Source organism: Pseudoxanthomonas suwonensis (genome assembly GCF_000972865.1).
Lineage (GTDB): Bacteria > Pseudomonadota > Gammaproteobacteria > Xanthomonadales > Xanthomonadaceae > Pseudoxanthomonas > Pseudoxanthomonas suwonensis_B.
The window spans coordinates 113590-170455 of the sequence record NZ_CP011144.1 but is presented as its reverse complement, the minus strand read 5'-3'; the positions used below and the strand labels follow the sequence as shown (position 1 = coordinate 170455).

Annotated in this window: 46 protein-coding genes and 5 tRNA genes (1 of these 51 cut by a window edge); 29 read left to right on the top strand and 22 right to left on the bottom strand. The window is 72.3% G+C overall.

Translation table 11 applies throughout. From position 1 onward, the window contains the following. From WQ53_RS00715 to WQ53_RS00660, 12 genes are all read left to right on the top strand, one after another. Window positions 1-267, top strand: partial view of a DNA internalization-related competence protein ComEC/Rec2 gene (locus WQ53_RS00715; RefSeq protein WP_082112777.1) — the 3' end only. The gene continues 2109 nt to the left of window position 1, outside the view; the window shows 267 of its 2376 coding nt (coding positions 2110-2376); the start codon falls outside the window, past its left edge; it ends in the stop codon at window positions 265-267. A 483-nt stretch (window positions 268-750) separates the two neighbouring features. Further along, window positions 751-1449, top strand: a complete 699-nt coding sequence (locus WQ53_RS00710; RefSeq protein WP_052633810.1) for a MotA/TolQ/ExbB proton channel family protein — start codon at window positions 751-753, stop codon at window positions 1447-1449. A 7-nt stretch (window positions 1450-1456) separates the two neighbouring features. Continuing rightward, complete coding sequence (locus tag WQ53_RS00705; protein WP_052629547.1) at window positions 1457-1891, top strand: ExbD/TolR family protein; 435 nt, start codon at window positions 1457-1459, stop codon at window positions 1889-1891. Further along, on the top strand, window positions 1888-3639 hold the full coding sequence (gene msbA, locus WQ53_RS00700) for a lipid A export permease/ATP-binding protein MsbA (RefSeq protein ID WP_052629546.1): 1752 nt from the start codon (window positions 1888-1890) through the stop codon (window positions 3637-3639). Before WQ53_RS00705 ends, msbA begins: the two co-directional genes overlap by 4 nt. Before the next feature lie 22 nt (window positions 3640-3661). Beyond that, the gene (gene lpxK, locus WQ53_RS00695) at window positions 3662-4666 is read left to right on the top strand and encodes a tetraacyldisaccharide 4'-kinase (protein ID WP_052629545.1); all 1005 of its coding nucleotides are present in this window, start codon (window positions 3662-3664) and stop codon (window positions 4664-4666) included. A 363-nt stretch (window positions 4667-5029) separates the two neighbouring features. Beyond that, a complete protein-coding gene (gene kdsB, locus WQ53_RS00690; RefSeq protein ID WP_052633808.1) occupies window positions 5030-5800 on the top strand; it encodes a 3-deoxy-manno-octulosonate cytidylyltransferase in 771 nt (256 codons plus the stop codon). Further along, complete coding sequence (locus WQ53_RS00685; RefSeq protein ID WP_052629544.1) at window positions 5797-6300, top strand: low molecular weight protein-tyrosine-phosphatase; 504 nt, start codon at window positions 5797-5799, stop codon at window positions 6298-6300. The genes kdsB and WQ53_RS00685 overlap by 4 nt, the downstream gene beginning before the upstream one ends. Continuing rightward, window positions 6297-7709: a redoxin domain-containing protein gene (locus WQ53_RS00680; protein WP_052629543.1), complete on the top strand. Its 1413-nt coding sequence runs from the start codon at window positions 6297-6299 to the stop codon at window positions 7707-7709. The genes WQ53_RS00685 and WQ53_RS00680 overlap by 4 nt, the downstream gene beginning before the upstream one ends. Next, complete coding sequence (gene uvrC, locus WQ53_RS00675; protein ID WP_052629542.1) at window positions 7706-9613, top strand: excinuclease ABC subunit UvrC; 1908 nt, start codon at window positions 7706-7708, stop codon at window positions 9611-9613. Before WQ53_RS00680 ends, uvrC begins: the two co-directional genes overlap by 4 nt. 13 nt (window positions 9614-9626) lie before the next feature. Further along, window positions 9627-10265, top strand: coding sequence for a CDP-diacylglycerol--glycerol-3-phosphate 3-phosphatidyltransferase (gene pgsA, locus WQ53_RS00670; RefSeq protein ID WP_052629541.1), 639 nt, complete (start codon window positions 9627-9629; stop codon window positions 10263-10265). A 37-nt stretch (window positions 10266-10302) separates the two neighbouring features. Next, a tRNA-Gly gene (locus WQ53_RS00665) sits at window positions 10303-10378 on the top strand. A 122-nt stretch (window positions 10379-10500) separates the two neighbouring features. After that, window positions 10501-10574, top strand: a tRNA-Cys gene (locus WQ53_RS00660). Window positions 10575-10653: 79 nt separating this feature from the next. Here WQ53_RS00660 and WQ53_RS00655 read toward each other — a convergent pair. After that, the gene (locus tag WQ53_RS00655) at window positions 10654-11664 is read right to left on the bottom strand and encodes a LacI family DNA-binding transcriptional regulator (protein WP_052629540.1); all 1011 of its coding nucleotides are present in this window, start codon (window positions 11662-11664) and stop codon (window positions 10654-10656) included. Window positions 11665-11776: 112 nt separating this feature from the next. Between WQ53_RS00655 and WQ53_RS00650 the strand changes: the two genes are divergently transcribed. The 8 genes from WQ53_RS00650 (at window position 11777) to WQ53_RS00615 (ending at window position 24571) form a co-directional block, all read left to right on the top strand. Further along, a tRNA-Leu gene (locus WQ53_RS00650) sits at window positions 11777-11860 on the top strand. Window positions 11861-11968: 108 nt separating this feature from the next. Next, window positions 11969-13261, top strand: coding sequence for a nucleotide sugar dehydrogenase (locus WQ53_RS00645; RefSeq protein ID WP_052629539.1), 1293 nt, complete (start codon window positions 11969-11971; stop codon window positions 13259-13261). A gap of 250 nt (window positions 13262-13511) precedes the next feature. After that, window positions 13512-15134: an FMN-binding glutamate synthase family protein gene (locus WQ53_RS00640; protein WP_052629538.1), complete on the top strand. Its 1623-nt coding sequence runs from the start codon at window positions 13512-13514 to the stop codon at window positions 15132-15134. Between the two features lie 97 nt (window positions 15135-15231). Continuing rightward, a tRNA-Val gene (locus tag WQ53_RS00635) sits at window positions 15232-15306 on the top strand. Between the two features lie 204 nt (window positions 15307-15510). Then, window positions 15511-17328, top strand: coding sequence for a sensor histidine kinase (locus WQ53_RS00630; RefSeq protein WP_052629537.1), 1818 nt, complete (start codon window positions 15511-15513; stop codon window positions 17326-17328). Next, the gene (locus tag WQ53_RS00625) at window positions 17328-17771 is read left to right on the top strand and encodes a response regulator (RefSeq protein WP_052629536.1); all 444 of its coding nucleotides are present in this window, start codon (window positions 17328-17330) and stop codon (window positions 17769-17771) included. Before WQ53_RS00630 ends, WQ53_RS00625 begins: the two co-directional genes overlap by 1 nt. Window positions 17772-17774: 3 nt before the next feature. Then, window positions 17775-19286, top strand: coding sequence for a hybrid sensor histidine kinase/response regulator (locus WQ53_RS00620; RefSeq protein WP_052629535.1), 1512 nt, complete (start codon window positions 17775-17777; stop codon window positions 19284-19286). Between the two features lie 311 nt (window positions 19287-19597). Further along, window positions 19598-24571, top strand: a complete 4974-nt coding sequence (locus WQ53_RS00615; protein WP_052629534.1) for an alpha-2-macroglobulin family protein — start codon at window positions 19598-19600, stop codon at window positions 24569-24571. A 51-nt stretch (window positions 24572-24622) separates the two neighbouring features. On the opposite strand, the gene WQ53_RS00610 is transcribed toward WQ53_RS00615, so the two are convergent. After that, the gene (locus WQ53_RS00610) at window positions 24623-25906 is read right to left on the bottom strand and encodes an alpha/beta hydrolase (protein ID WP_052629533.1); all 1284 of its coding nucleotides are present in this window, start codon (window positions 25904-25906) and stop codon (window positions 24623-24625) included. Between the two features lie 223 nt (window positions 25907-26129). Here WQ53_RS00610 and WQ53_RS00605 point away from each other — a divergent pair, with 223 nt between their 5' ends. Beyond that, window positions 26130-26930, top strand: coding sequence for an esterase/lipase family protein (locus tag WQ53_RS00605; protein WP_201774019.1), 801 nt, complete (start codon window positions 26130-26132; stop codon window positions 26928-26930). Between the two features lie 173 nt (window positions 26931-27103). Here the strand turns inward: WQ53_RS00605 and cspE are convergent, their stop codons facing one another. The 6 genes from cspE to WQ53_RS00575 all read right to left on the bottom strand — a co-directional run bounded on the left by cspE (window position 27104) and on the right by WQ53_RS00575 (window position 31323). After that, a complete protein-coding gene (cspE, locus tag WQ53_RS00600; RefSeq protein ID WP_052629532.1) occupies window positions 27104-27310 on the bottom strand; it encodes a transcription antiterminator/RNA stability regulator CspE in 207 nt (68 codons plus the stop codon). 142 nt (window positions 27311-27452) lie between these two features. Continuing rightward, the gene (locus tag WQ53_RS00595; protein ID WP_144409175.1) at window positions 27453-28202 is read right to left on the bottom strand and encodes an S-methyl-5'-thioinosine phosphorylase; all 750 of its coding nucleotides are present in this window, start codon (window positions 28200-28202) and stop codon (window positions 27453-27455) included. Continuing rightward, window positions 28199-28783 carry a hypoxanthine-guanine phosphoribosyltransferase gene (locus tag WQ53_RS00590; protein WP_052629530.1) on the bottom strand — a complete coding sequence of 195 codons (585 nt, stop codon included), beginning with the start codon at window positions 28781-28783 and terminating at the stop codon, window positions 28199-28201. The genes WQ53_RS00595 and WQ53_RS00590 overlap by 4 nt, the downstream gene beginning before the upstream one ends. Window positions 28784-28829: 46 nt before the next feature. Further along, entirely contained in the window at window positions 28830-29831 is a 1002-nt protein-coding gene (gene nagZ, locus WQ53_RS00585; RefSeq protein ID WP_052629529.1) for a beta-N-acetylhexosaminidase, read from the bottom strand. A gap of 155 nt (window positions 29832-29986) precedes the next feature. Beyond that, entirely contained in the window at window positions 29987-30673 is a 687-nt protein-coding gene (locus WQ53_RS00580) for a DsbA family oxidoreductase (RefSeq protein WP_052629528.1), read from the bottom strand. Window positions 30674-30810: 137 nt separating this feature from the next. Beyond that, window positions 30811-31323, bottom strand: a complete 513-nt coding sequence (locus WQ53_RS00575) for a CYTH domain-containing protein (protein WP_052629527.1) — start codon at window positions 31321-31323, stop codon at window positions 30811-30813. A 197-nt stretch (window positions 31324-31520) separates the two neighbouring features. Here WQ53_RS00575 and WQ53_RS00570 point away from each other — a divergent pair, with 197 nt between their 5' ends. After that, window positions 31521-33587, top strand: a complete 2067-nt coding sequence (locus WQ53_RS00570) for a GGDEF/EAL domain-containing response regulator (protein ID WP_052629526.1) — start codon at window positions 31521-31523, stop codon at window positions 33585-33587. A 46-nt stretch (window positions 33588-33633) separates the two neighbouring features. Next, window positions 33634-35289: an acyl-CoA dehydrogenase family protein gene (locus WQ53_RS00565; RefSeq protein ID WP_052629525.1), complete on the top strand. Its 1656-nt coding sequence runs from the start codon at window positions 33634-33636 to the stop codon at window positions 35287-35289. A 384-nt stretch (window positions 35290-35673) separates the two neighbouring features. Here WQ53_RS00565 and WQ53_RS00560 read toward each other — a convergent pair whose 3' ends face one another. Genes WQ53_RS00560 through WQ53_RS00540 form a run of 5 tightly spaced genes read right to left on the bottom strand, consistent with a single transcriptional unit; the run spans window position 35674 to window position 40197 of the window. Beyond that, window positions 35674-36195, bottom strand: a complete 522-nt coding sequence (locus tag WQ53_RS00560) for a GNAT family N-acetyltransferase (protein WP_052629524.1) — start codon at window positions 36193-36195, stop codon at window positions 35674-35676. A gap of 16 nt (window positions 36196-36211) precedes the next feature. Then, the gene (locus WQ53_RS00555) at window positions 36212-37990 is read right to left on the bottom strand and encodes an ABC transporter transmembrane domain-containing protein (RefSeq protein ID WP_052629523.1); all 1779 of its coding nucleotides are present in this window, start codon (window positions 37988-37990) and stop codon (window positions 36212-36214) included. A 2-nt stretch (window positions 37991-37992) separates the two neighbouring features. After that, window positions 37993-38595 carry an IMPACT family protein gene (locus tag WQ53_RS00550; RefSeq protein ID WP_052629522.1) on the bottom strand — a complete coding sequence of 201 codons (603 nt, stop codon included), beginning with the start codon at window positions 38593-38595 and terminating at the stop codon, window positions 37993-37995. 49 nt (window positions 38596-38644) lie between these two features. Next, entirely contained in the window at window positions 38645-39643 is a 999-nt protein-coding gene (locus WQ53_RS00545) for a hypothetical protein (RefSeq protein WP_052629521.1), read from the bottom strand. Next, window positions 39640-40197, bottom strand: coding sequence for an RNA polymerase sigma factor (locus WQ53_RS00540; protein ID WP_052629520.1), 558 nt, complete (start codon window positions 40195-40197; stop codon window positions 39640-39642). The genes WQ53_RS00545 and WQ53_RS00540 overlap by 4 nt, the downstream gene beginning before the upstream one ends. Before the next feature lie 202 nt (window positions 40198-40399). Here WQ53_RS00540 and WQ53_RS00535 point away from each other — a divergent pair, with 202 nt between their 5' ends. From WQ53_RS00535 to WQ53_RS00525, 3 genes are all read left to right on the top strand, one after another. Beyond that, window positions 40400-43300: a putative bifunctional diguanylate cyclase/phosphodiesterase gene (locus tag WQ53_RS00535; RefSeq protein ID WP_052629519.1), complete on the top strand. Its 2901-nt coding sequence runs from the start codon at window positions 40400-40402 to the stop codon at window positions 43298-43300. A 68-nt stretch (window positions 43301-43368) separates the two neighbouring features. Further along, the gene (ispG, locus tag WQ53_RS00530) at window positions 43369-44637 is read left to right on the top strand and encodes a flavodoxin-dependent (E)-4-hydroxy-3-methylbut-2-enyl-diphosphate synthase (protein WP_052629518.1); all 1269 of its coding nucleotides are present in this window, start codon (window positions 43369-43371) and stop codon (window positions 44635-44637) included. Continuing rightward, entirely contained in the window at window positions 44618-45331 is a 714-nt protein-coding gene (locus WQ53_RS00525; protein WP_052629517.1) for a phosphatase PAP2 family protein, read from the top strand. The genes ispG and WQ53_RS00525 overlap by 20 nt, the downstream gene beginning before the upstream one ends. Before the next feature lie 75 nt (window positions 45332-45406). Here the strand turns inward: WQ53_RS00525 and WQ53_RS00520 are convergent. Both WQ53_RS00520 and rnd read right to left on the bottom strand, forming a co-directional pair. Beyond that, window positions 45407-45482, bottom strand: a tRNA-Ala gene (locus tag WQ53_RS00520). A gap of 30 nt (window positions 45483-45512) precedes the next feature. Next, window positions 45513-46607, bottom strand: a complete 1095-nt coding sequence (rnd, locus tag WQ53_RS00515; RefSeq protein ID WP_052629516.1) for a ribonuclease D — start codon at window positions 46605-46607, stop codon at window positions 45513-45515. A 118-nt stretch (window positions 46608-46725) separates the two neighbouring features. Between rnd and WQ53_RS00510 the strand changes: the two genes are divergently transcribed. Then, complete coding sequence (locus tag WQ53_RS00510) at window positions 46726-48552, top strand: formylglycine-generating enzyme family protein (RefSeq protein ID WP_052629515.1); 1827 nt, start codon at window positions 46726-46728, stop codon at window positions 48550-48552. A gap of 16 nt (window positions 48553-48568) precedes the next feature. After that, a complete protein-coding gene (locus WQ53_RS00505) occupies window positions 48569-49459 on the top strand; it encodes a M48 family metallopeptidase (protein WP_052629514.1) in 891 nt (296 codons plus the stop codon). Between the two features lie 209 nt (window positions 49460-49668). Here WQ53_RS00505 and phaR read toward each other — a convergent pair whose 3' ends face one another. The 3 genes from phaR to gluQRS all read right to left on the bottom strand — a co-directional run bounded on the left by phaR (window position 49669) and on the right by gluQRS (window position 51966). After that, window positions 49669-50205, bottom strand: coding sequence for a polyhydroxyalkanoate synthesis repressor PhaR (phaR, locus tag WQ53_RS00500; protein WP_236685879.1), 537 nt, complete (start codon window positions 50203-50205; stop codon window positions 49669-49671). A gap of 70 nt (window positions 50206-50275) precedes the next feature. Beyond that, complete coding sequence (locus WQ53_RS00495; protein ID WP_052629513.1) at window positions 50276-51016, bottom strand: beta-ketoacyl-ACP reductase; 741 nt, start codon at window positions 51014-51016, stop codon at window positions 50276-50278. Window positions 51017-51039: 23 nt separating this feature from the next. Then, a complete protein-coding gene (gluQRS, locus tag WQ53_RS00490) occupies window positions 51040-51966 on the bottom strand; it encodes a tRNA glutamyl-Q(34) synthetase GluQRS (protein ID WP_052633802.1) in 927 nt (308 codons plus the stop codon). A gap of 129 nt (window positions 51967-52095) precedes the next feature. Here gluQRS and htpX point away from each other — a divergent pair, with 129 nt between their 5' ends. Then, on the top strand, window positions 52096-52974 hold the full coding sequence (htpX, locus tag WQ53_RS00485; RefSeq protein ID WP_052633800.1) for a protease HtpX: 879 nt from the start codon (window positions 52096-52098) through the stop codon (window positions 52972-52974). 78 nt (window positions 52975-53052) lie between these two features. Here the strand turns inward: htpX and WQ53_RS00480 are convergent, their stop codons facing one another. The 4 genes from WQ53_RS00480 to WQ53_RS00465 form a co-directional block, all read right to left on the bottom strand. Continuing rightward, the gene (locus tag WQ53_RS00480) at window positions 53053-53505 is read right to left on the bottom strand and encodes an MliC family protein (RefSeq protein WP_052629512.1); all 453 of its coding nucleotides are present in this window, start codon (window positions 53503-53505) and stop codon (window positions 53053-53055) included. After that, entirely contained in the window at window positions 53502-54068 is a 567-nt protein-coding gene (locus WQ53_RS00475; protein WP_052629511.1) for a type 1 glutamine amidotransferase domain-containing protein, read from the bottom strand. The genes WQ53_RS00480 and WQ53_RS00475 overlap by 4 nt, the downstream gene beginning before the upstream one ends. A 114-nt stretch (window positions 54069-54182) precedes the next feature. Beyond that, entirely contained in the window at window positions 54183-55043 is an 861-nt protein-coding gene (locus tag WQ53_RS00470; protein ID WP_052629510.1) for an endonuclease/exonuclease/phosphatase family protein, read from the bottom strand. Window positions 55044-55060: 17 nt separating this feature from the next. After that, window positions 55061-56866: a M14 family metallopeptidase gene (locus tag WQ53_RS00465; protein WP_052629509.1), complete on the bottom strand. Its 1806-nt coding sequence runs from the start codon at window positions 56864-56866 to the stop codon at window positions 55061-55063.

Sequence of the window (56866 nt, the reverse complement as noted above, 5' to 3'; positions counted from 1 at the left end):
GCGCACCATGGCAGCGACGGCTCGTCCTCGGCCGGTTTCGTCGCCGCCACCGGCGCGCGCCTGGCGCTGGTGGCGGCCGGCCACGGCAACCGCTTCGGCCACCCGCGCGAGGCGGTGGTGCGTCGCTGGCAGCGCCACGGCGCCGAGGTGCTGGCCACCCCGCGCTCCGGTGCGATCCGCGTCTGGCTCGACGCCGACGGCCTAGCCGTCCGCGAACGCCGCGCCTGGCGTTCCCGCTCCTGGCACCCCGACGACCCGCCGTTGTAGGGGCCCAGCTTGCTGGCGACACGGGCGTTGGAACCCCGAGGGCGTCGCCTGTGCCAACGGCGTCGGGTCGCCGGCTGAACCCGGCTCCTACAACAGCCACGACGCGACCGATTTTCTGTAGGAGCTGACTTCAGTCGGCGACCCGGGCGTCGGGATCACGAGGGCGTCGCCTGAGCCGACGACGTCGCGTCGCGGGCAAGCCCGGCTCCTGCAAGAAGCCGGAGCACCCAATCCCCGTCGTCCCGGCGAACGCCGGGACCCAGTGACTTCGGCTTTGCAACGACATCGGCCCGCGATCGAAAGACGCTGGGTCCCGGCGTTCGCCGGGACGACGAGTGGAATATCGGGAAGGCTCGGCAATCCGGTCCGGCAGGCCGGAACGTGCGCCCCGCCGCGTTCCCACCCGGGCGGGCTGGCGCGCGGGCCGCGTTTGCCGTCATCCTTACGGTTCGTGGATGCGGCCAAGTGCCGGAGGTGGTTCAGGTGTGGGAGCTGGTCAAGGCCGGTGGATGGCCGATGCTGCCGTTGCTGCTGCTGGGCGTGGCGGCCCTGGCGATCATCCTGGAGCGGCTGTGGAGCCTGCGCCGCGCCGAGGTCATGCCGCCGAAGCTGGGTGAGGAGGTCCGCAACTGGGCCGCGCGCGGCCAGCTGGACCCGGCCCACATCGAATCCCTGCGCCGCAACTCGCCGCTGGGCGAGCTGCTGGCCGCCGCGCTGGACGTGCGCCACAAGCCGCGCGAGATGGTCCGCGAGCGGCTGGAGGACACCGGCCGCCACCTGGTGTTCAAGATGGAGAAGTTCCTCAGCGCGCTGGGCACCATCGCCAGCGCCGGCCCGCTGCTGGGCCTGCTGGGCACGGTGGTGGGCATGATCCAGATGTTCCTGGGCATCCTCGACCACGGCCTGGGCGACGTGAGCCAGCTCGCCGGCGGCATCGGCAAGGCGCTGGTCTGCACCGCCACCGGCATGATCGTCGCGGTGCCGGCGCTGATCTTCCACCGCTTCTTCCGCAGCCGCATCGCCGGCTACGTGATCGAGATGGAACAGGAGGCCACCGCGCTGCTCGACGCGCTGGACAACGCCCGCCCGGCGCCGCAGGTCCCGCCGGCCGTGGCCGCGCAGGCCGCCGCGGCCCGCGCCGCCGCCGCGCGCCCGGCGCCGGCCGCGCCGGTCCGCCGCTGAGACCGCCATGCGCATCCGCGACCAGCGCGCCTACGACGAGCCGGGCATCGACCTGGTGCCGCTGATCGACGTGATCCTGGTGCTGATCATCTTCTTCGTGATCACCACCACCTTCGACGTGCGCTCCACGCTGCAGCTGCAGCTGCCGGTGGCCAGCCCGCAGGCGCCGCCGCCGGCGCGGACCCTGAACATCATCGTCAATGCCGACGGCCGCTACTTCGTCGGCGAGCGCGAGGTCCTGCGCACCGACATCGAGGCGGTCAAGCAGGCCATAGTGGAAGCGGCCGGCGACGACCGCGAACTGCCGGTCATGCTGCGCGCCGACGCGCGCACGCCGTACCAGGCGGTGGTCACCGCCCAGGACGCGCTGGCCCAGCTGGGCTTCCGCCGGATCGCCATCGCCACCGCGCCGGACACGCCGGCACCGGAGCCGCAGTCTTGAGCGGCCGCCACCCGCCGGCCTGGCCGATCTACCGGCGCCTGCTCGGCTACGCCGGGCGCTACCGGGTGTTCCTGGCCGCGGCGCTGCTGGGCATGCTGGTGGAGGCGGGCGCCGGCGCGGCCTTCATCTGGCTGATGGAGCCGCTGACCAACCGCGGCTTCGTCAATCCCGAGCCGCGCATGGCGGTGCTGCTGCCGCTGGCCATCGTCGGCCTGTTCGTGCTGCGCAGCGCGGCCACCTTCGTCACCGACTACGGCATGGCCCGCACCGGCCGCAGCGTGGTCCGCGACCTGCGCGAGCAGGTGCTGGCCAAGTACCTGCGGCTGCCGTCGACCCAGTTCGATGCCGAGTCCACGCCGGTGATGGTCAGCCGCCTGAACTTCGACACCGAGCAGGTCACCCAGGCCAGTTCCGAGGCGCTCAAGACCCTGGTCACCGACACCCTGACCATCGTCTACCTCCTGGCGCTGATGCTCTACATGAGCGTCAAGGTGACCCTGGCGATGCTGCTGATCACCCCGCTGATCGGGGTGATCGTGTGGTACGTGGGCAAGCGCTACCGCCGGATCAGCGGCGGCATCCAGGACGGCATGGGCCGCATGGCCGCCAGCGCCGAGCAGTCGCTGTCCGCGCAGCAGGACGTGAAGATCCATGGCGCGCAGGCGCAGGAGATTTCGCGCTACTCGGGGCTGGCCAACCGCATCCTCGGCCTGAACATGAAGGTCGAAACCACCCGCGCGGCCGCGTCGGGCATGGTCCAGCTGCTGGCGGCGATCGCCCTGGCGCTGATCGTGGCGGTGGCCACGCGCGAGGCGCTGGCCGGGCGGCTCAACGCCGGCCAGTTCATCAGCCTGATGACCGCGATGATGGGCATCATCCCGTCGCTGCGCCGGATCACCAACGTGCAGACTGCGATCGCGCGCGGCGTGGCCGCGTCCGAGCGGCTGTTCGCGATCCTCGACGCCGAGGAGGAGGCCGACACCGGCACGCGCACCCTCGGCCGCGCGCGCGGCGAACTGGTGTTCGACCAGGTCAGCCTGCGCTACCGCGACCAGCCCGGCTTCGCCCTGGACGACATCAGCTTCAGCGCGCGGCCGGGCACGGTGACCGCGATCGTCGGCCGCTCCGGCAGCGGCAAGACCAGCCTGGTGCGGCTGGTGCCGCGCTTCTACGAGCCCAGCAGCGGCCACATCACCCTCGACGGAGTGGAGCTGCACGACTACCGCATGGCCGACCTGCGCCGGCAGATCGCCCTGGTCGGGCAGAAGGTGATGCTGTTCGACGACACCGTGGCGGCCAACATCGCCTACGGCATGCAGGCCGACCGCACTGCGATCCGCGCCGCGGCCGAGGCGGCCAACGCCTGGGAGTTCATCGAGCGCCTGCCGCACGGCCTGGACACGCCGATCGGCGAGAACGGCGCGCTGCTGTCCGGCGGCCAGCGCCAGCGCCTGGCGATCGCCCGCGCGATCCTGCGCGACGCGCCGGTGCTGATCCTGGACGAGGCCACCGCCGCGCTGGACAACGAGTCCGAGCGGCTGGTGCAGGACGCGCTGCAGCGGCTGATGCCCGAGCGCACCACGCTGGTGATCGCGCACCGGCTGTCGACCATCGAGCACGCCGACCAGGTGCTGGTGCTGGACCACGGCCGCCTGGTCGAGCGCGGCAATCACGCCGAGCTGATGGCTGCCGGTGGACTGTACGCGCACCTGCACGGCATGCAGTTCCGCGAGCGCCGGGCCGGATGAGGCCAGCGGAGGGACGAACGGCATGAGCAAGGGAGCGCCACGAACGCCGGCCTGGTGGTTCGGTGATGCGGCCGTGCCGGTGTGGGCGCGGCTGCTGGCACCGGTCTACGCCGGCGTGGTCGCGTTGCGTGGGCACCTGTACCGGACCGGCCTGTTGCGCCAGCGCCGGGTCGAGGTGCCGGTGCTGGTGATCGGCAACCTGGCCGCCGGCGGCGCCGGCAAGACCCCATTGACCCTGGCCGTGGTGCAGAAGCTGCGCGAGGCCGGGTGGCGCCCGGGCGTGGCCAGCCGCGGCTACGGCCGCCGCGACGAAGGCGTGCCGCGCTGGGTGACCGCGGAAACCGCGCCGGAGGAGGGCGGCGACGAACCGGTGCTGATCGCGCGCCGGCTCGCCGTGCCGGTGCGGGTGGACCGCGATCGCGCCGCCGCGGCGCGCGCGCTGGCCGAGGCCGGCTGCGACATCGTGGTCTGCGACGACGGCCTGCAGCACTACCGCCTGGCCCGAGACGTCGAGATCGAAGTGGTCGACGGCACCCGCCGCTACGGCAACGGTCGGATGCTGCCGGCCGGCCCGCTGCGCGAGCCGGTCGAGCGCGGCCGCTGCTGCGACTTCCGCGTGGTCAACCTCGGCCATGCCGCCGAGCCGGGCGGGACCGGCTTCGGCGAATGGCCGATGCAGCTGCAGTCGCGCGCGGCCCTGCCCATCGCCGGCGGGCGGCCGCGTGCGCTGGCCTCGTACATCGGCATCCGCGTGCACGCGGTGGCCGGCATCGGCAACCCGCAGCGCTTCTTCGACATGCTGCGCGCGCTGGGCGTGGGCGTGGTCCCGCACGCCTTCCCCGACCACCACGCCTACCGTGCCGAGGACCTGGAGTTCGGCAACGATCTGCCGGTGCTGATGACCGAGAAGGACGCGGTCAAGTGCGCGCCGTTCGCCGACGCGCGCTGCTATTCGGTTCCGGTTGACGCCGAACTGCCCGCCGCGTTCTGGGTCGCGCTGCTGGACCGCCTGGCGCGCCTGCGCTGAGGACGCCTCTGCCTGAGAGACCGATTCCGGGGACCTCTGTCTCGGCCGCGACTGGAAACATTCGGCCGTTCCGACAGCCGGCGCGTCGAAGCCCCTCTCCCCCCGGGTGAGGGGTTGGGGTGAGGGTCGGTACCCGAAGAAGCCCCCGATCGCCGTCGCTCCTCCGTACCCTCATCCGCCCTTCGGGCACCTTCTACCCCGTAGGGCACCTGGTCCCGGAGGGCGAAGGAAGTGCATCCGCGCGTTGCGTCAGCCGCCGGGACGACGGGGACGGAAGTTGTCCGACGACGGCACGCTTCCATTGAGCCACTCCCGGTTGCTCCTACAATGCGGCCGATCCACTGGGAGGAACGCATGGAGCCCTTGCCCGATTTCGTCGTCGCCATCCCGGCCCGCTACGCCGCCAGCCGCCTACCGGGCAAGCCGCTGCGCCCGCTCGGCGGCGAGCCGCTGGTCCTGCACGTCGCCCGCCGCGCGCTCGAAGCGGGTGCGCGCGAGGTCTGGCTGGCCACCGACGACGAGCGCGTGGCCGCGGCCGTCGCCGGCGTCGCCGGCGTGCGCGTGGCGATGACCTCGCCCGACCACGCTTCCGGCACCGACCGCCTGGCCGAATGCTCCGCCACCGCCGGCTGGGACGACGACACCGTGGTGGTCAACCTGCAGGGCGACGAACCCTTCGCTCCGCCCAGCGGTATCCGCGAGGTCGCGCGCGCGCTGGTCGACAGCGGCGCGCCGATGGCGACCCTGGCCGAGCCACTCGCCGATGCGCAGACCCTGTTCGACCCGAACACGGTCAAGCTGGTCCGCGCCGCCTCCGGCGATGCGCTGTACTTCAGCCGCGCGCCGCTGCCGTGGCCGCGCGATGCCTTCGCCCGCGACCGCAGCGTGCTGCCGGCGGGCGGGCACTGGCTGCGCCACATCGGCATCTACGCCTACCGCGCCGGCTTCCTGCAGACCTTCGCGCGGATGCCGCCCGGCCGGCTGGAGCAGGTCGAATCGCTGGAGCAGCTGCGGGTGCTGGAGGCCGGCCACCGGATCGCGGTGGCGCTGGCGCCGGCGCCGTTCCCGCCGGGCGTGGACACGCCCGAGGACCTGGCCCGCGCCGAGGCGCGGCTGCAGGGCGCCGGCGGATGAAGTCGGCAGCTACCCGGCTCCTCGTGGTGTGCCTGGGCAACATCTGCCGTTCGCCGCTGGCCGAAGGCGCGCTGCGCGCGCGGATCGAGGCCTCGCCGCTGGCCGGCCGGGTCCAGGTGGACTCGGCCGGCACCGGCGGCTGGCACGCCGGCGAGCCGCCGGACCGGCGTGCCATCGCCTGCGCACGCGGCCACGGCGTGGACATCGCGGCGCTGCGCGCCCGCCAGCTCCGCAGCCGCGACTTCGCCGACTTCGACTGGCTGCTGTGCGCCGACGCCGACAACCTGCGCGACGTGCGCCGGCTGGCGCCGCCGCCGGCCCGCGAGCGCGTGGCGCTGCTGCTGGACTGGGCCGGCACCGTGCCCGCGGGCGAAGTGCCGGACCCGTACTACGGCCACAGCGACCACTTCGAGGAGGTCTGGCAACTGGTCGATACAGCCGCACAGGCGGTCGTCGCGCGCCTGTCCGCCCGGCCGGTGTCCGGCATAATCGGCCCATGAACGCGGCCACCCTCCAGGAACTGCCCCGCGAACTGCCCTGGCTCAACGCCCAGGCAGCCTCCCTGCACGAGTTGCGCGGCCGCCCGGTGGTGCTGGCGTTCGTCAACGCCGCCTCGGTCTGGTGCGCGCAGCGCCTGGCGGAACTGGCGCAGTGGCAGGGGCGCAACCCCGGCCGCATCCAGGTGCTGGTGGTGCAGGTGCCGCGCTTCGACAGCGAGCGGGTGCCGCAGCGCTCGCTCAAGCTGCTGCGCCGGCTGGGCGTGGCCTCGCCGGTGCTGCTCGACGCCGACTGGGCCGCGTGGCAGCGCTACGGCATCGAGGCCTGGCCGACGCTGCTGCTGGTCGACGCCGACGGCGCCGAGCGCGAGCGCATCGTCGGCCTCGGCGGCGACCTGGACCGCTCGCTGTTCGCGCTGATCGAGGGCCTGCCGCCGCCGCTGGAGGAGGACCTGGTCTCCGCCGAGACCCTGCCCGAGCCGCGCCTGAGCCTGCGCTTCCCGGCCGGGATCGCCGCCAGCGGCGACCGCCTGTACATCGCCGACAGCGGCCACCACCGCATCCTCGAATGCAGCCACGCCGGCCGCATCCTGCGCCAGTTCGGGCTGGGCACCGCCGACTTCATGGACGGCCCGGCCGACCAGGCCGCGTTCAACCGCCCGCAGGGCCTGGCCCTGGAGCGCGAGCACCTCTACGTCGCCGACGCCGGCAACCACGCCCTGCGCCGGATCCAGCTGGGCACCGGCCAGGTGGACACGCTGTGCGGCAACGGCCGGCCGGGCGATCCGGCCGAGGGGCCGGTCAATCCGGCCGCGCGCGGCCCGCTGCACCATCCGCTGGCGCTGGCCGCGGCCGCCAACCAGGTGCACATCGCCAGCGCCGGCGACAACCGTATCTGGAGCTACGACCTGGGCCGTGGCGAACTGCGCCTGCGCGCCGGCTCCGGCCGCCTGGAACTGCGCGACGGCAACGCGATGATGGCCGCGTTCGCGCAGCCGGCGGGCCTGGCCGCGGTGCAGCAGGTGCTGTACGTGTGCGACGCGCTGGGCTCGGCAGTGCGCTCGCTGCAGCTGCGCAACGACCTGGTCCAGACCCTGGTCGGGCAGGGTCCGTGGGAGTTCGGCGACACCGACGGCCCGCGCTCGTCGGCGCGGCTGCAGCATCCGCTGGGGATCGCCCTGAGCGCCGACGCGCCGCTGCTGTGGATCGCCGACAGCGGCAACGGCATGCTGCGCACCCTGCGCCTGGGCGGCGGCGAGCTGAGCACGGTCGAGCTGCCGCGGCGCCTGCACGGCCCCACCGGCCTGGCCATCGCCGGCGGCGCGGTCTGGATCGCCGAAACCGACGCCCATGGCGTGCTGCGCTACGACATCGTCACCGGCAGCCTGGAAGACGTGTCGATCGACGAATGAACGACCCGGCGGGAGATCCTGCGGCAGGGCAGTTCGACGGCAAGGCCTTCGTCGCCCAACTGAGCACCGCGCCGGGCGTGTACCGCATGTACGCCGCCGACGGCAGCCTGCTGTACGTGGGCAAGGCCGGCGCGCTCAGGCGCCGCGTGGCCAGCTACTTCAACAACGCGCCCAGGACCCCGCGCATCCACGCCATGGTGGCGCAGGTGGCGCGCATGGAGGTCACGGTCACCCGCACCGAGGCCGAGGCGCTGCTGCTGGAGAACCAGCTGATCAAGTCGCTGGCGCCGCGCTACAACGTCTCCCTGCGCGACGACAAGAGCTACCCGTACGTGCTGCTGACCCAGGAACAGTGGCCGCGGCTGGCCTTCCACCGCGGCCCGCGCGCGGTGCAGGGACGCTACTTCGGCCCGTACGCCAGCGCCGGCGCGGTGCGCGAGACCATGGACCTGATGTTCAAGCTGTTCCGCCTGCGCAGCTGCGAGGACAGCGTGTTCCGCAACCGCAGCCGGCCGTGCCTGCAGTACCAGATCGGCCGCTGCTCGGCGCCGTGCGTGGGCCTGGTCGAGGCCGGCGAGTACGCCGAGTCGGTGCGCCGCGCCTCGCTGTTCCTGGAGGGGCGCAGCGACGAGCTGGGCGAGGAACTGGCCGCGGCGATGGAGGCGGCCAGCGCCAGGCTCGAATTCGAGCAGGCCGCGCGCCTGCGCGACCTGCTGGCGACCCTGCGCGGGCTGCAGGCGCGGCAGTACGTGGACGGCCACGCCGCCAACCTCGACGTGCTGGCCTGCGCGATGCAGGGCAGCGCGGCCTGCGTGCTGCTGCTGGCGTTCCGCGACGGCCGCAACCTGGGCACGCGCGCGTTCTTCCCGCGCACCAACGGCGAGGACAGCGCGGAGGAAGTGCTGGCCGCGTTCGTCTCCCAGTACTACGCCGAGCAGCCGCCGCCGGCGGAGATCGTGCTCGACCGTCCCATTCCCGACGCCGGGCTGATCGAGCTGGCCCTGGCCGAGGCCGTCGGGCGCAAGGTGGCGCTGAAGTCCAGCGTGCGCGGCGAGCGCGCCGGTTACCTGGACCTGGCCAAGCGCAATGCGCAGTTGGCCCTGGCCACCGAGCTGGCCAGCCGCGGCGCGCAGCAGGCGCGCAGCGAGGCGGTGCGCGACCTGCTCGGCCTGGCCGAGGTGCCGGCGCGGATCGAGTGCTTCGACATCAGCCACACCCTGGGCGAGGCGACCGTGGCCTCGTGCGTGGTGTTCGACCCGGCCGGGCCGGTGCGCAACCAGTACCGGCGCTACAACATCGCCGGGATCGAGCCGGGCGACGACTACGCGGCGATGCGCCAGGCGATCGAGCGCCGCTTCCGCCGCGCGCTGGAAGCCGGGGCCGGCTCCGACCAGGCACCGGACGCGGCGCCGGGCCTGGCGAGGAACGCGGTGCTGCCGGACGTGCTGCTGATCGACGGTGGCGCCGGGCAGTTGGCGCAGGCGCGCGAGGCGCTGGCCGACCTGGGCGTGGAGGGCGTGCTGCTGGTCGGCGTGTCCAAGGGCGAACAGCGCCGCGCCGGCGAAGAGACCCTGGTCCTGGCCGACGGCCGCGAATTGCGTCCGGGCGCGGCCTCGCCGGCGCTGCAGTTCATCCAGCAGGTCCGCGACGAGGCGCACCGCTTCGCCATCACCGGCCACCGCGGCCGGCGGCAGAAGGCGCGCACCACCAGCCGGCTGGAGGACATCCCCGGCATCGGCCCGCGCCGGCGCGCCGCGCTGCTGCGGCATTTCGGCGGGCTGGCCGGGCTCAAGGCCGCCGGCGAAGAGGAGATCGCGCGGGTGGAGGGCATCAATGCCGCACTGGCCGCGCGCATCTACGCTACCCTGCACGGGCTGGAGCCCCCGGCGGCGGAAAACGGATGAAGAAGAAGGTCCGATGAAGTTGACCATCCCGACCTGGCTGACCCTGCTGCGGATCGTGCTGATCCCGGTGCTGGTGGTGGTCTTCTACCTTCCGTACCAGTGGACCAACTTCGCCGCCGCGGCGGTGTTCATCCTGGCCGCGGTGACCGACTGGCTCGACGGTTGGGTCGCGCGCCGCTACCACCAGTACTCGGCGTTCGGCGCCTTCCTCGACCCGGTGGCCGACAAGATGATGGTGGCCGTGGCCTTGTTCCTGATCGTGCAGGGGCACCCGACGCCGTGGATGGCGTTCTGGGCCGCAGTCATCGTCGGCCGCGAGATCGCCGTGTCGGCGCTGCGCGAGTGGATGGCCGAACTGGGGCAGCGGGCCACGGTCAAGGTGGCCTCTATCGGCAAGATCAAGACCGTCGCGCAGATGGTGGCGCTGTCGTGCCTGCTGTATGCGATCAATCCGCGCTCCCCGCTGCAGCCCGGCACCGACATCTGGCTGGGCGAACTGGTGTTCCATGTCGGCGACTGGCTGCTGGCCGCCGCCGCGGTGCTGACCCTGTGGTCCGGTTTCCAGTACCTGCACGCGGCCTGGCCGGCGCTGCGCGCCGACGAGCAGGCCGCCGCCGCCCGCGCCACCGGGGAAAAGCGCAAACCCGGTTGACAGCGCCCGCCGAATCCCTAAAATGCGCGTCTCCCAAGCGGGAATAGCTCAGTTGGTAGAGCGCAACCTTGCCAAGGTTGAGGTCGCGAGTTCGAGTCTCGTTTCCCGCTCCAGACACGATTGATCCTGCCGTCGCCCCGGCGCCGGACAGGATCGAAAACGGACCCCGGCAACGGGGTTTTGTTTTGTCGGGCCGGCCCCCAGCGATTACACTGCGGTGGCGGCGCGAGCCTCCGGCCTGGTGGCAGAGTGGTTATGCAGCGGACTGCAAATCCGCGTACGCCGGTTCAATTCCGACCCAGGCCTCCATCCTCCGACCCCCGCTTCCGGCGGGGGCGTTGCGTTTCAGGCGCCGCAAACGCGCCCCGCGATGCCGCGGCCGCCGGATTCAGCGTTGGCGCCGCGGCCCGGTCGAATGCCGGATCTGCAGCTGGTAGGGCACCTTCACGATGCTGCCGACGCCGTGGCCGGTGATCTCGTCGAGCAGCTGGCGGGCGGCGATCCGGCCCATCTCGCGGCTGGGTTGGCGGATCGTGCTCAGGCTCGGCCAGACCTGGCGTGACATCGGGGTGTCGTCGAAGCCGAACACCGACAGCTGCTCCGGCACGGCCAGCCCGCGCGCGGCGGCCTCGTACAGCACGCCGCAGGCGGTGTCGTCGTTGGCGCCGAAGATCGCCGTGGGCGGGTCGTCCAGGTCGAGCAGGCGGCGCGCGCCGGCGATGCCGGACTCGAACGAGAACTCGCCCTCGATCACCAGCGCCGGATCCGGTTCGATCCCGGCCTGGTTCAGGCCATCCAGGTAACCAGCCAGGCGCCAGGCGCGCGCACCATGGCTGCGGTGGCCGGTGATGTGGGCGATGCGCCGGTGCCCGAGCGCGACCACGTGGGCCATCATGTCGGCCACCGCCGCGCGTTCGTCCAGGGTCGCGCCGATGCGGGCGTTGTTGCGCTTGGCCGAGATCCCGGCGTAGCGCACGTCCAGTTCGCGCAGCCGGCGCAGCAGCGGCAGGTCGTCGGTCAGCGGCGGGGTTAGCACCAGCCCGTCCGGGCGGTACTGGTTGACCAGCCCTTCGACCGACTCGACATGGCCGCGGCGACCGAAGTCGACCGGGCGCAGGGTCAGGCCGTAGTGGGCCTGTTCGCAGGCCGCCAGCACGCCCTCGATGATCTCCATCACGTAGTTCGAGGACGGGTTGTCGTACAGCAGCGAGATCAGGTACGAGCGCCGGCCGGCCAGGCTGCGCGCCGAGGAGTTGGGCCGGTAGTGCAGCTGGCGCGCGGCTTCCTCGACCTTGTGCCGGGTGTCCTCGCGCACGTTGGGTTCGCGGTTGAACACCCGCGAGACGGTCTTCATCGACACGCCCGCCGCCGCGGCGACGTCCTCGATCCTGGCGCGCATGCGTTCGTGGCCCCTTGCCCGCCTGCCGATCGCGGGTCCGCCGCATGATAGCAACGCGCCGCGCCGGACGGCGGTCGCGCCGCCGACGGCGGTGGCACAATGCACGGGCCGCGCCCGGGTGGTGAAACTGGTAGACACAGGGGACTTAAAATCCCCCAGCCGAAAGGCTATGCGGGTTCGACCCCCGCTCCGGGCATGCCTTGTGGCAGGCGGGCTCCGTGTCGAATGGCCGGGCCGGCACCTCCAGCGCAACGCGGGTCCGGTGCCTACCTGGTGCCTACTTGCACAACCAGACAGGAGCTCCATGTCCGAACCTTCAGTGCCGCTGCCGCCCGCCGACGCCCGCATCGCCGTGATCGGCCTGGGCTACGTGGGCCTGCCGCTGGCGGTGGCCTTCGGCGCGCAGCGCGAGGTGCTGGGCTTCGACATCGATGCGGGCCGGGTGCAGGAGTTGCGCGGGGGCGTCGACCGCACCCTGGAACTGGAGCCGGAGGAGATCCGCGCGGCGACCCGGCTGCGCTTCGACAGCAACCCGGCCGCGCTGGCCGGCTGCGACATCTTCATCGTCGCGGTACCCACGCCTATCGACGCTTCGTACCAGCCCGACCTGGAGCCGCTGCGCGGGGCCAGCGAACTGGTCGCCGCCGCGTTGCGGCGCGGCGCGCTGGTGATCTACGAGTCCACGGTCTATCCCGGCACGACCGAGGAGATCTGCGTGCCGATCCTGGAGCGGGGCTCGGGCCTGCGCTTCAACGCCGATTTCAGCTGCGGCTACAGCCCCGAGCGGGTCAGTCCCGGCGACCGCCAGCGGCGCCTGGCCGACATCCGCAAGATCACTTCCGGCTCGACCCCCGGGGTGGCAGCGGCGGTGGACGCGCTGTACCGGCCGGTGATCGCCGCCGGCACCTACGCCGCGCCGTCGATCCGCGTGGCCGAGGCGGCCAAGGTGGTCGAGAACATCCAGCGCGACGTCAACATCGCCCTGGTCAACGAACTGGCGCTTGTATTCGACCGCCTGGGCATCGACACCGCCGACGTGCTCGAGGCGGCCGGCACCAAGTGGAACTTCCTGCCGTTCCGCCCGGGCCTGGTCGGTGGCCACTGCATCGGCGTGGACCCGTACTACCTGCTGCACAAGTCCGAGAGCGTGGGCTACCACCCCGAGCTGATCCATACCGCGCGCGAAGTGAACGAGCGGGTCGGCACGCACGTGGCCGACCGCGTGCTGGCGATGCTGCGCGAGCGCGGCGTGGTCCCGGCGGACGCACGGGTGCTGGTGCTGGGCGTGACCTTCAAGGAGAACTGCCCGGACCTGCGAAACAGCCGTGCGCTGGACCTGGCCCGGCAGCTGGCCGAGGCCGGCGCCCGGGTGGAGGCCTGCGATCCGTGGGCCGATGCGGAGGAGGTCGCGCGGCAGGGCGTGGCGCTGCGCAGCGAGCCGGAGGCCGGCCGCTACGACGCGGTGGTGCTGGCGGTGGCCCACGACGAGTACCGCGGCTACGACGCCGGGCAGGTGCGCGCGCTGGGCCGGCCGGGCGCGGCGGTATACGACGTCAAGTCGGTGTGGCCGCGCGAGGCGGTGGACGACCGCCTGTAGCCACCGCTGCCGCGCCGCGTCTGTTGGCTCCCCCATCTCCGTCGTCCCGGCGAACGCCGGGGCCCAGCGACTCATGCTCTGCCATGACGTTGTGCCTGGCTGAGAAATCGAAGGCACTGGGTCCCGCCGTTCGCCGGGACGACGGGCCGGCCTCATTGGCGCCATTCACGCACCTGTCGACGTTGTCCACGCGCCTACCCATGTCGTCCGCGGCTAGACTGGCCCACATCCGTTCCGCAGGGAGCATGGGATGATCCGCTACTCGGCGTACGCCGCCAGCTGGGTGCTGTTGCTGGTGTCGCTGGCGCTGGCGCTGCGCTGGCCCGGCTGGTGGTGGGGCGCTGGCATCGGCGGCGTGCTGATGCTGCTGGGCACCTGGGACCTGCTGCAGACCCGCGCCACGCTGCGCCGCAACTATCCGATCCTGGCCCACTTCCGCTACGGGCTGGAGTCGGTGGGTCCGGAAATCCGCCAGTACTTCATCGAGAGCGATACCGCCGAGGCACCGTTCTCGCGGCAGCAGCGCGCGCTGGTCTATCGCCGCGCCAAGGGCGTAATGGACGTGGTCCCGTTCGGTTCGCTGCAGGACGCCTACGCGGTGGACTACGAGTGGATCAACCATTCGCTGGCGCCGACCCAGATCGCCAGCCACGATTTCCGCATCCTGGTCGGGCCGGAAACCGCGCAGCCATATTCGGCCAGCGTGTTCAACATCTCGGCGATGAGCTTCGGCTCGCTGTCCGCCAACGCGGTGCGCGCGCTCAACGAGGGCGCCCGCCGCGGCGGCTTCTACCACGACACCGGCGAAGGTTCGATTTCGTCCTATCACCTGGAGCACGGCGGCGACCTGGTCTGGGAAATCGGCTCGGGCTACTTCGGCTGCCGCGACGCGCACGGGCGCTTCGATCCGGCGCGCTTCGCCGAGCGGGCCGCGCGGCCGCAGGTGCGGATGATCGAGGTCAAGCTCTCTCAGGGAGCCAAGCCCGGCCATGGCGGCGTGCTGCCGGCGGCCAAGGTCAGTGCCGAGATCGCCGCCACCCGCGGCGTGCCGATCGGCATCGACTGCGTGTCGCCTTCGCGGCATTCGGCCTTCGACAGCCCGCTGGGACTGCTGGAGTTCGTGGCCCGGCTGCGCGAACTGTCGGGCGGGAAACCGGTCGGCTTCAAGCTGGCGATCGGCCATCCCTGGGAGTGGTTCGGCATTGCCAAGGCGATGCGCGAGAGCGGAGTGTTGCCGGACTTCATCGTGGTCGATGGCGCCGAAGGCGGCACCGGCGCGGCGCCGGCCGAGTTCATCGACCACATCGGCGTACCGATGCACGAGGCGCTGCTGCTGGTGCACAACACCCTGGTCGGGCTGGACCTGCGCGACCGGGTGCGGGTCGCGGCGGCCGGCAAGATCACCAGCGCCTTCGACATCGCCCGCACCTTGGCCCTGGGCGCGGACTGGTGCAACGCCGCGCGCGGCTACATGTTCGCGCTCGGCTGCATCCAGTCGATGAGCTGCCACACCGACCGCTGCCCGACCGGGATCGCGACCCAGGACCCGCACCGCTGGCGGCATCTGGACCCGGCCGACAAGGCCACCCGCGTGCACCGGTTCCACGACAACACCCTGCACGCGCTGCGCGACCTGCTGTGCGCGGCCGGGCTGGAGCATCCGTCGGACCTGGGGCCGGAGCACATCCTGCGCCGGGTGTCGCCGGTGGAGATCCGCTCGCTGGCCGCGCTGTACCGCTACCTGCGCTGCGGCGAGCTGCTGGAGGGCATCCCCGACCACGCCGTTTTCCACGATTTCTGGTCCGAGGCGCGCAGCGATGCGTTCCAGCCGCCGGCCCGGGTCGACGCCCTGCGCCGCAGCAAGGCCTGCTGAACCGGCGGGCCCACAGGCGGGGGCCGGCGTTGACCGGATCGCCACGCGGCTTTAACATGCGCACCCCGCATCACCCGTGCGGAAGCACCAAGTTTTCGGGCGGTTAGCTCAGCGGTAGAGCATTGCCTTCACACGGCAAGGGTCACAGGTTCGATCCCTGTACCGCCCACCAGATCTCCAGCATCCCCAGGGACCGGCCACGCGCCGATCGCTGCCAAAGGCCGGCTCACCCCGGCCTTTCGCGTTTTCGGCGCTCGGCGGAACCCGCGCCGACGCCTTCACACCTCCCGCCGGCAGCAGGCTTAACAAACGCCGGTGCCAGCAGGCATGATCGGCGATCAGGCCGCGCGGCGGCCCGAACAGGGGAGGCCGATCCTTGCAGGACAGCGTCACCACTTCCTATGTCCGCTGGCGCCTGCCGCTGCTGATCTCGGCGGTGGTGCTGATCCTGCTGGTCCCGTACCTGCTGGTCCGGCAGTGGTCCAACTACAGCACCGACGCGCACCGCCAGGTGAGCCATACCCACGAGGTGGCGGCGGCCGCGTACGCGCTGGAGGCGCTGATCCGCGAGACCGATTCGCTCGGCCTGGCGCTGGGCACCGGCAGCGTGAATACCAACCTGCGCCAGCGGCTGGAGAATTCGATCGCGCAGATCGACCCGCAGGTGCGGCGCCTGACCGAGCTCACCCGCGACAACCCCGAGCAGCAGGTGCTGGTCGGCCGCCTGCAGAGCCTGATCCTGCGCCGGGTGGACGTGGCCCGCCGGTTGTCGCTGGGCACGACCGCGGCCGAACGGCTGGACCTGGTCGACGAGCTGTACGGGCGCTACCAGGTCCGCCAGCTGTTCGACGACTTCCTCAGCAACGAGCAGGCCCTGCTCAGCGAGCGCCAGGCCTATGCCGAGACCCAGCGCCGCCGCGTGCGCTTGCTGAGCCTGGCCGCGGTGCTGGGACAGCTGGCGCTGATGGGTGGCGTGATCTACCTGCTGTACCGGATGGAGCAGCGCCGCATCGCCTCGGAGACCGGGCTGCGCCTGGCCAGCGAGCGCGCGCTGGCGATGGTGCAGACGGTGCGCGAGCCGATCGTGCTGCTCGACCGCGAACAGCGCGTGCTGATGCACAACGCGGCCTTCGCCGAGCTGTACGCCGACGAGGCGGGGGACGTCCGCCACGGCCCGCTCGAGGACGTCGGCCACGGTGCCTGGCGCGACACGGTGATCCGCCAGCGCCTGGCCGAGGTGGTCGGCCGCGGCCGCGAGCTGTGGGACTTCGAGCACGTGCAGCGCACCGCCGACGGCGTGACCCGGACCATGCTGCTCAACGCCCGGCGCATGCAGCTGCCGGACCGCGACGACGACGTGGTGCTGATGACGGTCAGCGACATCAGCGCGCAGAAGGCTGCCCAGCAGCGGATCGGCGCCCTCAACCGGCAGCTGGAGGGCAAGATCGAGCAGGTGACCGAGGTCAACCGCGAACTTGAAGCGTTCAGCTATTCGGTCTCCCACGACCTGCGTGCGCCCCTGCGCCATGTGGCAGGATTTGCCGACAAGCTCGGGCGGCACCTGGGAGACGGGCTCGACGACAAGGGGAAGCACTATCTCGATGTGATCGGCAACTCCGCCCGGCGGATGTCCAGCCTGATCGACGACCTGCTGGTGTACTCGCGCCTGGGCCGCAACGCGATGAAGCTGCAGGCCGTGGACATGCAGTCGCTGGTCCAGGAGACGCGCGCGGTGCTGGACGCCAACCGCCAGGCGGACGCGGAGGAGGGGCTGGCCGCGCACCGGATCGAATGGCGCATCGCGCCCTTGCCGATCGTGGTCGCCGACGAGAACATGATGCGGCAGCTGTGGTTGAACCTGCTGGGCAACGCGGTCAAGTACTCGGCGCGGCGCGAGCCGGCGGTGATCGAGGTCGCCGTGGAGCCGACGCCGGAGGGCGGGCACCACTTCAGTGTCCGCGACAACGGCGTGGGCTTCGACATGGAATACGCCGGCAAGCTGTTCGGCGTGTTCCAGCGCCTGCACAAGGCCAGCGACTATCCGGGCACCGGCATCGGCCTGGCCAGCGTGCGCCGGGTGGTGACACGCCACGGCGGCCGGGTCTGGGCCGAATCGGCGCCCGACCAGGGCGCCACCTTCCATTTCGTCCTGCCCGGGCAGGACGCGATTTCCACCATGGAGTCCCCTACATGATGAGCGCGATCCGCACCATCCTGCTGGCCGAAGACAGTCCCGCCGACGCCGAGATGGCGATCGACGCCCTGCGCGAGGCCAACCTGGCCAATCCCATCGTCCACGTCGAGGATGGCGTGGAGGCGCTGGACTACCTGGAGCGCCGCGGCCGCTACGCCGACCGCCCGGACGAGGAGCCGGCGGTGCTGCTGCTGGACATCAAGATGCCGCGCATGGACGGGCTGGAGGTGCTGCAGCGGATCCGTGCCAGCGAGAAGCTGCGCCGGCTGCCGGTGGTGATCCTGTCGTCCTCGCGCGAGGAAAGCGACCTGGCCCGCAGCTGGGACCTGGGCGTGAACGCCTACGTGGTCAAGCCGGTGGACGTCGAGCAGTTCTTCGGCGCGGTCAAGACCCTGGGCAAGTTCTGGGCGGTGATCAACGCGACGCCGAACGGCGAAGGCTGAGCGATGCCACTGCGGGCGATCAGCAGGGAGACGCGGTTCCGGGTCCTGTTCGTCGAGGATTCGCCGGAGGACGCCGAGCTGCTGCGCATGCAACTGGAGGACGCCGGCCTGGCCGCCGACTTCCTGCGGGTGGACGACGAGCCGGGCCTGCGCGAAGCGCTGGCGTCTTTCCATCCCGACATCGTCCTGTCGGACCTGGCGATGCCGGGGTTCTCCGGGCACGACGCGCTGCGCATCGTGCGCGAGCACGCGCCGGGGCTGCCCTTCATCTTCGTCTCCGGCACCATCGGCGAGGACGTGGCGGTGCAGGCGCTGCACGAGGGCGCCAGCGACTACATCCTCAAGCACAGCAACGCGCGCCTGCCCGTGGCGGTGGACCGCGCCCTGCGCGAGGCGCGCACCGAGGCCGAGCGCGCCCGCGCCGAGGCCGAGCTGATGCGCAGCCAGCGGCTGGAAAGCCTGTCGCTGCTGGCCGCCGGGCTCAGCCACGACCTGCGCAACATCCTGCAGCCGTTGCTTATCGTGCCCGAGCTGATCGCCCAGCGCAGCGAGGACCCGCGGCTGCACCAGCTGGCCAAGGTGGTGGCCGAGTGCGGCCGCCGCGGCCACGAGATGGCCGAGTCGATGTTGTCGTTCGTGCGCGGTTCGCGCCGCGCCAGCGAGCGGATCCAGCTGTCCGACCTGTTCCACGCGGTGCAGTTGCTGCTCAAGGGCAGCCTGCCGCGCCAGGTCGAACTGGAAGTGCGGCTGTCCGACCCGGCGCTGACGCTGGAGGGCAACTACACCGAGCTGCAGCAGTGCCTGCTCAACCTGTGCCTCAACGCGATCCAGGCCATGCCCGGCGGGGGGCGCCTGGAACTGGCCGCGGAGGAGGCCGACGGCGGCGTGCGCCTGGTGGTGATCGACACCGGCGACGGCATGGACGCGCAGACGCTGGAGCAGCTGTTCATTCCGTTCTTCACCACCAAGTCCAGCGGTACCGGGCTGGGCCTGGTCTCGTGCAAGCGCATCGTCGACGGCCTCGGCGGGCGCATCGCGGTGGCCAGCACGCCGGGCGAAGGCACCCGTTTCGACGTGTGGCTGCCGGCACCGGCGGACGAGGCCGGGGCAGAGGCCGAGGAAGCCGCGCCTTTGATGGCCGGGCAGGGCGAGCACATCCTGCTGGTGTTCCGCGAGGGCTCGCGCCTGTCGCTGATGACCAATGCCCTGGCCAGCCAGGGCTACCGGCCCGAGCCGGCACCGGACGGCGTTGCGGCGCTGCGGCGCTGGGCCGAGTCCGGTGCGGTCGACCTGGTCGTGGTCGACAGCGGCATCGAGTTGTTCCCGCCGGAAGTGCTGCTGTCGACCATGCACGAGTCCGGCTACGAAGGCCCGGCGATCCTGATCGAGGACGAGGAGGCCAGCTTCGATCCGGCGCGGGTGCCGGCGGCGATGCCGCTGCGCCGCATGTACCGGCCGCTGGACATGCATCGCCTGTTCGAAGCGGTCGCCGACGCGCTGTCCAGCCGCGCATAACGTTTCCCACAGGGCCTTCTCCAACAGCGATCGGGTTCCACCCCCGCGTGTCGTTCCGTGACAGCCAGACGCGTAGCACCGGCTTTTTGTAGGAGCCGGGTTCAGCCGGCGACACGGGCGTCGGGAATACGAGGGAGTCGCCTGTGCCAGGGCGTCGTGTCGCCGGCTGAACCCGGCTCCTACAACAGCTGCGACTGCGACGTGGTCCCGTGGCGCTGCCGCCGTCCGGATGCCGACTCCTGCCACCTGCATCGCGCCTCGTCACGCCATCCCGTCCGCCTATACTTCGCCCATCCACAAGGAGGCGGCGCATGATGCGGACAGCGATCGGCGGGCGCAGGGCAGGATGGCCCGGGACCGGGCTGCTGTTGCTGGCGTTGCTGGTGCTGCTGGCGTCCGGCTGCCGCCGCGACCCGGGCGGGCAGCTGCCCCAGGTCGCCGGTGAGAAGCTCCAGGCCCAGCGCGAGGAAGTGGCCGGTTTCGGCCTGGTCCGCGCCTGGCCCGACCAGCACGAAGGCCGCCTGGCCCTGGCCCTTGAGTTCTCGCGGCCGCTGGTCGGCACCCAGGACTTCGACCGCCTGCTCACCGTGGAACCGGCCGGCAGCGATGGCAGCGGCTGGTCGCTGGCGGACGACGGCAGGACCCTGCGCTATCCCTTCGTGGAACCGGCACGCGACTACACCGTGACCGTGGCCGCGGGCCTGCTCGCGGCCGACGGCAGCCGCCTCGATGCACCGCTGAAGAAGACCGTGCATACCGGCGAGCTGGACCCGGTGGTGGGTTTCGCCTCGCAGGGCAGCGTGTTGCCGGCGCGCGACAGCCGCGGCCTGCCGGTGGTCTCGGTCAACGTGCCGGAGGTGGACGTCGAGTTCCTGCGCGTGCGCGAATCGGAGCTGCCGCGCTTCTTCGCCCAGTTCCAGCGAGGCGGCCGCCGCGGCGGCTGGGAACTGGACCGCAACTATGGCGACAATACCCCGCTGCGCGACCTGGCCGAGTCGGTCTACCTCAGCCGCTTCATCCTCGGCGGCGCGCGCAACGAACGGGTGCTCAACTACCTGCCGCTGCAGGAGATCGCCGAACTGCAGCAGCCGGGGCTGTACTTCGCGGTACTGCGCCGGGTCGGCCAGTTCTCCGACCAGTACGACACCGCGTTCTTCACCGTCAGCGACATCGGCCTGCACGCGCGCGCCTACCGCGACACCCTGTACGTGCACACCGCGTCGCTGCACGACGGCGCGCCGCTGAAGGGCGTGGAACTGCGCGTGCTCGACGCCAGGGGCGAGGCGCTGCTGAAGTCGGCCAGCGACGGCAACGGCAACGCGCTGCTCGACTACCGGCTGGATGCCGGCCAGGTGCTGGTGGCGCGGCGCGGCAAGGACGTGTCGCTGCTGCCGTTCAACCAGCCGGCGCTGGACCTGTCCGAGTTCGCGGTCGGCGGCCGCAGCCAGGCCGGCTTCGACGTGTTCGCCTGGTCCGGGCGCGACCTGTACCGGCCGGGCGAGACCGTGCGCATCTCGGCGCTGCTGCGCGACGGCGACGGCCGCCGCCTGCCGGCGCCGGCGGCGTCCGGCACGGGCGGCGCGGCGCAGCCACTGTTCCTGCGGCTGAAGCAGCCTGATGGGCGCGTGTTCCGCGAGACCCGGCTGGAGGCCGGCGCGCAGGGCTACTACGCGTTCGAGCAGGCGATCCCGGCCGACGCGCCGACCGGGCGCTGGCAGGTCGAGTTCCGCACCGATCCGGCCGGCAAGGACGCGGTGCAGGGCATGGCGCTGCGGATCGAGGAGTTCCTGCCGGAGCGGCTGAAGCTGGACCTGTCGGCGCCGAAGGCGCAGGACACGCTCGAGCCCGGCGAGCCGCTGCAGCTGCAGGCCGACGCTGCCTACCTCTACGGCGCGCCGGCCGCCGGCAACCGCTTCACCGCGACGATGTCGCTGGCGGTGGCGCGGCGGCCGGTCGAGGGCCTGCCCGGCTACGCCTTCGGCGATCCGACCGTGGAGTTGCCGACCGCCCCGCGTGACGTGCTCGACGTCGAACTTGATCCGCAGGGCCGGATCGAGGCCGCGCTGGCGTTGCCGGAGGAGGCCGCCAAGGCGAAGACCCCGGTGACGGTCACCATCGCCGGCAGCGTCCACGAAAGCGGCGGCCGCCCGGTCAACCGCAGCCTGCAGCGCTTGCTGTGGCCGGCGCCGGCACTGGTCGGCGTGCGCCCGCTGTTCGACGAGGCCGACGGTGCCGACGCCAATGCCAACGCGCGCTTCGAGCTGGTGCGCGTGGACGCGCAGGGCCGGCCGCAGCCGGCCAGCGGGCTCCGGGTCACCCTGGTGCGCGAACGGCGCGACTACCACTGGCGCTACCAGGACGACGGCGGCTGGGACTACGACTTCACCCGCCGCTTCGAGAACGTGGACACGCGCACCCTCGACGCGACCGCCACCGCGGCCCGCTTCGACTTCCCGGTGGAGTGGGGCGAGTACCGCATCGACGTGCTCGACCCGGCCACCGGTCTGACCATGCGCTATCCGTTCCGCGCCGGCTGGAGCTGGGGCGACGACAACCGCGGTCCCGACGCGCGCCCGGACAAGGTCAAGCTGGCGCTGGACCGCACCGGTTACCGCGCCGGCGACACGCTCAAGGTCACCGTGACCCCGCCGCACGCCGGCCGCGGCGTGCTGCTGGTGGAGAGCGACCGCCTGCTGTACGTGCAGGAGATCGAATTGAGGGGCAAGGATGGCAAGGCCGCCGGCACCTTCGAGATCCCGGTGACCGAGGACTGGGAGCGGCACGACGTCTACCTCACCGCGCTGGTGCTACGCGGCGGTTCGGCGAGCAGCCAGGTGACTCCGGCGCGTGCGGTCGGCGTGGCCCACGTGCCGATGCGGCGCGACGACCGGCGGGTGGCGGTCGGGCTGAAGGTGCCGGCGCAGACGCGCCCGCAGCAGGACCTGCCGGTCACGGTCAGCGTGCCGCAGCTGGCGGGCCGGCAGGCGCACGTCACCGTCTCGGCGGTGGACGTGGGCATCCTCAACATCACCCGCTTCCCGGTGCCCGACGCCAACGCGCACTTCTTCGCCCAGCGGCGCCTGGCCACCGACGCCTACGACGTCTACGGGCGAGTGATCGAGAGCTTCGCCGGCGGCAGCGCGCGCCAGCGCTTCGGCGGCGACATGGCACTGGACGCGCTGCCGCAGGCGCGGCGCCCGACCGCGCGGGTGCAGACCGTGGACCTGTTCTCCGGGCCGGTGGCGCTGGACGCGCAGGGCAACGCGCGGCTGCAGCTGCTGCTGCCGGACTTCAACGGCACCCTGCGGGTGTCGGCGCTGGTCTACGCCGACGACCGCTACGGCAAGCGCGACGCCGAGGTGCTGGTACGCGCGCCGGTGGTGGCCGAGGCCGGCATGCCGCGGGTGATGGCACCGGGTGACCGCGGCACGGTCGCCCTGGACGTGCAGAACTTCAGCGGCAAGGCCGGCGAGTTCGAGGTGCGGGTGGACGGCGAGGGCCCGCTGGCGGTGGCCGAGGGCCGGCGCCGGTTGCGCCTGGAGGACGGGGCCAAGGCCACGCTCGAGTTCCCGTTGCTGGCCCAGCCCGGCCACACGGTGGCCCAGGTGCGAGTACGCGTGGACGGCGGCGGTTACGCGGTGGACCGCCGCTACGAGCTGCCGGTGCGCGCGGCCTGGCCGGCGGTGCTGCGCACGCAGACGCGGGTGCTGGAGGACGGCGCGCCGCTGGTGCTGGACGCGGCACTGGCCGAAGGCCTGATCGCCGACACCGTGGACGCGCGCCTGCGGATCACCGCCTCGCCGCCGATCCCGTTCGCCAGCGCCCTGCAGGGCCTGCTCGACTACCCCTACGGTTGCGCCGAACAGACCACCAGCAAGGGCTACGCGGCGCTGGTGATGGATGCGCAGACCGCGGCCCGGCTCGGCGTGCCCGGCCTGGAGCCGGCGGCGCGCCGCGCGCGCCTGGAGGGTGCGTTCGGCCGGCTGGCGGCGATGCAGACGCCCAGTGGGCACTTCTCGCTGTGGGGCGGTGACGGCGGCCCCGAGCCGGCGCTGACGCCCTACATCGCCGACTTCCTGCTCGACGCGCGCGAGGCCGGCTTCGCCGTGCCCGACGGCGTGCTGCAGAAGGCGCTGGACCGGCTGTCGGAGGACCTGCTGTCCGGCGGCGCGCAGTTCTACGGGCGCGAGCACCGCGAGCACCTGCGCTTCGCCAACCGCGCCTATGCCGGCTACGTGCTGGCGCGGGTCAACCGCGCGCCGCTGGGCACGCTGCGTGCGCTCTACGACCAGGAGAAGGACGCCGGCCTGACCGGCCTGCCGCTGGTGCAGCTGGGCCTGGCGCTGGCGCTGCAGGGCGACGGCAGGCGCGGCGCGGCGGCGATCGCCGACGGCTTCGCCCGCGACCCGGACCAGCGCCCGGCCTGGCTGGGCGACTACGGCAGCCGGATCCGCGACGACGCGCTGATGGTCGCGTTGCTGCACGAGCGCGACCGCGCCGAGGCGGGGTACGACGCGCGCTCGGTCGAGCTGGCCCGTGCGCTGCAGGCGCGCCGCGACGAGGCCGGCCGGCTGTGGCTCAGCACCCAGGAGCAGATGGCGCTGGCGCGGCTGGGCAAGGCGCTGGAGGCCGGCGGCGGACGCCAGGTCGCCGGGCGCGTGCTGGCCGGCGGCCAGGCGCAGGCACTGGAACCGGCCTCCAGCGTCGCGCGCAGCCTCGACCATGCGGCCCTGGCCCGCGGCCTGCGCTTCGAACCCGAGGGCGGTCCGTACTACGCGAGCATCGAGATCGCCGGCATCCCGCGGCAGCCGCCGGCCGAGGACCGGCGCCGGGTCGGCATCGTCCGCGACTGGTTCATGCCTGACGGCAGCCCGTGGAAGGGCGGCACGCTGAAGGAGGGGCAGGTGCTGGTGGTGCGGCTGACGCTGCAGGCCCAGGAGCGGATGCCCGATGCCCTGGTCACCGACCTGCTGCCGGCGGGCCTGGAGGCGGAAAACCTCAACCTGGGCGACGCCGCGCAGTGGGACGGGGTCAGCATCGAGGGCGTGGCGCTGTCCGACCGCGCCGGCCAGGCCGAGCTGCGCCACGAGGAATACCGCGACGACCGCTACGTGGCGGCCCTGGCGCTGGAGCGCGGTGGCACCGCGCGGCTGTACTACCTGGTGCGCGCGGTCACCCCGGGCACCTACACGGTGCCGCCGCCGCAGGCCGAGGACATGTACCAGCCGACCCTGCGCGGCACCGGCGTGGCGCGGCCGGCCCAGGTCACGGTGACGCCGCCCTGAGCGGCGCGGCGTGCGCGATGCCGGACGCGTCCGGTCCGCGCGCGCGCCGCCTCACTGGGTGGAGGTTTCCCCGCGCTGCGCGGCGGCGGCCTGCACCAGTTCGTCCATGACCGCGTCCAGGCGCGCCTCGTAGTCTTCCGGGAACGTCCAGTACTCGAGGTCGTCGGCGGTCAGGTTGCGCTGCAGCCCGCGTTCCTCGGGGGCGAAGTGGAACAGCATCTTCAGCAGCACGTCGCTGCTGACCCAGGGATGGTCGTACCAGAAGATGTGCGAGCGCCGCTCCATGCCCGGCAGGTCGGCCGCGCGCGCGGAGAGCAGGTCGAAGTCCAGCCGCCGGGAGGCTTCGACCATCCACTGCGCGTCCTCGGGGGACAGCTCGGTGGGATCGGGCCGGCCGGCGCGCGAGCCGCGCTGGTGCACGCGCGACAGCACCAGCACCGAGTCGTGCATGTTCACCGTCACCGTCACCCGCCGCGGGTAGCCGTGGTAGACCTGCAGTTCGCTGACGAACTGGCGGAAGTCGGCGTCCGGCGCGGGGAAATAGACCTCGCCCAGCCGCACCGACGCCGGGTCGTAGCCCTCCGCCGGCGTGCCCAGGATCGCCAGCCCCGGCGACGCGACCATGGCCCCGGAACTGTAGGCGATCACGTTGATGTGCCGGGCGCGGGTGTGCTGGGCCAGCATGCGCACCAGCTGGGCGAAGGCCGGCGCGGTCTGGCCGGCCTTGGACACGTCGTGCGAGAAGCGCATGAAGTTCTCGGCCGACGGCCACAGGAACGACAGCACCACCGAGTTGCGCCCGGTGAAGTGGCGGTACTGCGCGGCCTGCGCGGTGGCGCGGCCGACGCTGGTGTTGGCGCCGTGCACGTAGATGGTCAGGTCCGGGTCGGCGCTGCCGGCCAGCGCCTGGTCGATCTGGCGGAAGAAGGCCAGCGCCTCCTCGCCCGGTGCGTCCTCGCGGCTGCCGACGGCGACCGAGGCCTTGCGGTCCATCGAGTTGACCAGCAACTGCGGCCGCCGCTCGGCGGAGGCCTGGGTGGACTGTTCGTACAGCCAGTCCCAGCTGCGCCCGCCGCCGCCGATGTCCAGGGTGGCCACGCCCAGGTGCAGGTCGTTGCCGGGGAAGACGGTGTAGGCCGGCGCGCCGGAGGGGCCGAACGCCAGCCGGTTGGTGGCGTAGAACACCTGGATCTCGGCGCTCCTGTCCAGGTTGGCATTGGCCGCGAACAGGTTGTGTTCGTTGAGGAAGATCGCCGGCGCCGGCATCAGCCGCACCGGTGGCTGGCAGGCGGTCAGCGCGAGCAGGGTGGCCAGGCAGACAAGCAATCGGATCATCGCAACCTCGCGTGGCGTGCGCGGGGATCTTCGCCGCCCCGGTCCGCCGATTTTCCCCGAGGCGACACGGCGGCTTCCCCGACGCGGCCAGTTGTAACAGAGCCCATGCGCGAGCGGAACCTCGCGGGGCGCCTGGCCGGCGGCGTCCGGACGGTATATTGCCGAGGCACGCAACAATGCCCGCTCCGGTCGCGCCGGAGCGAACGACGGGGAAACGGGCCGGATGGAACGGAGGGTCGAACGGCAGACGCGGCGCGGCACCGGCCGCATGGCGTTGCTGCCGCTGCTGTGGCTGGGCGCCCTCGCAGGCATGCCGGCGACTGCCGCCACGGTGCCGGAACCGGAACTGGCGCCGGTCGAAGGGCAATGCGTGGTCCTGCTGCATGGACTGGGTCGCACCCACCGCTCGATGGGCCGGATCGAGTCGGCGCTGCGCGCGGCCGGCTACGCCACCGCCAGCATCGACTATCCCTCGCAGAGCCAGACGATCGAGGCCTCGGCGCGCGCGGCGATCCCCGAAGGCGTGCGCGAATGCCGCGCCGCCGGCGCGCACACCGTCCACTTCGTCACCCACTCCATGGGCGGCCTGCTGCTGCGCTACTACCTGTCGGAGCGCGAGGTGGAAGGACTGGGGCGTGCGGTGATGCTCGCTCCGCCCAACCAGGGCAGCGAGGTGGCTGACGCGCTGGTCGGCACGGCCTTCTACGACCGGGTCAACGGCCCGGCGGGCGCGCAACTGGTGACGGGGCCGCAGGGCATCGCCGCCCGGCTGGGGCCGGTGGCGTTCCCGCTGGGGATCATCACCGGCAACGAGCAGACCGCGATCGACAGCGTGATGGCCACGCGCATCCCCGGCGAGAACGACGGCAAGGTGTCGGTCGAGCGAGCCAGGGTCGAGGGCATGAGCGACTTCATGGTGCTGCCGGTCAACCACACCTTCATGGTGCTCAACGACGTGGTCATCGGCCAGACGCTGCAGTTCCTGCGCTACGGCGCATTCCTGCACGAAGAGCCGGGGTTGTAGGAGCGGGCATGACCGCGACACGACGCCGTCGGCACAGGCGACGCCGCCGTGATCCTGGCGCCCGGGGGCGCGGTCATGCCCGCCCCTGCAAGGACGCATTCTGCCGGCACGGGCGAGGAACAAAAAAACCCCGCCTCGCGGCGGGGTTTCCGGTCACGACCGTTCCTGCCGGATCAGTCGAGCGGAGTGATGTTGGATGCCTGCGCGCCCTTCGGGCCCTGGGTCACCTCGTAGCTCACCCGCTGTCCTTCCCGGAGGGAGCGGAAGCCCTTGGAGTTGATCGCGGAAAAATGTGCGAACACATCCGCGCTGCCATCTTCCGGCGAGATGAAGCCGAATCCCTTGGCGTCGTTGAACCACTTGACGGTACCGTTGGCCATGATGCTGCGTAGTCCTTGCGATTGACGGAATGCGGCAGGGGGTGCCGCGCCGCGGAGTATGCAAAGGCCGAAGCCGGCTGACAATCGCCGGATGCGGTAACCGCTGCAAACGTTACCGCTAACACCGTCCTGACACCGCGGGTCAGCCGCGCGCCAGCTCGGCGACCAGCTCCGGCAGCCCGGCCGAGGCGGCGGCCACGTTGTCCAGCACCTCGGCCAGGGTGATCTCTTGCGCGTCGCCGCAGCCGGCGGCCCAGTTGGCGACGATCGCCAGGCAGGCGTAGTCCAGGCCCAGTTCGCGGGCCAGCGCGGCCTCGGGCATACCCGTCATGCCGACCAGGTCGCAACCGTCGCGGCGCATGCGCGCGATCTCGGCGCTGGTCTCCAGGCGCGGGCCCTGGGTGGCGCCATAGCAGCCGCCATCGACCAAGCGCACGCCGGTCACCCGCGCGGCGGCCAGCAGCTTGTGCCGGAACATCGGGCTGTAGGGATGGCCGAAATCGACGTGCAGGGCCTCGCCTTCGCCGTCCCAGAAGCTCGATTCGCGGCCCCAGGTGTAGTCGATCAGCTGGTCGGGGCAGGCCAGCACGCGCGGGCCGTAGGCGTCGGTGATGCCGCCGACGGTGTTGAGCGCCAGCACGCGGGTGGCGCCGGCCTGCTTGAGCGCATGCAGGTTGGCGCGGTAGTTGACCCGGTGCGGCGGCAGCGCGTGGCCTTCGCCGTGGCGTGCGAGGAAGGCGATCCGCGTCCCGCCGAGCCGGCCGATCCGCAGCGGCCCGGAGGGCGCGCCGTACGGCGTGTCGACCTGGCGCGCCTCCACGTCCTCGAGCGCTGCCAGGCGGTAGACGCCGGTGCCGCCGATCACGGCCAGGGCGATGTCCATGCCGCTCAGTCCTTCAGCGCGTAGATGCCCGGCAGGTTACGGCCCTGCTCGTAGTAGTCCATGCCGAAGCCGAACACGTAGCGGTCGGGCAGGTGCAGGCCGACGTAGTCGGCGCGCACACCGTCGACGCAGCGGTCGTGGTCCTTGACCGTGAGCGCGGCGATGCGCACGTCGGTGGCGCCCTGTTCGATGCACCAGCGGCCGACCTCGGCCAGGGTGTGGCCCTCGTCGAGGATGTCGTCGGCGATCAGCACCCGGCGGCCGTACAGCGAGGTCGCCGGACGGTGCTTCCAGACCAGTTCGCCGCCCTGGTTGTTGCCGCGGTAGCGGGTCGCGTGCAGGTAATCGAACTGCAGGTCCAGGCCGCGCGCGCCCAGTTCCAGCGCCAGCTGCCCGGCGAAGGGCAGGGCGCCGTGCATCACGGTCAGGAACACCGGCACGAAGCTGTCGCCGAGGCGGTGCGGCGGCACGTCGCCGATGTAGTCGCGGGCGATGGCGTCGGCCATCTTCGCGATGGCGGCGTCGATGGCGGGGCGGTCGACCAGCAGGTCGGATTTTTCGAGCACTTCGGCGATCAGGAGGTCGGACATCGGGCGAGGCTACCGGATAGGGGTGTGATGGGGATACGCGCAGCGATCAGGCGGCCGAGGAGGGAGGCAGCCGCGACTGCGCGCCGCCGTAGCGGGCGTCGGCCAGCAGCCCGTCCCAGCCCAGCGCGCCGCGGCCGATCAGGCCGGTGAGCGCGGCGGTGTTGAGCCGGCGGCCTTCGACCGCGCGCAGCGATTCGGCGACCAGCTCTGGATGGCAGACCAGGACCACGTCGCAGCCGGCGTCCAGGTGCGCGTCGATCCGCGACTTGACCCCGCCGGCGGAGAACGCGGCGGCCATGCCGATGTCGTCGGAAAAGACCACGCCGCGGAAACCCATCTCGGTGCGCAGGATCTCCTCGATCCAGCGCCGCGAGTAGCCGGCCGGCTCCGGCGCGACCTGTGGGTAGGCCACGTGCGCCATCATCACCGCGTCGGCGCCGGCCTCGATGCCGGCGGCGAACGGGACCAGGTCCTCGGCGCGCAGCACATCCAGCGGACGCGGGTCGACCGCGTCGTCGAAGTGGGTGTCCTCCAGCACGGTGCCGTGGCCGGGGAAATGCTTGAGGGTGGCGGCCATGCCGACGCTGTGCATGCCGCGCACGTAGGCGCGGGTGAACGCGGCCACCACCTGCGGGTCGTCGCTGAAGGCGCGGTCGGCGATGGCGCGGTTGCCGCGGGCCAGGTCGACCACCGGGGCGAAGCTCAGGTCCACGCCGCTGGCGCGGATCTCGCTGGCCATCAGCCAGGCGTGCTCCTCGGCCAGGGCCAGCGCGGCGGCCGGATCCCGGCGGTAGATCGCGTCGAAGCCCTGCAGCGGCGGCAGCTCGCTGTAGCCGTCGCGGAAACGCTGCACGCGGCCGCCTTCCTGGTCCACGCAGACCAGTTGCGGACGCGGGGCGGCGGCGCGGATCGCGGCCGACAGCTCGGCCACCTGGTCGCGCGAGGCGAAGTTGCGCCGGAACAGGATCACCCCGGCCACCGCGTCGTGCTGCAGCCAGTCGCGCTCCTGCGCGGTCAGTTCGGTGCCGGCGACGCCGATCACGAGCATGCGTGGGAACTCCGGATCGCGCGCGGTCCGCGCGCCGGGGCATTGTCGCAGATGCGGCGCAGCCCCTGTAGGAGCGGGCATGACCGCGACCCGACGCCGTCGGCACAGGCGACGCCGTCATGATCCCGACGCCCGGGGCGCGGTCATGCCCGCTCCTACACGGAACAGCCCTCGGGGCCGCAGGCCTGACCGGGTGCGGGCGCCGGCGTGGCATCGGCCATCGCCTGCCGCAGCGCCTGCGCGAACACTTCCGGCGCCTGCCCGCCCTGGACCGCGTAGCGGCCGTCGATGACGAAGGTCGGCACCGCGCGGATGCCCATCGCCTGGGCCTGCGCCAGCTGCGCGCGGACCTCGGCCAGGCCCTCGTCCGAATCGAGGAAGGCACCGATGCGTGCGGCCGCCAACCCGCCGGCAGCACCGGCGTCGACCAGCGTCGCCGGGTCGGCCAGGTTGCGGCCTTCGGCGAAGTGGGCGCGGAACAGCGCCTCGCCCACCGCCTGCGCATCGCCCTCGCGTGCGGCCAGCCACATCAGCCGGTGCGCGGGCAAGGTGGTGACCCGGACCTGGCCGCGGCCGAAATCCATGGGCAGGCCTTCGGCGCGCGCGGTGGCCTGGGTCTGGGACAGGATCTGCTCGGTGCGCTCGGCGCCGCCGAACTTGGCCGCGTAGGCCTGGCGCAGCGGCACCGGCTCGGTGTCCGACTCGGGGTCGAGCTGGAAGGGATGCCAGTGCACGTCCACCGCGGGCGCGTCGGCGCCCAGCAGTTCCAGGCCGCGCTGGAAGCGGTGCTTGCCGATCCAGCACCACGGACAGACCACGTCGGACCAGATGTCGATTCTCATGGCGGCAAGATGGGGGCTGTCGCGGTGCCGGGCAAGCAGCCTCGTTGTAGGAGCCGGGTTCAGCCGGCGACACGACGCGCGGGCACAGGCGACTCCTTCATGGTTCCGACGCCCGTGTCGCCGGCTGAACCCGGCTCCTACAACGAGCCGTTGCGCTCTTGCGGGCTCCACTGCGAATAGGGGCGCCCGGCCAGGGCCAGGTTGTAGTAGCGCGGCTGGTCGGTGACCTCGGCGCCGAGCCAGGCCGGGCGGGCGAAGGCCTCGTCGGCCGAGTCCAGTTCGATCTCGGCCACCACCAGCCCGGCGTTGTCGCCGAGGAACTCGTCCACTTCCCACAGGTGGCCTTCGTGGCGGACGTAGTGGCGTCGCTTCTCCACCAGCCCGCCCGTGCACAGCGCCAGCAGCTGGCGCGCGTCCGCCACCGGCACCGGGTAGTCGAACTCCTGCCGGGTATGCCCCAGCTCGCGCGACTTCAGGTTGAGGAAGGCCCGGTCGCCCTCGATCCGCACCCGCACCGAGGCCTTCTGCGCGCCGCCTTCGACCGCGTCCAGGTCGTTCAGATAACCCTGGGCCATCGGCTGGACCCGTTCGGCCGCGGCGCGCCAGCCCTCGCCGGCGACCCGGAACTTGCGTTCGATCTCGATGCCCATGCCCGCGTCCTCCGCCCGCTGCCATTGCCCGTCGCGGGCCGCCGCACATGCTAGCGCGCGGTGCGCGGCGGCCGGTGACCGGCGGCGGTTTTCACGCAACGCGTCATGGACGCTCCGGCGGCCATCGTGTATTAAACCGGCTTCCCCGGCGCTTTCCCCCGAGCGTCCATTCCGACAAGGCTCCCCTGGCCCAACGCATGCAGAAAGACACCGCGATCCGCCTGCTCATCGTCGACGACCGCGTGGAAGACGCCGAGGCGATCGTCAGTACCCTGCGCAACGGCGGCATCGCGGTGCGACCCCTGCGGCCGCAGAACGCGGCGGAACTGGCGCAGATGGTCGCCAGCCAGCCGGTGGACCTGGTGGTGGCCGCCGATTCGGCGGCGATGCCGCTGGAGCAGGTGCGCGCGCAGGTGGCCGCCAGCGGCAAGGACCTGCCGCTGCTGCTGCTGGTCGACCGCATCGACGAGGCGGCGCTGCTCGGCGCGCTGGGCGGCGGCGTGCGGGCGCTGGTGCTCAAGCACCGCCCCGAGCACCTGCTGGAGACCGTCCGCCGCGAATGGGCCGACCTGGAGGCCCGCCGCGGCCTGCGCCGGCTGGAGGCGCAGCTGCGCGAGACCGAGCGCCGCTGCGACTCGCTGATCGCCTCCTCGCGCGACCCGGTGGCCTACATCCACGAGGGCATGCACATCCGCGCCAACGACGCCTACCTGGAGATGTTCGGGTTCGAGGCATTCGACGAGGTCGAGGGCATGTCGCTGCTGGACCTGGTCGGCCCGCAGCACATCGACGGCTTCAAGCAGCTGCTCAAGTCGCTGTCCAAGGGCGAGCCGCCGCCGCCGGAGTACCTGATGGAGGCGCGCCACGTCGACGGCAGCACCTTCCCGGCCAAGCTCGAGTTCGCCACCGCCAGCTACGAGGGCGAGGCCTGCGTGCAGGTGGTGTTCCGCCGCCGCGAGGAACTGGACCCGGAGCTGGCGCGCGAGGTCGAGGAGCTGCGCCAGCGCGACCAGGTCACCGGCCTGCTCAACCGGCCCACCTTCATGCGCCTGCTCGAGGACGCGGTGGCCGCGGTCGGCCGCGATGGCGGCCAGTACGGTTTCCTGCTGGTCGATCCCGACCACTACGCGCGGCTGTTGCCGGACATCGGCCTGGATTCGGCCGACGCGCTGGTGGCGGCGCTGGCCGAGCGCGTGCGCGGCACGGTCGACGCCGACGTCAAGGCGGCGCGCTTCGGCGAGCACAGCTTCGCCCTGCTGCTGGAAGGCAACCATGCCCGCACCCGGGCGGTGGCCGATGCGCTGCGCGATGCCTTCGCCACCCATGTGTTCAGCGTCGGCGAGCGCTCGGTGGCGGTGACCGCCAGCATCGGCGGGGTCCAGGTCGGCGAGAAGATCGCCAGCGTGCCGCAGATCCTGGCGCGCGCGAACCAGTGCCTGAACGCGGCCACCGAACTGGGCGGCAACACCGTGCAGGTGTTCGACCCCGGCGCGGCCGACCGCGCCGAGGAGGAGCGCATCGCCCTGTGGGTGGCGCGCCTGCGCGAGGCGCTGGCCGGCGAGGGCTTCGTCCTGCACTGGCTGCCGGTGATGAGCCTGCAGGGCGAACCGGGCGAACAGTACGAGGCGCAGCTGCGGGTCGACGCCAACGGCGAGCTGGTGACGCCGTCCGGCTTCCTCGGGATCGCCGAGGAGCACGGCCTGCTCGGCGAGATCGACCGCTGGGTGGTGCGCCGCGCGATCGCGGTGCTCGGCGAGCGCGAGCGCGCCGGCCGCCAGACCCGGCTGCTGGTGCGGATCAGCCCGGCCTCGTTCGCCAGCAGCGAGATGGTCGACCTGATCCGCCGCGAACTGGTCGTGCACGGCGTGCCCGGCGAACGGCTGTGGCTGGAGGCGCCGGAAGCCAAGGTCTTCACCCACCTGCGCAATGCCCAGCAGTTCCTGGCGGCGGTGGCGCCGATGGGCTGCCGGCTGGGCCTGGAGCAGTTCGGTTCGGGCCTGGACTCGTTCCAGCTGCTGTCCCACTTCAAGCCGGCCTTCTTCAAGATCGATCCCGGCCTGACCGACGAGATGGGCAAGCCGGGCGAGGCCCAGGACAAGGTCCGCGAGATCACCGTGCGGGCGCGCGAGGAAGGCATCACCACCCTGGCCGAGGACGTGGACGACGCGCAGGCGATGAGCCAGCTGTTCAGCGCCGGCGTGGACTACGTCTCCGGCGGCTTCGTCGCGCCGGTGGGCGCGGCGATGAATTTCGACTTCGGCTGAGCGCGTCCGGCGCGGCGGCGCCGCGCCGGCGTGCCGGGAGGAGGCCATGCAGGAGTCATCCGTGCAGGGACTGCCGGCGTTCGAGACCCATCGGGTGGACAACCAGCCGCCACCGTTCGAGCCGCGCGACCTGTGGGCCGACGATGGCGCCCTGCGCGAAGGCGTGCGCCGCGGCGGGGCCGGCAACTTCGAGGCGCGACTGCACGCCTATGGCCGGCTGGCCGGCGACGAGCTGTACCGGCTCGGCTTCGATGCCAACCGCGACCGTCCGCGCCTGCGCACCCACGACCGCCACGGCCATCGCATCGATGCGGTCGAGTTCCATCCGGCCTACCACCGGCTCATGGAACTGGCCAAGGGGCACGGCGTGGCCGGCCTGTCCTGGCACGAGCCGGGCGCGGGCGCGCACGTGGCCCGCGCCGCGCTCAGCTACCTGCACCACCAGGTCGAGGCCGGCACCAGCTGTCCGCTGACCATGACCCACGCCGCGGTACCGGTGCTGCGCCGCGAACCGTCGCTGCGGGAATGGGCCGACAAGGCCGCCGCGCCGCATTACGACCCGCGCGACGTCGCCGTCGCCGGCAAGTCCGGGATCACCCTCGGCATGGGCATGACCGAGAAGCAGGGCGGCTCGGACGTGCGCAGCAACGCCACCACCGCCACGCCGCTGCCCACCGGCGACGGCTACGCGCTGGTCGGGCACAAGTGGTTTTTCTCGGCGCCGATGTCCGACGGTTTCCTGGTCCTGGCGCAGGCGCCGGACGGGCTGACCTGCTTCCTGATGCCGCGGCGGCTGGACGACGGGGCGAAGAACGCGTTCCGGGTGATGCGGCTGAAGGACAAGCTCGGCGACTGGGCCAATGCCTCGTCCGAGGTCGAGTTCTGCGGCGCGCGGGCCTGGCGCGTGGGCGGGGAAGGGCGCGGCGTGGCCACCATCATCGAGATGGTGATGCTGACCCGGCTGGACTGCATGCTCGGCGCCGCGGCGCAGGTGCGCATGGCGCTGGCGCAGGCGTTGCACCATGCGCGCCACCGGGTCGCGTTCGGCCGGCGCCTGGCCGGCCATCCGCTGATGGCCAACGTGCTGGCCGACCTGGCGGTCGAATCGGAGGCGGCGACCGCCTTCGCCCTGCGCGTGGCCGCGGCGGTGGATGCGGCGCAGGACGACCCGCAGGCGGCCGCGTTCGCGCGCGTCGCCACCGCGATCGGCAAGTACTGGCTGTGCCGGCGCGCGCCGGCCGCGGTCAACGAGGCGCAGGAGTGCCTGGGCGGCGCCGGCTACGTCGAGGAGTCGATCCTGCCGCGGCTGTACCGGCAGGCGCCGCTCAACTCGATCTGGGAGGGCAGCGGCAACATCCAGTGCCTGGACGTGCTGCGCGCGCTGGCGCGCGAACCGGCCGCGGCGCAGGCGCTGCAGGCCGAGCTGGATGCGGCGGCCGCGCGCGATCCGCTGCTGGAGCGCGAGGCCGCGCGCTTGCGGCAGCAGTTGTCGGCCGGCGCGGACGTGCTGGAAACGCAGGCGCGGCTGCTGGTCGAGCGGCTGGCGCTGCTGCTGCAGGGCTCGGTCCTGCTGGCCGCCGGCAGCCCGCTGGCCACCGCGTTCCTGCGCAGCCGCCTGGGCGGCGAGCACGGCCTGGCCCTGGGCACGCTGCCGCCCGGCATCGACTTCGACGCAATCCTCGCCCGCGCCCTGCCGTTGTAGAAGCCGGGCTTGCCCGCGACGCGACGCCGACGGCACAGGCGACGCCTTCATGACCCCGACGCCCGTGTCGCCGGCTGAACCCGGCTCCTACAGAAGACCATGCAAGCCGCTGCTGTTGTAGGAGCCGGATTCATCCGGCGACCCGACGCCGTCGGCACAAGCGACGACGTCATGGTCCCGACGCCGATGTCGCCAACAGGCTGGGCTCCTGCAAGAACGGCGACCGCCGCACCACCGCTGGCCTCCCCCTTCCTTTGGCCACAGGCGAAGGTGGTGAAGAGGGCCGCTTGCACACCGCTGGCGCAGTCCGATGCACGTCCGAAGGCTGTGCCTGAGGGCCGGACGGGCTGGGCAGCGACTCTTGCCTCTTCCTAGGCGCCGGCTTCACGGCATGCCGGGAGCAACCACATACCTTTGAACGATTCCCGCCGGCTCCCCATCCTCGATCTCGGAGTCGAGCACGCCGCCATTGCGGACGATCATGCGTGCGGACGCTTCGTTGCCCTTGTGGCAATGGATGTGGACATCCTCGATGCCTCGCTTCCGCGCCTCACGGATCGTCAGGGCCATCAACGCGTTGCCGAATCCGCGGCCACGACGGGAGGGCCGGATCCCCAGCCCGATGTGGCCACCGCATTGCCTGATCCTTTCGTTCAGCCGGTGGCGCAGGTTGGAAACGCCGACGATCTCGCCGCCTTCGACCAGCCAGTACGTTGAACTCGGGACGAATCCTTCGGGGATGTCGATCCCGTTGGCGAATTCGTCGAGGCGCCGCAGCAGCGCGGCGAAATCGCGGTACTCGAAATCCAGCGGGAACGGGTAACGCTCCTCGTCGCCAAGTTCGAGGATGTATCCGCGATAGCTGCGCTCGTACCCGCGGCCTGGAAGCACCAGTGTGGCTGTCATGGGGGGCGGTGTCCGCTCAATCCAGGAACTGCAGCCGCGCCAGCTCCGCGTACAGCCCGTCCTGGGCGAGCAACTGCGCATGGGTGCCCTCGGCCACGATCCGGCCGTGGTCCATCACCACGATCCGGTCGGCGCGCAGCACCGTGGCCAGGCGGTGCGCCACCACCAGGGTGGTGCGGCCGCGCATCAGATTCTCCAGCGCGTGCTGCACCGCGCGCTCGCTCTGCGCGTCCAGCGCGCTGGTGGCCTCGTCCAGCAGCAGCACGGGCGCGTCCTTGAGCAAGGCGCGGGCGATGGCGATGCGCTGCTGCTGGCCGCCGGACAGGCGCGTTCCGCGCTCGCCCAGTTCGCTGGCATAGCCCCGCGGCAGCGCCTCGACGAAGCCGTCGGCCTCGGCCGCGCGCGCGGCCGCGCGCACCTCGTCGTCGCTGGCCTCCAGCCGGCCGTAGCGGATGTTGTCGATCGCGCTGGCGGCGAACAGCACCGGCTGCTGCGGCACCAGCGCCACCTGTTCGCGCAGCTGCGCCGGATCGGTTTCGCGCAGGTCGATGCCGTCGATCCGCACCGTGCCCGACTGCGGGTCGTGGAAGCGCAGCAGCAGCGCCAGCACCGTGCTCTTGCCGGCGCCGGAGGGGCCGACCAGGGCCACGGTCTCGCCGGGACGCACGTGCAGGTCGAAGCCGTTGAGCGCGGGCGCGTCCACCCGTTCCGGGTAGTGGAACACCACCTGCTCGAAGCGGATCTCGCCGCGCAGCGGCGAAGGCAGCGCCAGCGGATGCGCCGGTACCGCCACCTGCGGCTGTTCCTGCAGCAGCTCGGAGATCCGGCCCATGCCGCCGGCCGCGCGCTGCAGCTCGTTCCACACCTCGGCCAGGGCCCCGACCGAGCCGCCGCCGATCAGCGCGTACAGCACGAACTGGCCCAGCGTGCCGGCACTCATCGTGCCCTCGATCACCTGGTGCGCGCCGGACCACAGCACCAGCACGATCGCGCCGAACACCAGCACGATCGCCGCGGCGGTGACCGCGGCCTGCGCGGCGATGCGCCGGCGCGCGGTGGCCACGGCCACGTCCAGCGCCTGGCCGAAGCGGCCGCGCTCGTACGGCTCGCGTGCGTAGGCCTGGACCGTGCGCACCGCGCCTAGGGTCTCGGCGGCCAGTGCGTTGGCGTCGGCCACCCGGTCCTGGCTGGCGCGCGAGGCCTTTTCCAGGCGCCGTGCGCCCAGGATGATCGGCAGCACCGACAGCGGGATGCCGATCAGCGAGTACGCGGCCAGGTGCGGGCTGGTCACGAACAGCATCACCAGCGAGCCGACCACGGTGACCATGCTGCGCAGGGCCACCGACATGGTCGTGCCGATCACGCTGCGCAGCAGTTCGCTGTCGGCCGACAGGCGCGAGACCAGTTCGCCGCTGCGGCTGCGGTCGTGGAACGCCGGGTCCAGCCCGACCAGGTGCGCGTACAGCTGTCCGCGCAGGTCGGCCACCACCTTCTCGCCCAGCAGCGACACGAAGAAGAAGCGCGCGGCGGTGGCCACCGCCAGCACCACCGCGACCACGAACAGCAGGCCGAAGGCCTGGTTGATCTGGGTGCCGCCGCTGAAGCCGTGGTCGATCATGTAACGCACCGCCACCGGCAGGCTCAGGGTGGCGGTGGAGGACACCGCCAGCGCCAGCAGCCAGGCGAAGAACAGGCCGCGGTGGCGGCGCACGAACGGCCACAGCGTGCCCAGGCTGCCGATCCGGCGCAGGCGGCCGCCGCGGTCGCCGCTGTCGTCGACGTCGTTCCTGGCCATTGTCAGTGGACCTCCGTGGCGGTCGCCGTGCCGAAGCGGATCCGGTCACGGGTGGCGTCGCGCAGGCGCAGCTGCAGCGCGTCGGCCTGTACCGCCGGCAGGCGCAGGACCAGGTGCGCGCCGTCGGCCTCGAAGCGCTCGCCGGCCTTCTCGGCCGCGTGCGCGGGCAGGGCCGCGTGCACCGCGCCCAGGTCCTCGAACGCGCAGGCCAGTTCCAGTTCGACCATCGCCACCAGCGTCCGGCGCGGGGCCAGGCGCAGGCATTCGGCCGCCGCGCCGCCGTAGGCACGGACCAGGCCGCCGGCGCCGAGCTTGATCCCGCCGTACCAGCGGGTCACCACCACCGCGACGCGGTCGCAGCCCTGGCCGTCGATCGCCGCCAGGACCGGGCGGCCGGCGGTGCCGGCCGGCTCGCCGTCGTCGCTGGAGCGGTAGTCCTGGCCGACCCGCCAGGCCCAGCAGTTGTGGGTGGCGTCCGGGTCGGACGCGCGCGCCACGAAGTCCATCGCCGTGGCCGGTGCGTCGACCGGGGCGGCGTGGGCGAGGAAGCGGCTGTGCCGGACTTCGAGCAGGTGGGTGGCCGGGGCGGCGAGGGTGTCGGTCATCTCTGCGCGCATTGTAGCCGCCGCGCCCCGGCCGGCCGCCGCGGCGCGCTCAGGGTGCCAGTGGCCGCAGGTCGGCGGGCACCGGCACGTCCGGGTGCGCGCGCACGAAGCGGGCCAGGCTGGCGCGTGCCAGTTCCGTCTCCCCGCGCTGATGGCGCTCGCGGATGCGCTGCAGCCATTCCGCTGGCGGCAGCCGGGCGTCGTCGTCGATCACGTTCGCGCCGGCCGCCGGCGCCACGATCCGCTGCTCGAACGCGGTCGCGGTTCCGGGGGCGGAGCGGGTGTCGGCCGTGCGGGATTTGGCTGCCTCCACCGCGGGCGCGGCGGGAACCGCGCGGTCGGCGACGGGTGCCGGTGGCGCGGGCGGTGCAGGCGCCTGGTAGAGGTCTGCGGGACGCGGCTCGGCCACGTCCAGGGCCGGCTCGGGCGGCGGCGGCAGGGGCGCGGCGGCCTGGCGGGCAGCCTTCTCGGCACGCTGGGTCGAGCGTTCCGTGGCCGCGGCCACGGCGGCCTGCTGCGCACGCGCCTGCTCGGCCTCGGCCGCCAGTTGCGCCTCGGCCTGGCGACCGGCTTTTTCCTTACGCTGCGTCGAGCGTTCGGCCGCGGCGGCGACGGCGGCGCGATGTTCGGCCGACGGGTCGGGTCCGGCAGCGGGTGGGCTTTCCGCGGCGACGGCTGCCGATCCGCTTTCGGTCGCTGGCGGTGGGGCGGGGCGCGTGCCTGCGGTATCGGCGCCATCGTCCGCGGCCAGGTCCGCCCTCGTTTCGGCCGGCGCCGACGCCGGTGCGATGGCCGGCATCGGCGGTTCGCGCAGCTGCCAGGCCACGCCGACGGCCAGGGTCACCGACGCGGCCAGGCCCAACGCGACCGGCCAGCGCGTGCGGCGCCGTCGCGGCGCGGAAGCGGCAGGCGCCGGCGGACGCGCCGGCGCGCGGGCGGCGGCGAGGATGCGCGCATCCACTTCCGCCGACGGCTCGTTGGCCTTGCCTGCGAGCAGGTCGGCCAGTGCCCGCTCTTCCGGATCCAGGGGTTGGTGCCGCCGATTCATGGGTTCAGCCTCGCACGCAGCTTGTCCAGCGCATAGCGCAGCCGCGATTTCACCGTTTCCCGGCCGACGCCGGTGATCCGGCCGATTTCCTCCAGGCTCAGTTCCTGCTGCAGGCGCAACAGCACCGCCTCGCGCTGATCCTCGGGCAGTTCGTCCAGCGCCTGCTGCAGCCGCCGCTGTCCTTCCTCGCGGCTGGCCACGCGCTCCGGGTCGTCCGGATCGGCCAGGGCCGCGGTGCGCCGGTCGGCGTCGGCCGGCGCCGGTGGCCGGTGCCGCTGCGCGCGCCAGTGGTCGTTGAGCCGGTTGTGGGCGATGCGGTAGAGCCAGGTGGAGAAGGCCGCTTCCGGCCGCCAGCCCTCGCGGGCGGTGATCACCCGCTGCCACACGTCCTGGTACACCTCCTCGGCCAGCGGGCGGTCGCGCAGCTGGCCGAGCAGGAAGCGGAACAGCGGACCGCGGTGGCGGGCGTACAGGGTCTCGAACGCGGCCGCGTCGCCGCCCGCCCAGGCGAGCATCAGCGATTCATCGGTCGATCCGGCCGCGGGCTGGTCCATGGCCACCAGACTACGGGTCGCGGCGCGCGGCGCAAGCGCCCGCACGGGCCAGGCCGGCATGCCGGTGCCGGGCAGGGTGCAGGAGAGGGAGATGCCACTACGCATGCCGGTACCAACGTCCGGGCGGGACGGATGGGGTCCGGGCGGCGTGGGCGGGCATCGGCGCGTTATGCTGGCGTCGTGGGGTGGCCGTCGGGGATGCATGATTCCAGCAGGCACAGTTGAGAGCGCACCGCAGGCGCTGGTGGTCGCCGGACCGCGCACGCCGCTCGAGCGCGCGGTGGCCGTGCTGCACGGGCTGCTGCCGCCCGGCGCGCAGCTGGCGGTCGGCTGGCGCGACCCGGTGCTCGGCAACCATTTCCTGATGGAGCCGGCGATGCAGGCCGGTCCTGCGCGGCGGCTGGAGCTGGCCCTGGCCGAAGCCGGCTCGCTGTCTGCGGAGCCCGGCACCCTGGCGCTGTCCTGGCACGACGCGGAGGACGCGAACCTGTCGCTGGTGGCGCGGCTGCCGGAGGCGCTGGAGGCGACCACGCGCGAGGGCTGGCTGGCCACCGCCAGGACGTTGCTGGGATCGGCGCTGGAAGCCACCCGCGCCCAGGCGCGGATGGAGAAGCTGGAGAAGTCGCGGCGCCTGCAGCAGGCGCTGTACGAGATCGCCGAGCTGGCCAGCGCCGAAGTCGAGATGGGCGAGATGCTGCACCGGCTGCACGCCATCATCGGCTCGCTGATGTACGCGCCCAACTGCTACATCGTCACCTACGACGACCAGCGCGAATCGGTCCGCTTCATCTACTTCGCTGACGAGGCCGACGCCTACCAGCCGGAGCCGGAGAACGAGTGGACCGAGGAGGACATGCCCAACAGCCTGACCTTCGCCCTGCTGCGGCACGGGCGTGCGCTGCGCGGGCCGTCCAACCTGATCCGGCGCAAGCTGCAGGTCGACTACAGCGAGCTGCAGGGGCCCGACAGCCAGGACTGGCTGGGCGTGCCGATGAAGCGCGGCGAGCGGGTGTGCGGCGCGATCGTGGTGCAGAGCTACGACCGCCCGGCCAGCTACACCGACGAGGACCGCGCGCTGCTGGGCTACGTCGCCCAGCACGTGCTGACCACCCTGGACCGCCGCCAGGCCCAGGTGGAGCTGGAGCGCCGGGTCCGCGAGCGCACCCTGGAGCTGCAGCACGCCAACCGCGAATTGCAGGAGGAGGTGGTCGAGCGCCAGCGCGCCGAGCGCCTGCAGCACGCCCTGTTCCGCATCACCGAGATGGCGATGAGCTCCGAGTCGCTGGAGCAGTACCACGCCAAGGTGCATGCGGCGGTCGACGAGCTGATCTACGCCCGCAACTTCTACATCGCCCTGCTCAGCGACGACCAGCAGTCGATCGAGTTCGTCTATTCGGTCGACGAGAAGGGCGACCACCGGCCGACCCGCCGGCTCAGCAACGGCCTGACCGAGTACGTGCTGCGCATGCGCGAAGCGCTGCTGGCCGACCGCGCCGACATCGACCGCCTGTCGCGCGAGGGCGAGATCCACGAGTTCGGGATCCAGGCCTACAGCTGGCTGGGCGTGCCGCTGCACCGCGACGGCGAGGTGGTCGGCGTGCTGGCGGTGCAGAGCTACACCCCGCAGATCCGCTTTTCCACCGACGACCAGCGCCTGCTGACCTTCGTCGCGCACAACATCAGCAATGGCCTGGCCCGGCAGCGGGCGCAGGAGCGGCTGCGCGCGGCGCATGCCGAGCTGGAGCGGCGGGTGGTCGAGCGCACCACCGAACTGGAGGCGGCCAACGAGCAGCTGGTCGCGCAGATCGGCGAGCGCATGCGCGCCGAGGAGCGGCTCACCCACCAGGCCCTGCACGACACCCTGACCGGGCTGCCCAACCGCGCCTACCTGCTGGACTGCATGGCCAGCGCGATCGAACGCGCGCAGCTGGGCGACGGCATGCCGTTCGCGGTGCTGTTCCTGGACCTGGACCGGTTCAAGCTGGTCAACGACAGCATCGGCCACGCCGCCGGCGACGAACTGCTGGTGGAGGTGGCCAAACGCATCGTGTCCGCGATGCGGGCCGAGGACGTGGTCGCGCGCCTGGGCGGCGACGAGTTCGCGATCCTGATCAGCTGCCCGGACGGCGGCGACAGCGTGCGCGACCTGGCGCCGCGGCTGCTGGCGCTGATCGGGCGGCCGGTATGGGTGGCCGGACGCGAACTGTTCCCCTCGGCGAGCATGGGCATCGCGTTGTGGCATCCGCGCTACAGCAGCGGCGAGGAGCTGCTGCGCGACGCCGACGCGGCCATGTACCGGGCCAAGAACGAGGGCCGCGACCGCTACGCGATCTTCGACGAGGCCATGCGCGAGCAGGCGGTGCGCAGCCTGGACCTGGAGGCGGACCTGCGCCGGGCGATCATCAGCCGCGACTTCCTGCCGTACTACCAGCCGATCCTCCGCCTGGAGGACGGCCAGGTGGTCGGCCACGAGGCGCTGCTGCGCTGGCAGCACGAGCGCCACGGCCTGCTGTCGCCGGCGGCGTTCATCGCCCTGGGCGAGGAGAGCGGGCTGATCGAGCAGGTCGACTGGCTGCTGTACGAACAGGTGATCGGCGAGCTGGCCCGTGGCGGCAGCGGCTACGTCTCGGTCAACGTGTCGCCGCGGCACTTCCGCTCGCCGGATTTCGCCGACCGCCTGCTGGGCCTGGTGCAGTCGGCCGACGCCGACCCGGCGCGGCTGCGGGTGGAGATCACCGAGGTCGCGCTGCTGGACGACGCGCCGCGCACCCTGCGCATCCTCAACACCCTGCGCGAGCACGGCGTACTGGCACAGCTGGACGACTTCGGCACCGGCTTCTCGGCGCTGTCGTACCTGCACCGCTTCCCGATCTCGGGGCTGAAGATCGACCGCAGCTTCGTCGCCGGGCTGGACGAGGAGGGCGGGCGACAGGAGAGCCTGGCCCTGGTCCGTGCGATTCTGGCCCTGGCCGGCACCCTGGGCATCGAGACGGTGGGCGAGGGCGTGGAGACCGAGGCCCAGCGCGACGTGCTGCGCGAACTGGGCTGCACCTGCGGGCAGGGTTTCCTGCTCGGCCGGCCGGCTGCACGACGGCTGGTTTGAGCCGTTCGCGGTCGTCACGCCGTACCGCGGTTCGGGCGCCGTTGCCGCCGGCCGTCTAGAATGCGCGCATGCAGCACGATGCCGTCACCCGTCCCACGCCCCCCAGTTCGGCCGCGCCCTGGCCGCGCCGGACCACCCGCCAGGTCCTGATCGGCGGCGTGGCCGTCGGCGGCGGCGCGCCGGTGGTGGTGCAGTCGATGACCAACACCGACACCGCCGATGTGGCGGCCTCGGTCAAGCAGGTCGCCGAACTGTGGCGCGCCGGTTCCGAGCTGGTGCGGCTGACGGTGAACACGCCCGAGGCGGCGGCGGCGATCCCGCGCATCCGCGAAAAGCTCGAGATGATGGGCGTGGACGTGCCGCTGATCGGCGACTTCCACTACAACGGCCACCAGTTGCTGGCCGGCGAGCCGGCCTGCGCGCAGGCGCTGGCCAAGTACCGGATCAATCCCGGCAACGTCGGCTTCGGCAGGAAGAAGGACGTCCAGTTCGCCTCGATCATCGAGAAGGCGCTGGAGTACGGCAAGCCGGTGCGGATCGGCGCCAACTGGGGCTCGCTGGACCAGGCGCTGGCCGCGCGGCTGATGGACGAGAACCACGCCCGCGCCGAGCCCTGGGACGCGGGCCGGGTGCTGCGCGAGGCGCTGATCCTGTCGGCGGTCGACTCGGCCGCGCGCGCGGTCGAGCTGGGCCTGCCGGCCGAGCGCATCGTGCTCAGCTGCAAGGTCAGCGGCGTGCAGGAGCTGATCGCGGTCTACCGCGACCTGGCCGCGCGCTGCGACTATGCGCTGCACCTGGGCCTGACCGAGGCCGGCATCGGCAGCAAGGGCATCGTCGCTTCCGCCGCGGCGTTGTCGGTGCTGCTGCAGGAAGGCATCGGCGACACCATCCGCATCTCGCTCACGCCGGAGCCGGGCCAGTCGCGCACCGCCGAGGTGGTGGTGGCGCAGGAACTGCTGCAGACCACCGGCCAGCGCGCCTTCACCCCGATGGTCACCGCCTGCCCGGGCTGCGGCCGCACCACCAGCACCTTCTTCCAGGAACTGGCCAAGACCGTGCAGGAGCACGTGCGGGCTAGGATGCCCGAGTGGCGCGTGTCGCATCCGGGCGCGGAGAACCTGTCGCTGGCGGTGATGGGCTGCGTGGTCAATGGCCCGGGCGAGTCGCGCCACGCCGACATCGGCATCTCGCTGCCCGGCATCGGCGAGGCGCCGTCGGCGCCGGTGTTCATCGACGGCGAGAAGAAGCTGACCCTGAAGGGCGAGAACATCGCCGCCGAGTTCGTGGCGCTGATCGACGACTACGTCGAGAACCGCTATGCCCGACGGGCCGGCTGACGGCACCTCGCGCCTGTCCGCCCTGGCCGCGGTGCTGCGCGGCAACCTGGGCTACCTGTTCCTGCTGTTCGCCGGCGTGCTGGTGCCGCTGTGGCTGTTCGCCGAACTCGCCGACGAGTTCCACGAACTGGAGGCGCAGGTCTTCGACGACGCGCTGTTGCTGCGGCTCAAGTCCTGGGCCTCGCCGGCGGCGGACCGGGTCTTCGTCTGGATCAGCCTGGCTGGCTTCCGCTACGGGGTGATCCCGGTCGACATCCTGCTGTCGTTGGCGCTGCTGGCGTTCCGGCGCTGGCGCGAGGCGGTGTTCGCGATGGTCGCGTTCGCCGGCTCGGCGCTGCTGAACGTCGCCGCCAAGCAGTCCTTCCGCCGCGAGCGGCCATCGCTGTGGGAGTCGATCGCGCCCGAGACGACCTTCAGCTTTCCCAGTGGCCATGCGATGGGCTCGATGACCCTGGCGGCGGTGGTCGTGCTGCTGGCCTGGCGGACGCGCTGGCGCTGGCCGGTGCTGGTCCTGGCGGTGGCGTTCACCGGGCTGGTCGGCCTGTCGCGGCTGTACCTGGGCGTGCACTATCCATCCGACGTGCTCGCCGGCTGGGCGGCGGGACTGGCCTGGACCGCGGGCGTCTACCTGGTGCTGTTCCGTTACCGGCGGCCGTGGCAGGACGGTTCGCGCTGGCGGTACCCGGCGGATTGATCGCGCCGGCTGTTCGCACGGGACCGCATCACCGGAAAAGCGAAGGCCCGGGAGTGCCCGGGCCTTCTGGAAGATTGGTGGAGCCAGGGAGGATCGAACTCCCGACCTCGTCATTGCGAACGACGCGCTCTCCCAGCTGAGCTATGGCCCCACGGTGCGGTGCAACCGCGAGGCGGGAATTCTAGCCTGCCGTGGCTGCGGGTGCCAACAGGGGCGCCAGCGCCGGTTCAAGTTCGCGGCGGCGCCAACCCTGCAGCGGCGCCGGCCACTGGCCGCCGTCGAGCAGCGCCTCCAGGTGCCGGCGCGAGGCCAGCACGCCGTCGGGCAGGGCCAGTTCGGCGCTGCGCCGCGCGACCGCGTCCTGCAGGCGCTTGACCGCGTTGCGGTCCGGTTCGGCCGACGGCGCCGGCATGCGCTCCTCGTCGTCCAGCGGCGTGGACAGCGCCTGCCAGATCGCCGCGGACAGACGGCGTGGCGACTTAGGCAGCGCCTCCAGGCGCCGCTGCAGGGCGCCGGCGTCGGCCGGCGGATCGCGCGACAGCGCCACCGCCAGCTCGTTGTCCAGCACCCAGCTGCGCGGCAGGTCGTTGTCGCGCGCATGCTGGTCGCGCCAGCGCAGCAGCCGCAGCAGCCTGCGCTGGCCGGCGCCTTCGAGGAACTGCGCCGAGCGCATCGACAGGTGCGGCCAGGCCTCGCCCTCGTCGCGGGCGGCGTTCGCCAGCAGCCGCTCCACGTCCTCGGCCAGCCAGTCCTCGCGGCCGAGGTCGCGTAGCTTCGCGGCGGTGGCGTCGTGCAGCGCGGCCAGGTGGCGCACGTCGTCGGCCGCATACTCGAGCTGGGCCGCGCTGAGCGGGCGACGCAACCAGTCCGAGCGGGTCTCGCCCTTGGGCAGGGTCACCCCGGCCAACTGTTCGACCAGCTTCTGGTAGCCGAGCCCGGCGCCGATGCCGTCCAGCGCCGCGGCGATCTGGGTGTCGAACATCGGCCGCGGCAGGGCACCGCAGGCGCACTTGAACGCGATCAGGTCCTCGCTGGCGCTGTGCATCACCTTCAGCACGCCGGGCGCCTCCAGCCACGCCGCCAGCGCCGCGGGCATGCCCGGCACCAGCGGGTCGACCAGCAGGATCTCGTCGCCCACGGCCATCTGCACCAGCGCCAGGCGCGGCCAGTAGGTGCGTTCGCGGATGAACTCGGTATCCAGCCCGATGCGCGGCGGGGCTTCTTCCAGGCGGCGCAGCAGTTCGGCCGGCTGGTCTATCCAGAGGGGTTCTGACACGTGGGTTCCGGTGGTTTCTCGGTTGCCCGTGCGGGCTGCGATAGCCTAACGTCAAACCGCCGGTGGCGGAGGCAACGGAGGAGGGATCTTGCGCGCGAGCGGCCAGGCATTGCTGTGGATGGTGCTGCTGCTGGCCTGCGCCTGCAGCCGCGAGCCGGAGTCCGCGCCACCGGCGGCGGCCGAGGTCGGGGCCGGCCAGGCCGCCGACCGGCCCAGCGTGACGGTCAGCGGCGACGAGAGCCAGGCGGTGGTCGGCGTGTGGACCCCGCCGCCGGTCGAACTGGGCGAGGGCGAGCGCGGCCAGTGGCGGCAGCGCGCGGCCGAGGCGCTGGAGTCCGGGCGCCTGTTCGAGGACGGGTCGGCGGCCGTGCCGATCTACCTGGCGCTGCTGCAGGCCGACCCGGACGACCGCACGGCCCGGCGCGGGCTGCAGCGCGCGACCGGCGCGGTGCTGGCGCAGGCGCGCCGCGCGCTGGCGGACGCCGCCGGCGACGAGGCGGAACTGCGGCGCGCCGAGCAGCTGGCGGCGGTGGCGCGGGCGCTGGCTCCCGACGATCCGCAGGTGCAGCAGCTGCAGCGCGACGCCGAGGCCGCCCGTCGGCTGTCCACGCTCAACCGCGCCGGCGAGGACGATCTGCGCGCCGGCCGCCTGGGCGAGCAGGGCAACGGCGCGCTGGCCTATTTCCGTGACGCGCTGGCACTGCAGCCGGACGACGTGCGCGCCCTGCAGGGCCGGGCCGCGGTGGAAAGTGCCGCGATCGGCCGCGCCGAGCAGGCCGCGCGGGTACTCGATTTCGCCGCCGCCGACCGCTGGCTGGGCCATGCCCAGGCGGTGCGCGAGGACGGGGCCGGCGCGGTGCGCGAAGCGCGGCAGCGGGTCGAGGCGGCGCGCAACGCGCGCATCGCCGCGCTGCGCGATGCCGCGCTGCGCGACCTGGTCCGCGGCGACGGCCTGCGCGCGGCGCGCGCGCGGCTGGACGACATGCTGCAGATCGCACCGCCGGGCGACCCGGTGGCAGCGCAGCTGCGCGAGCGGATCGACCTGGCCACCCACTACGGCGCGTTCCGTCCCGGACAGGTGTTCACCGACGCGCTGGCCGACGGCCACCGCGGCCCGCAGATGGTGGTGGTGCCGCACGGCGCCTTCCGCATGGGCGCGCTGGATGCCGAGCCGGGCGCCACCGACGCGGAGAAGCCGGCCCACTACGTGCGCTTCGACCGCGGCTTCGCGATGTCGCTGACCGAGGTGACGGTGGCCGAGTTCGGCCGCTTCGTCGCCCAGTCCGGTGCGCGCCCGCGGGCCACGCGGCGCGGCAACTCGATCGTCTACGACGAGCGCAGCGGCAACTTCGCCCGCCGCAGCGGCGCCGACTGGCGTTCCGGCTACGACGGGCGTCCGGCCGCGCCGAACGACCCGGTGCTGCACGTGAGCGTGCGCGACGCCGAGGCCTACGCCGCCTGGCTGTCCGAGCAGACCGGCCGGCACTACCGGCTGCCGAGCGAGGCCGAGTTCGAGTACGCGCTGCGCGCCGGCAACCCGGCCCGCTTTCCCTGGGGCGATGCCGCGGTGCCGCCGGAGGGTTCGGGCAACTTCGCCGGCGGCAACGATGTCTCGCCCAGCGGGCGCACCTGGAACAACGCCTTCGTCGGCTTCGGCGACGGTTACTGGGGGCCGGCGCCGGTCGGCCGCTTCCAGCCCAATGCATGGGGCCTTCACGACCTCGCCGGCAACGTCAGCGAGTGGGTCGCCGACTGCTGGCACGCCAGCTACCGGCGGGCGCCGGCCGACGGCGCGGCGTGGTTCAATCCGGGCTGCCGGGCGCGGGTGGTGCGCGGAGGGGTCTGGTCCGGATCGCCGGCGCAGACCCGCTCGGCCTGGCGGGCGTCGATGGACTCGGACATGACCAACGCACGCATCGGCTTCCGCCTGGTGCGCGGCATCTGACAGAAGGAGAGGGACGATGCGCAACGATCCGTTCGGCCAGTCCCGGGGACAGGCGCCGCGGCGCCGCGGCGTCGGCAACCTGCGCTGGCTGATCCTGCTCGGCTTCCTGGTCTACGGCGGCTGCTACTACTTCTCCAACCGCACCCAGGATCCCTACACCGGCGAGACGGTGCTGATCGACGGTTCGATCGGCCACGAGCAGGAGCGGGCGATGGGGCTGCAGGCCTACCAGGAGATCCTCTCGCAGGAGCGGCCGCTGCCGAAGTCCGACCGGACCGCGCAGCAGGTCACCGAGATCGCGCGGCGGCTGATCGAGAAGGTCCCGGAGATCACCGCCGAACTGGCCGCCGAGCACGGCATGCCGGCGCCGGACCACTGGCAGGAGTTCGAGTGGGACGTGAACGTGATCCCCTCCGAGCAGGCCAACGCGTTCTGCCTGCCCGGCGGCAAGATGGCGGTCTACACCGGCCTGTTCCCGGTGGCCAGGACCGAGGATGCGCTGGCGGTGGTGATGGGCCACGAGATCGCCCACGCGCTGCTGCGCCACGGCGCGCAGCGGATGAGCCAGCAGAAGCTGGCGCAGATCGGGCAGATGGCGGGCGCCGCCAGCGGCATGGATCCGCAGCAGCAGCAGATGGTGATGGCGGCGATGGGCTACGGCTACTTGCTGCCGTACGCGCGCAGCCACGAGACCCAGGCCGACGAGGTCGGGCTGATGCTCGCCGCCGCGGCCTGCTACGACCCCAACGAGGCCATCGGCCTGTGGCAGCGGATGGGCGAGTCCTCGGGCGGGCAGGCGCCGCCGGAATTCTCCTCGACCCATCCGAACCCGGGCACCCGCATCCAGAACCTGCAGGCGCTGATGCCGAAGGCGATGGAGTACCGGCAGAAGTTCTGCCGAATGTAGGAGCCCAGCTTGCTGGCGACACGGGCGTCGGGACCATTGAGTGCGTCGCCTGTGCCGACGGCGTCGCGTCGCGGGCAAGCCCGGTTCCTACAACTTGTGGCCAATGCTTGCGGGCGACCCGGGTGTCGGGATCGCGAGGGCGTCGCCTGTGCCGAGGTCCCGGCAACGAGGTGGGCGCGCTCCGCTCCTGTCCGGAGATCCTCGGCCGCTCAGCGCCGCGGCTTGCCGCCGGTGCCGGTGCCGCTGCCGCGCTCGGGTTCGTTGCGCGTGCCGGTGGGACGGCCCAGGTTGCCGGCCAGGCCGCGCTGGAATTCCTGCCACAGCTCCAGGTTGCGCTCGGTCAGCTGGTTCATCGCCGTCCACGGCGTCTGCCCGAGCAGGTTGCCCATCTGCTGGCGGAAGGTCTGCTGCTGTTCCAGGAACAGCGTCATGCTGCGTTCCAGGTAGTTGCCCATGAAGCCCTGCAGCGAGTCGCCGTAGAAACGGATGATCTGGCTGAGCAACTGGGTGGAGAGCATCGGCTCGCCGTCCTGTTCCTGCTCGGCGATGATCTGCAGCAGCACTGAACGGGTCAGGTCGTCGCCGCTCTTGGCGTCGCGGACCTCGAAGGATTCGCCGTCGAGGATGAGCTGGCGCACATCCTCGATGGTGATGTAGCTGGAAATCTCGGTGTCGTACAGCCGGCGGTTCGGGTACTTCTTGATGATGCGGGTGGCGGCCATCGGGCGCTCGCGGGCGGACTTCATGTGGCGCCGAGCATGGCGCACCGCAGCAGCGCATGCAACTGCCGCAAGTCGGGGTCGGGCACGTTGACCGTCACCAGCCCATGTGATGGCCACCGTTGATGTCCAGGTTGGAGCCGGTGATCCAGGCGGCCTGCTCGTCGACCAGGAAGCCGACCGCGTAGGCGATCTCCTCCGGCTTGCCCAGGCGCCCGGTCGGGATGTCGGCGGCGATCTTGGCCCGCACTTCCTCCGGCACCGCCATCACCATGTCGGTGGCCACGTAGCCGGGCGAGACGGTGTTGACGGTGATGCCGAGCTTGGCGTTCTCGCGCGCCAGGGAGATGGTGAAGCCGTGCATGCCGGCCTTGGCGGCGGCGTAGTTGGCCTGCCCGTACTGGCCCTTGAGACCGTTGATCGAGCTGATCTGGATGATCCGGCCCCACTTGCGCTCGCGCATGCCCTCGATCACCGGGCGGGTGACGTTGAACACCGAGTTGAGGTTGGTGTTGATGACGTCGCCCCACTGCACGGCGGTCATCTTGTGGAAGGTGCCGTCGCGGGTGATGCCGGCGTTGTTGACCAGGATCTCGACCGGGCCGAGCGTGCGCTCGACCTCGCGGACCATCGCCTCGGCTTCCTCCGGCGAGGTAACGTCACCCTTCACCAGGGTGAAGTCGTAGCCGTCGGCCTTGGTCCTTTCCTGCCAGGCCCTGGCCTTTTCCTCGTTGCGGTAGTTGGTGGCCACCTTGTGGCCCATGTCGGCCAGCTTCTTGCAGATGGCGGTACCGATGCCACCAGTGCCGCCGGTGACGAGCGCGACGCGACTGTTCATTGGGACCCCTCCCGTTCTTTCAGCTATTCAGGCTGCTCGATGGCAGTTGTAGTAGCGGCCAGATGAAAGTGCAAGCGCGCCGGCAGCCGCGCCGGATCGAAGTGGTCGAGGGCGTGCCGCAGCAGCGCGTCCACCGTGCCGGCCGCGTGCAGCGGCGCCGGGTCCTGGCCCAGCAGCGACCAGCACCGGTGCAGCGCCGGCAGCGGTTCGGCCGGGTCGACCGGCAGTGCGGCGCTGGACTTGGACAGCTTCTGTCCGTCGGCGTCCAGCAGCAGCGGCAGGTGCAGGTAGCGTGGCGTGGGCAGGCCGAGCGCACGCTGCAGCAGGATCTGGCGCGGGGTGGAGTCGAGCAGGTCGGCGCCGCGGACCACGTCGGTGATGCCCTGTTCGGCGTCGTCAACCACCACCGCCAGCTGGTAGGCCCAGAAACCGTCGGCGCGCAGCAGGACGAAGTCGCCTACCTCGCTGGCGAGGTTCTGCCGCAGCGGCCCCTGCAGGCCGTCGTCGAAGGCGACCATGCTGCCGTCGGCCACGCGCAGGCGGTAGGCCGGATGCGGTCGCGCCGCGGCGGCCACGCAGCGGTGGTGGATGCCGCCCTGCGCGGCCAGCTCGCTGCGGCTGCAGGAGCAGGGGAAGGCCAGGCCGGCATCGAGCAGGCGTTCCAGCGCGACGCGGTACCGGGCGTGGCGTTCGCTCTGCCGCACGACCGGAAGGTCGGACACCAGTCCGAATGCGGCCAGCGCGGCCAGCTGCACGTCCGCCGCGCCGGGCACCTCGCGCGGCGGGTCCAGGTCCTCGATCCGCACCAGCCATTGGCCGCCGGCATGCCGGGCCAGCAGCCAGCTGCCGAAGGCGGCCAGCAGCGAGCCCAGGTGCAGCGGGCCGGTGGGCGAGGGCGCGAAGCGGCCACGGTAGACGGCAGCGGCGGTCGTCGGCGGGGCGCCGGGCATGGCGTGGTCGGGGGGCGCGTCGCTGGTCACGGGCTCGGACATCCGGGCATCGTCGCGGCGGCCATGCCTTGAATTCAAGCCATGGCGATCCCATAACGGCCGCGACAAGCCATTCTCGGAGACTTGCCCGTGTTCAGCCGCGTCGCCCTGTTCCTCGCCACCAACCTCGCCGTGCTGTTCCTGGCCGGCATCGTCATGTCGCTGCTGGGCGTGCATCCGGGGCAGATGGGCGGCCTGCTGGTGATGGCGGCGCTGTTCGGCTTCGGCGGTTCGCTGGTCTCGCTGCTGATGTCCAAGTGGATGGCCAAGCGCGCCACCCGCGCCCAGGTGATCACCGAGCCGCGCAACGATACCGAGCGCTGGCTGCTGGCCACGGTGCAGCGCCAGGCGCAGGCCGCCGGCATCGGCATGCCCGAGGTCGCCGTCTACGACGCGCCGGAGATCAACGCCTTCGCCACCGGCGCCAACCGCAACAACGCGCTGGTGGCGGTGTCGACCGGGCTGCTGCGGCAGATGAACGCCGACGAGGCCGAGGCCGTGCTCGGCCACGAGGTCGCGCACGTGGCCAATGGCGACATGGTGACCATGGCCCTGCTGCAGGGCGTGCTCAACACCTTCGTGATCGTGCTGGCGCGGGTGGTCGGCGGCATCGTCGACAATTTCCTGTCCGGCGACCGCGGCGGCAGTCGTGGCCCGGGCCTGGCCTATTTCGCCGTGGTCATGGTGCTGGAGATGGTGTTCGGCCTGTTCGCGACCATGATCGCGATGTGGTTCTCGCGCCGGCGCGAGTTCCGCGCCGACGCCGGTGGCGCGCAGCTGGCCGGGCGGCAGAAGATGATCGCCGCGCTGGAGCGGCTGTCGCTCAACCATGGGCAGAGCACGCTGCCATCGCAGGTCGAGGCCTTCGGCATCGCCGGCGGCATGGGCCAGGGCCTGCGCAAGCTGTTCATGAGCCATCCGCCGTTGACGGAGCGGATCGCCGCGCTGCGCAGTTCGACCGCGGCCTGAGCGGCACCGGCCGAAAACACGCGACCCGCCCCGGGCGACGGGGCGGGTCGCTTCTTTCCGGCAACCGCGGGCGGCGCGTCAGCCGGAGGCGGCGCTGCCGTTGTCGACCCGGCCGCACTCGCGGGCCGGCGTCCCCGACAGGGTGAGCGTGGCCGAGTCACCCCGGCCCCAGAACTCGTTGCCGTTGTCGTCGGCGTAGCGCGCGCCGGAGGCCGACACCGCTTGCGGCAACGTCAGCTGCCCGCGGTCGTGGATCAGGGTCATGGTCTGCGCGACCGGATCGTAGCGCGCGGCCACGCGCTGGTCGTCGCACTGCCACTGGGTCTCGATCGGCGCGCCGGGATGGACCACCGGCGCGGCGTCCAGCCCCGGCGACGGCGCGGCGGCGACTTCCGTGCCGCCGCCTGCTGCCGGTGCCGCAACCGGCGGCTCCGGTTCGGCGGGACGGCAGGCGCCCAGCGCCGCCAGCACCAGCAGCGCGCCGCCGAGACGGACGCAGGCCGGGCGGACCGACTTCGCCGCCGCGCTCATGCCGAAGCCGCCTGGCCGGCGTGGCGGCCTTCGCCGATCTCTTCCACGAGCCTGGCGCAGAACGCCGGCAGGTCCTTCGGCGTGCGGCTGGTGACCAGACCCTGGTCGACCACCACCTCGCGGTCGACCCATCGCGCGCCGGCGTTCTCCAGGTCGCGGTGGATGTTCGGCACCGAGGTCAGTTCGCGCGACTCGACCACGCCGGCGTCCACCAGCACCCAGGGGCCGTGGCAGATCGCACCGACCGGCTTGCCGGCCTCGAAGAAGCCGCGGGTGAAGCGGATCGCGTCCTCGTCATGGCGCAACGCATCGGGATTGAACAGCCCGCCGGGAATCACCAGTGCGTCGTAGTCGGAGGCCTGGGCCTCGGCGACATCGCGGTCCACTCGCACGGTCTGGCCCTTGTCGAAATGGCGGAAACCCTGGATCGGGCCGCTTTCGGGCGAGACCACGTCCACCTCGGCGCCGTGCTCGCGCAGCGCCCGCATCGGTTCCAGCAGTTCGGATTCCTCGAAGCCGTCGCTGGCGAGGATGGCGACGCGCTTGCCGGTGAGGTGGCTCATCTGTGGCGGTTCCTGCGGTTGGGGAGCCGCAAGACTGGCCAAGGACGCGCATCGCCGGCGCGAAGGCCGCGTGTGCGAAACATTAAACCGCCAACCGTGGCACGCTCGCGCGGGTCACTCCGCCGGGCCGGCGAAGCGGAACCTGACCAGCAGCCCGCGATGGTCCGAGGCCCATACGCCCTCCGCGTCGGGCGCGGTGAACAGCAGCTTGGCCGCGAGCGGCAGCAGATGCCCGCGCTCGAGGAACACGTGGTCCACGCTTGCCGGCACGGCGAAGTACGCGGGATTGAGCGTGCTCGACTCCTCGACACCGGCCGTGGGATGCAGCGCCGTCCAGGCGTCTTCCCAGCGCTCCTGCAGCGCCGCCAGCTCCGGTGCGGCGACATCGGCGTTGAAATGGCCGGCGATCACCGACGGCGCGCCGGTGGCGGTGGCATCGACGTAGGCCAGCAGGTCCGACAGCTGCTGCGCGCGCGTGGCCGCGCCATCCGGCGCCCAATGCAGATGGGTGAAATAGAGGTTGAGCGGATGGCCGCCGACCAGCACGCGGGCGAAGCCGGCGGTGCGGTGGTCTTCCAGCGGATGCAGCAGGGTCTCGCCCTGCTCGAGCAGCGGATCGCGGGTCAGCAGGGCGCTGCCGTGGCGGCGCTTGTGGCTGGGCGGATCGGTGGTGACGAAGTGCGATTCGTAGCCCAGTTCGCGCGCCAGCCAGGCCGCCTGGTTGGGCAGGTCCTCGTGCTGCAGGACTTCCTGCAGCGCGATCGCGTCCGGCTGCAGCCGGCGCAGCGTCTCCACGATCTGCACCCGGCGCCGCGGCCAGTCGTCGCGGTCGTGGTCCAGGTTGAGGGTGACCACGCTGAACTCGGGCGTGGCCTCGCCGGCCCGGCTTCCCGGACCGGTTCCCGCCCAGGCCATGGCCGGCAGCAGGGCCGCGTACAGCAGCAGGCGGGCGACGAGGCGGGGCAGGTGGCTCATGGCGGGGGCGCGGGCGGTCAGGGGTCCGGGGGCGGCTGGTCCAGGCGCAGCACCGGGTAGAGGCCGTGGCGCTCGTCCCAGGCCGGGTGGCGGCGGTAGAAGAAGTCCAGCCGCGCCGACGGATCGGCGGCGAACGCCGGCTCGGCCGCCAGTCGGCGCTCGAACCCGTCGCGCAGCGCCGGGTCGGCGTCGAGCATCTCGCGGGCCACCGCCTCGGCGACGTAGTCCTCCATGTATTCCTTGCGCTCGAAGGCGACATTGAACGCCCCCCACGCCGCCAGCGAGTCCGGTGCCTGCGGCTCGAGCAGGGCCAGCACCAGCCGCGACAGCGGCTGGGCGACCGGGACGTACAGCGCGCCGGCACCGACGTCGCGTGGCTCGGGCCGCCACGCGCCTTCCAGCGCCAGCCGCTGGCGGCCCTCGGTGGAGCGCGCGTCGGTCTTCGCCGCGTCGGCGCGGAACGCCTGCACCGGCGCCTGCGGCCAACCGGCGCCGAGCGTGCGGTAGGCGACCCCGTGCGCGTCCAGCGCCGGCTGCACGAATCCGGCCCAGGCCGGCGGCACCAGGTAGCCGGCCTTCGGCGCGGTGGCCAGGAGCGAGGGGGCGAGCCGGTCGCGCAGGGGAACGCGCCAGAGCTGCGGCGTGGATTCGTCGTAGCGGGTCATCGTCGCGCCGGACACGTCCGATGGCGTGCGGGTGTAGGCGTAGCCGCGGAAGTCGATGTCGCGGGACTCGGCGGTGGCCTTCCAGGCCAGTGGCTCGCTGGCGCCGGCGATGGCGGCGGCACGGGCGTCCGCCTCCACGGCCGTGTGCCGCCACTGCGCGCCGTGCCGCGCGATCTGCTCCAGCACCGATACCACCGTGTTGCGGGTGGTGCGCACGCGCTCGGGGTAGGGCCGCCAGGAATGGGTCTCCACCAGCATCGCCAGGCGGTTGCGCAGCAGGAAGTAGCCGTGCGAGAAGCGCGGCGGCGGCACCCCGTCCTCGAACCCGGAGGCCGGATCGTCCTGGACCACGAACGAGGGGTAGAACGCCAGCGGCAGCGAGCCGTGCCGGGCCAGGTCGGCGATCACCGCGTCGCGCCATTGGCGTCCGATCCTGCGCAGCGCCGGGTCGCCGGCGTGCAGCGGCTCGACCTGGATGGAGATGTCGTGCTCGAACTGGGCGCCATTGGTGGCGTGCAGGTCGACCACCGCCAGCGGGTCCCATTCCTGGACCAGGCGCAGCATCGCCTGCATCTCCGGCGCATCGGCCTTCAGGTAGTCGCGGTTGAGGTTGAAGTTCTGCGCGGTGGTGCGCCAGCCCATCTCCTCCGGGCCGCGCTGGTTGGGCCGGTTCCAGGCGCCGAAGCGCTCGTGGCCGTCGACGTTGAACACCGGCACGAACAGCCACACCAGCTTCTCGAGCGCCCCCGGCGCCGCCTCGCCCTCGAGCACCTGGCGCAGGGCGAGGAAACCGGCGTCCTTGCCGTCGATCTCGCCGGCGTGGATGCCGCCCTGCACCAGCACCACCGGGATCCCGCGGCGGCGCGCCTCGGCCGGGTCGAACGCGCCGGTGGCGGTGACCACCAGCAGCTGCATCGGCCGGCCCTCGGGCGTGGTGCCGAAGCTGCGTGCGGCGACCTTGTCGGGCCAGCGTCGCTGGAAGGCCGAGGCGAGCGCGGCGACCTCCTCGTAGCGCCCGGTGCGCAGGAAACCGGAACGTTCGGACACGGTCGCCAGCGGGTCGGCGGCGGGCGCGGACTCGGCCAGGCCGGGGCGCGGCGCGCCTGCGGCGACGGCCAGGGCCAGGCAGGCCAGGAAGGGGCGGAGGCGTTGCGGCAT

What these genes read in the sequence shown, in the direction of transcription:
- WQ53_RS00640 (WP_052629538.1), top strand. Translation starts at nt 13,512, where the DNA reads ATGATCCGCTACTCGGCGTACGCCGCCAGCTGGGTGCTGTTGCTGGTG.
- WQ53_RS00535 (WP_052629519.1), top strand. Translation starts at nt 40,400, where the DNA reads ATGATTCCAGCAGGCACAGTTGAGAGCGCACCGCAGGCGCTGGTGGTC.
- WQ53_RS00615 (WP_052629534.1), top strand. Translation starts at nt 19,598, where the DNA reads ATGATGCGGACAGCGATCGGCGGGCGCAGGGCAGGATGGCCCGGGACC.
- WQ53_RS00685 (WP_052629544.1), top strand. Translation starts at nt 5,797, where the DNA reads ATGAAGTCGGCAGCTACCCGGCTCCTCGTGGTGTGCCTGGGCAACATC.
- WQ53_RS00610 (WP_052629533.1), bottom strand. Translation starts at nt 25,906, where the DNA reads ATGATCCGATTGCTTGTCTGCCTGGCCACCCTGCTCGCGCTGACCGCC.
- WQ53_RS00555 (WP_052629523.1), bottom strand. Translation starts at nt 37,990, where the DNA reads ATGGCCAGGAACGACGTCGACGACAGCGGCGACCGCGGCGGCCGCCTG.
- WQ53_RS00525 (WP_052629517.1), top strand. Translation starts at nt 44,618, where the DNA reads ATGCCCGACGGGCCGGCTGACGGCACCTCGCGCCTGTCCGCCCTGGCC.
- WQ53_RS00540 (WP_052629520.1), bottom strand. Translation starts at nt 40,197, where the DNA reads ATGGACCAGCCCGCGGCCGGATCGACCGATGAATCGCTGATGCTCGCC.
- WQ53_RS00575 (WP_052629527.1), bottom strand. Translation starts at nt 31,323, where the DNA reads ATGGGCATCGAGATCGAACGCAAGTTCCGGGTCGCCGGCGAGGGCTGG.
- WQ53_RS00550 (WP_052629522.1), bottom strand. Translation starts at nt 38,595, where the DNA reads ATGACCGACACCCTCGCCGCCCCGGCCACCCACCTGCTCGAAGTCCGG.
- WQ53_RS00470 (WP_052629510.1), bottom strand. Translation starts at nt 55,043, where the DNA reads ATGAGCCACCTGCCCCGCCTCGTCGCCCGCCTGCTGCTGTACGCGGCC.
- lpxK (WP_052629545.1), top strand. Translation starts at nt 3,662, where the DNA reads ATGAGCAAGGGAGCGCCACGAACGCCGGCCTGGTGGTTCGGTGATGCG.
- pgsA (WP_052629541.1), top strand. Translation starts at nt 9,627, where the DNA reads ATGAAGTTGACCATCCCGACCTGGCTGACCCTGCTGCGGATCGTGCTG.
- cspE (WP_052629532.1), bottom strand. Translation starts at nt 27,310, where the DNA reads ATGGCCAACGGTACCGTCAAGTGGTTCAACGACGCCAAGGGATTCGGC.
- WQ53_RS00590 (WP_052629530.1), bottom strand. Translation starts at nt 28,783, where the DNA reads ATGTCCGACCTCCTGATCGCCGAAGTGCTCGAAAAATCCGACCTGCTG.
- WQ53_RS00560 (WP_052629524.1), bottom strand. Translation starts at nt 36,195, where the DNA reads ATGACAGCCACACTGGTGCTTCCAGGCCGCGGGTACGAGCGCAGCTAT.
- WQ53_RS00475 (WP_052629511.1), bottom strand. Translation starts at nt 54,068, where the DNA reads ATGAGCCACCTCACCGGCAAGCGCGTCGCCATCCTCGCCAGCGACGGC.
- WQ53_RS00495 (WP_052629513.1), bottom strand. Translation starts at nt 51,016, where the DNA reads ATGAACAGTCGCGTCGCGCTCGTCACCGGCGGCACTGGTGGCATCGGT.
- WQ53_RS00620 (WP_052629535.1), top strand. Translation starts at nt 17,775, where the DNA reads ATGCCACTGCGGGCGATCAGCAGGGAGACGCGGTTCCGGGTCCTGTTC.
- WQ53_RS00605 (WP_201774019.1), top strand. Translation starts at nt 26,130, where the DNA reads ATGGAACGGAGGGTCGAACGGCAGACGCGGCGCGGCACCGGCCGCATG.
- WQ53_RS00480 (WP_052629512.1), bottom strand. Translation starts at nt 53,505, where the DNA reads ATGAGCGCGGCGGCGAAGTCGGTCCGCCCGGCCTGCGTCCGTCTCGGC.
- phaR (WP_236685879.1), bottom strand. Translation starts at nt 50,205, where the DNA reads ATGAAGTCCGCCCGCGAGCGCCCGATGGCCGCCACCCGCATCATCAAG.
- gluQRS (WP_052633802.1), bottom strand. Translation starts at nt 51,966, where the DNA reads ATGCCCGGCGCCCCGCCGACGACCGCCGCTGCCGTCTACCGTGGCCGC.
- WQ53_RS00510 (WP_052629515.1), top strand. Translation starts at nt 46,726, where the DNA reads ATGGTGCTGCTGCTGGCCTGCGCCTGCAGCCGCGAGCCGGAGTCCGCG.
- WQ53_RS00655 (WP_052629540.1), bottom strand. Translation starts at nt 11,664, where the DNA reads ATGCGCGCCAGGATCGAGGACGTCGCCGCGGCGGCGGGCGTGTCGATG.
- uvrC (WP_052629542.1), top strand. Translation starts at nt 7,706, where the DNA reads ATGAACGACCCGGCGGGAGATCCTGCGGCAGGGCAGTTCGACGGCAAG.
- WQ53_RS00505 (WP_052629514.1), top strand. Translation starts at nt 48,569, where the DNA reads ATGCGCAACGATCCGTTCGGCCAGTCCCGGGGACAGGCGCCGCGGCGC.
- WQ53_RS00705 (WP_052629547.1), top strand. Translation starts at nt 1,457, where the DNA reads ATGCGCATCCGCGACCAGCGCGCCTACGACGAGCCGGGCATCGACCTG.
- WQ53_RS00465 (WP_052629509.1), bottom strand. Translation starts at nt 56,866, where the DNA reads ATGCCGCAACGCCTCCGCCCCTTCCTGGCCTGCCTGGCCCTGGCCGTC.
- WQ53_RS00625 (WP_052629536.1), top strand. Translation starts at nt 17,328, where the DNA reads ATGAGCGCGATCCGCACCATCCTGCTGGCCGAAGACAGTCCCGCCGAC.
- nagZ (WP_052629529.1), bottom strand. Translation starts at nt 29,831, where the DNA reads ATGCTCGTGATCGGCGTCGCCGGCACCGAACTGACCGCGCAGGAGCGC.
- ispG (WP_052629518.1), top strand. Translation starts at nt 43,369, where the DNA reads ATGCAGCACGATGCCGTCACCCGTCCCACGCCCCCCAGTTCGGCCGCG.
- WQ53_RS00545 (WP_052629521.1), bottom strand. Translation starts at nt 39,643, where the DNA reads ATGAATCGGCGGCACCAACCCCTGGATCCGGAAGAGCGGGCACTGGCC.
- WQ53_RS00565 (WP_052629525.1), top strand. Translation starts at nt 33,634, where the DNA reads ATGCAGGAGTCATCCGTGCAGGGACTGCCGGCGTTCGAGACCCATCGG.
- WQ53_RS00680 (WP_052629543.1), top strand. Translation starts at nt 6,297, where the DNA reads ATGAACGCGGCCACCCTCCAGGAACTGCCCCGCGAACTGCCCTGGCTC.
- WQ53_RS00570 (WP_052629526.1), top strand. Translation starts at nt 31,521, where the DNA reads ATGCAGAAAGACACCGCGATCCGCCTGCTCATCGTCGACGACCGCGTG.
- WQ53_RS00645 (WP_052629539.1), top strand. Translation starts at nt 11,969, where the DNA reads ATGTCCGAACCTTCAGTGCCGCTGCCGCCCGCCGACGCCCGCATCGCC.
- WQ53_RS00580 (WP_052629528.1), bottom strand. Translation starts at nt 30,673, where the DNA reads ATGAGAATCGACATCTGGTCCGACGTGGTCTGTCCGTGGTGCTGGATC.